The organism is Microbulbifer maximicatervae (SeqCode), assembly GCF_052467065.1.
On record NZ_CP174299.1, the window covers coordinates 2388739 to 2445000 of the forward strand.

The following is a 56262-nucleotide window of genomic DNA, read 5'->3' on the forward strand; positions in this document are numbered from 1 at the left end:
AGGGTGATGTATTGCAAGAAGACTCCCAGCGCTGCCTGGTGCGTGGTGAGAGCCGCTTGGTCAGCCTTCTCGGTGTATCCGACCTGGTGGTTGTCGATACTGATGACGCGCTTCTGATCGCTGACCGGCAACGGGTCCAGGAAGTCAAAAAACTGGTCAATAACCTCAAGAGCACTGGCCGCAGTGAGGCCCAAAGGCACCGCAAGGTATATAGGCCCTGGGGCTACTACGACTCGATTGATGCGGGTCCACGCTTTCAGGTGAAGCGTATTGTGGTGAAGCCGGGCCAGCAGCTATCCCTGCAGATGCATCACCATCGCGCTGAACACTGGGTTGTGGTGCAGGGAACTGCGAAGGTTACCCGGGGTGAAGAAGAGGTCCTGATCACCGAGAACCAATCGACTTATATCCCCCTGGGGGTGGTCCACCGTTTGGAGAACCCCGGTACGATTCCCTTGGAGCTGATCGAGGTGCAATCCGGCAGTTATCTCGGGGAGGATGACATTGTCCGCCTCGATGATGAGTACGGTCGTAACTAGTTGTGGATAAAAGTTGTGCTGTTTCCCCTACAGCCGGGAGGCGGCTCACTGTACAATGCGCGCCCTATTTGATGCTGTTCCGGGATTTGCATGAATTCCATTGAGCGCCGCGCCCTGGGTGGGCTGGCTTCCCTGTATGTCTTTCGTATGCTGGGCCTGTTTATGGTCTTGCCGGTTCTCACTGTGTACGGCGAGGGCTATCGCGATAGCACGCCCATGCTGCTGGGGCTGGCAATGGGTGCCTATGGCTTGAGTCAGGCGGTACTCCAAATTCCTCTGGGGCTCCTGTCCGATCGCTGGGGGCGCAAGCCGGTTATTTATACCGGCCTTGCACTGTTTGCCCTGGGCAGTGTCATCGCTGCACTGACGGATTCGGTTTACGGCCTTATTGTGGGGCGGGTACTGCAGGGTTGTGGTGCCATTGCCGCGGCTGTGATGGCGCTGGTCGCCGACTTAACCCGCGATGAAAAGCGCGGTATTGCGATGGCGATTATCGGAGCGTCTATTGGTGTCGCATTTATGCTGGCGGTGATCCTGGGGCCGGCGCTGGCCGGTGTGGGCGGCTTGCCGGCAATTTTCTGGGTCACTGCTGGATTAGCACTGCTGGGTGGATTATTGGTTTGGCGCTTGGTGCCAACTCCGGGGGCGGCTAAGCGGCCGGCAGTTTATGGTAGTGGTTTTCGTACGGTAGTTAAAAGCGGTCTTGTTTGGCGCTTGGTTTCTGGGGCCTTTTTCTCCCACTTGTTGCTCACTGCATTGTTCGTCGCCCTGCCATTGGTGCTAGTCGATAGATTGGATTGGCCGGCGAGCGAGCACTGGAAATTGTATGGACCACTCATGCTCGGCACCTTCCTGCTGATGTTGCCAATGATGAGGGCGGCAGAGAAAAGTGATCGGGTGCCTTTTGCGCTTAATTTTGCTTGTTTAGCTTTGATCGGTGGCAGTGCGGCCTTGTTGTCTGTAAGCACCTGGATGCTGGTAGTCTTGCTGGCAGTGTTCTTCACCGGTTTCAACCTGCTTGAAGCCCTGCTGCCGGCGCAGCTAACCAGGAAGGCTCCGGCGGAAGCGAGGGGCGCAGCTACGGGGCTCTACGCGACTTTACAGTTCTTTGGCACCTTTGTCGGCGGTAGCCTGGGTGGCCTGCTGTTCGGTCTGGGGGGCGCTTCCGCAGTTGCTGCTCTGGGTTTGGTGGTGCTGCTGCTATGGATGTTGCTGTGGTGGGGTTTGCGCGAGAGAGCGTGAAGGTAGCGCTTACTAACATTGAGCCGCTATTGTATCCTACTGGATAAAAATACAATATTTACCGATGTTGCAATGCAACACTGACGGTATTTCATAACACTTGATAGATTAATTGATTGTTTAAATAGTTTATTGCCCCGGGTGGAGCCCGGGTTGACGAGAGGAGAGGGCCATGGCCAGGGGTATTAATAAAGTAATTCTGATCGGTAATCTGGGGAATGACCCGGAAACCAAATATATGCCGAGTGGCGGTGCTGTTACCAACATCAGCCTGGCTACCAGTGAGAGCTGGAAAGACAAGCAGACTGGCCAGCAGCAGGAGCGCACTGAGTGGCATCGCGTAGTATTTTTTAACCGCCTGGCTGAGATCGCCGGTGAGTACCTGCGCAAGGGGGCCAAAGTTTATGTAGAGGGCTCTCTACGCACCCGTAAGTGGCAGGATAAGAATTCCGGCCAGGACCGCTACACCACTGAAATCGTTGCCAGCGAAATGCAGATGCTGGACGGTCGCGGTGAGCAGGGCGGCTTTGGTCAGGGTATGGGTGGCGCTGGAATGGGTGCAGCCGCAGGTGGTCAAATGGGTGGCGGCCAGCCGATGGGTGGTTCCAGCGGTTTTGACCAACAGGGCGGCGGTTTCCAGGGTGGCTACCAGCAGCAGGGCGGCCAGGAGGCATACGGGCAGGGGCGTACCGCTCCCTCACCGATGGCACCAGCTAACCAGCAGCCCCAGCAACAGCCGAACCAGGGTCCTGCCGGTGGTTTCGATAATAGCTTTGATGACGATATCCCGTTCTAAGAACTGGATTTACCAGTGTCTGAATTGAATACAGGTTATATGCCGGATACCGTCGCCATTATCACAGCAGGTAATGAGATTGATGGTGCGCTGCAAAAAAGACTGCAGCGCGCAGGCTTTCGCATACAGCAGTTGACCCCCGGGGAAATCGATCAATTGAGACCGGGCTCAATTGTGATTAATGCCTCCGCCTGTGCCGACAATCGAGGCATGCCGGAGTCACTGCTGGTGAGTAAGCGGCTTTGTGCTGCACCCTGTGAACATATTATTCATCTCTCATCCTACCAAGTTTTTTCTGGCGGTGAGCGCCGCCGCTATGACGAAGATGAGCCCGCAGAACCACAGTCCTTGAGTGGGCGCGAATGGCTGGCCTGCGAAGATGCCTTTAATGGGCTGCAAAACCTGACGATTTTGCGTTTTGGCTGGATGGTGGATAGTGGTCAGGATGCCTTGTTAGGGCGTATTTTACGCAACTTTGTGTCTGGGGAGCCTTTAGCCCTGGATGGAAGGAACAACGGTAACCCGGTGACAGTGGTGGATATGGCTCGTGTCGCAGTGGCGGTTGCCCAGCAGCTCGCTAGCGGGGCCAAGGCAGGAGGCGTTTACCACTACGGTAGTTCTGATAGCTGCACAGCGATGGAGTTTGCCCTGGAGGTGGTCGAGCGCGCCCAGGCTTTTTACGATGAAGAGCGCTTTGCGCAATTTACTTCATTAGGGGATGAGGCTGAGAAGCGGGATCGCAGCATAGTACTTTCATGTGGCAAGCTGCGGGATGTCTTTGGTGTTCAGCAGCGGAGCTGGAGACAGGGACTGACACGCCAGGTTGAGCTGTGGTTGGAGCGCTTACACGCGACTCCGGAATAGTTTGGTTTCTGTTGTGCAGTCAATAAAAAGGGCGCCTCGCGGCGCCCTTTTTATTTCGATTAGATTTTATCGAATATCAGGCAAGCATTAGTTCCGCCAAAGCCAAAGCTATTGGACATAGCCCGTTTGACTTCAGTCTCACGCAGCTGGCGGACAAGGTCCATGCCTTCCGCAGCGGGGTCGAGGTTCTCTACATTAGCTGATGCAGCAATAAAGTTATTCTGCATCATCAGCAGGCTATAAATGGCCTCCTGAACCCCTGCAGCTCCCAGAGAGTGGCCTGTCAGAGATTTGGTAGAGGCGAATGCCGGAACTGTATCCCCGAAGACTTCGCGCATGGCCTTCAATTCGGCGACATCGCCTACAGGCGTAGAGGTGCCGTGGGTATTGATATAATCCACGCTACCCTGCAGGCCTTTGCCGTCCATTCCGGCCAGAGCCTGCTGCATGCAGCGGGTGGCGCCTTCACCGCTTGGGGCAACCATATCGTAACCATCGGAAGTTGCGCCGTAACCGGTCAGCTCCGCATAGATGGTCGCACCGCGAGCCACGGCGTGTTCCATTTCTTCGAGCACCAGACAGCCACCACCACCGGCGATCACAAAGCCATCGCGATCGGCATCGTAGGGGCGTGATGCTTTTGTCGGAGTATCGTTATATTTGCTTGAGAGGGCACCCATAGCGTCAAACAAGTGAGTCAAACTCCAGGCAAGTTCCTCACCACCGCCAGCAAACACTACATCCTGCTTACCCATCTGGATAAGCTCAGCTCCGTTTCCTATACAGTGGGCACTGGTAGCGCAAGCGGAAGAAATACTGTAGTTCACCCCTTTGATTTTGAATGGAGTGGCTAAGCATGCGGAAACGGTGCTGTTCATTACCTGGGGCACGCGGTAGGCGCCTACACGGCGAACACCTTTTTCCTTCAGAGTATGTGCAGCGTCAATAATCTGCTGAGTGGATGTGCCGCCAGAGCCCATCACGATACCCGTGCGCGGATTAGATATCTGCTCCTCCTGCAGGCCCGACATCTCGATTGCCTCACGCATGGCAATGTACGCATAGGCTGCAGCGTCGCCCATAAAGCGAAGTTGCTTGCGATCGATATGCTCTTTGAAATCGATGTCCACAGGCCCAGCCACATGGCTGCGCAGGCCGAGCTCCTTATACTCTTCTTGGAAGCGGATGCCGCTTCGACCAGTTTTCAGTGACTCGGTGACTTCTTTAGTGTTGGTACCGATACAGGAAGTGATACCCATTCCGGTAATGACGACCCGACGCATAGTGATCTCCAGCATAGCTTGTCGGCAGAGGACTGATGGTTTCTACCGGTATTAGTCTTAAACGAGTTTAAAAATTGTCCGTACGGGTAAATAAGCCTACGCGAAGATCCTTTGCTGTGTAAATTTCTCTTCCATCCACAGAGACACTGCCGTCGCCAATACCCATAACAAGCCTGCGCTCAACAATCCGGCTCATCTGAATATGGTAAGTCACCTTCTTGCTGGTGGGGAGAATTTGGCCTGTAAATTTAACTTCACCACAGCCCAGTGCTCGACCGCGGCCGGGGTTGCCTTTCCAGGCCAGGAAATAACCCAATAATTGCCACATGGCATCCAGGCCGAGGCAGCCGGGCATTACGGGATCGCCGGGAAAATGGCAGTCGAAGAACCATAGGTCGGGGTGAATGTCGAGCTCAGCGATCAGCTCTCCCTTGCCGAAAGCACCACCTTCCTTGGATATATGGGTGATACGATCGAGCATCAACATATTGGGAGCCGGCAACTGGGCGTTGCCTGGGCCGAACATCTCGCCACGGGAGCAGGTCAGGAGCTCCTCTCTGGTATACTCACTTTTTTGTACAAAATTACTCATCATTTCCCCGTTAGTGGGTGGTTATGCAATTGAGATTGGACACTTTTGCAAGAGCGGGCATTCTAAGGGGTCTGTGTCGCTTGTCCAGTCGGTCAAGGTGGTTTTTGTGACTGGCGTGAGAATTGTCTTCACAAATACCCCCTATTTAGCGTATTAATTCCTCATCTTATTCGTATAGTTTTGGTGTTTATCCTCGGGGGAATTCACATTTTGGGCCAAGCTTAACGTTATCGAGTGTAAGTGCTTGCACAGCGACGCTATGATAAGTTGCCAGCCCTGCGCGGGGGTGCGCTGTTTTAAATTGATTGGGGGAGCAGAATGCTCAAGAAATGCCTATTTCCTGTTGCCGGTTATGGCACTCGTTTTCTTCCTGCCACTAAGGCGATGCCGAAAGAAATGTTGCCGCTGGTGAATAAGCCATTGGTTCAGTATGGCGTTGAAGAGGCTATAGAAGCGGGGCTGACCGAGATCGGTTTTGTCACAGGGCGAGGCAAGCGCGCAATTGAGGATCACTTTGATACCAACTTTGAGCTGGAACACCAGATCGCGGGTACCGGCAAAGAACGTTACCTGGACTCAGTGCGTAAAGTGATCGATAGGGCGAGCTTTTCTTATACGCGTCAGGGCGAAATGAGAGGCCTGGGTGACGCTATTTTGCAAGGACATCGCCTGGTTGGCGATGAGCCGTTTGCCGTCGTGTTGGCTGATGACCTATGTCTAAATGAAGATATGGGCGTTTTGGGGCAAATGGTTCAGCTTTATAAGCAATTCCGCTGCAGTATTGTTGCGGTAGAGGAAGTGCCGAAGGAGCAGATCCATAAATTTGGTGTGATCGGTGGTAATGAAATTAAGCCTGGTCTGTATCAAGTCACTGACATGGTCGAGAAGCCTGCAGCGGAAGATGCCCCCAGTAATATGGCGATTATTGGTCGTTATATCCTGACACCGGATATCTTTGATCTGATCCGAGATACTCCTCCAGGCAAAAATGGTGAGGTTCAAATTACCGATGCGCTGATGGCGCAAGCTCAGCAGGGCTGTGTATTAGCCTATGCCTTCAAAGGTCGCCGCTTTGACTGTGGTTCTGTAGAAGGCTTTATTGATGCTACTAACCATGTATACGAAAATGTGTATTTGCCAGAGCAAGCTGCTGAGGAGAAAAGCAAGTGAGTGAGCTGACTTGCTTTAAGGCTTATGACCTTCGCGGCCGTGTTCCCGATGAGCTTAATATCGATGTTGCATATCGAGTGGGGCGTGCCTTTGCCCAGTTCCTGAATGCTCGTCGAGTAGTTGTTGGGCATGATATTCGGCTTACCAGTGGTGAGTTAACTGATGCGCTGGTTAATGGATTGCGAGATGCGGGTGCCGATGTTTTCCATATCGGCGAGTGTGGTACAGAAGAGGTCTACTTTGCCAATTTCCACGGGGACTTTGACGGCGGTATTTGTGTTACTGCTAGTCACAATCCTATGGACTACAACGGCATGAAGTTTGTACGTGCAGGCAGTAGTCCAATCAGTGGTGATACCGGTCTACTGGATATCAAGCGCTTGGCAGAAGAAAACGACTTTGCTCCGGTTGAGCAAAGAGGCACTTTGCAGCGCTTTGAACACCGCGCTGATTTTGTGCAGCACTTATTGGGGTATATCGATAATACTGCATTGAAACCATTAAAATTGGTGGTTAATGCGGGTAATGGTGGTGCGGGGGCGGTTGTTGATGCGCTGGCTCCACACCTGCCGTTTGAGTTTGTGCGAGTTCACCACGAGCCCGACGGCAACTTTCCCAACGGTATTCCCAACCCAATTTTGCCAGAAAACCGCAATTCTACTGCCGAGGCAGTGCGGGCAAGCGGTGCTGATTTTGGTATAGCCTGGGATGGTGATTTTGATCGCTGCTTTTTCTTCGATGAAAGTGGTGATTTTATTGAAGGTTACTATGTTGTTGGCTTGCTGGCAGAAGCTTTCCTGGCAAAAAACAACGGTGCCAAAGTTGTTCATGATCCACGCCTGCTCTGGAATACCGAGGATATTGTCCGCGCTGCGGGTGGAGAGCCGGTGCAGAGTAAAACCGGTCATGCCTTTATTAAAGAGCGTATGCGCAAGGAAGATGCCATTTATGGCGGTGAAATGAGTGCGCATCATTATTTCCGGGATTTTGCCTACTGCGATAGCGGTATGATTCCATGGTTATTAGTCGCTGAGTTGGTAAGTCGCAGTGGTAAATCGCTGTCACAGCTTGTTGGTGAGCGCATGGCTGCTTTCCCCTGTTCGGGAGAGATTAACTCTAAGGTTCAGGATGCTGCAGCACTGTTAAAGGCGGCAGAGGAAAAGTATGGACCTGAAGCTGACAGCGTTGAGCACGTGGATGGGTTGAGTATCGCTTACCCCGAGTGGCGTTTTAATTTGCGTATGTCAAATACTGAACCGGTTGTTCGCTTGAATGTTGAATCCCGGGGAAGTGAGGAATTAATGCGGGAGAAAACAGAGGAGCTGCTTCAGCTTATCGGTTAATACTCGTTTTTTATTATTAAAAAGCCCCGCAACTGCGGGGCTTTTTGGTTTGGGGGTACTCAAAGTTATTTATCTGGTTTTATGGAAGAAATTATAAGAGTCGGGTGACAGCTTGGATGGGGCCTTTGGGAGTCTTTACGTGTTGAGCGAAGATTTGCCACTGGTTCTTAACCCGTACTCCAATAACATAGGCGTAGTCGGAGTAGAGATGATGGTGGGGCCTTAGGGTTGAGCGCCCAAGGGATTTTGTGACGTTACCTAAAAACCTGAACTTTCCCCGATTGATAATTTCATTGTGTGTGGCCTTGCCATTGAGTCCCTGTTTTTTCCTCGGGCGAACATGGGCAACGGCCGGCATATTCGCATTGCGCCCGCCAATACAGAAACAGCAGTCACTGAGTTGCCCGGTAATCATAATGTCGGCACCGCTGCGCATTTGGTAGGGCTCAAGGCGATCTAGGGCAAGGTCTTCATCCCAATCGATCATGCGAATATGGTGAACCTTGATTGTTTGTGGATCTTCGATAAAGACCCCTTGGCGGTGGAAAGCAAAAATTTCATTGGGGCTATCGATACCAGGTGCGCCCATGCCCATGGTGTAGGTCCCGAATTGATAATCCATGACTCCAGTATCTTTTGTACCGGTAATTCTCACCAGGTTATTTTTTAAGAACATTTCCGGGTAATTTCTAAGCTGATAAAGCGCAGTAGAGCTTCTCATGTGCTGATCTCTCTATACCAATTATATTTTTCTCGTTATTTTTGCTCCTGAGGAATTGGTGTTGGTGCTTGAAATAACAAGAGGAACAATCGTACCCAATGTTGAAGGGGCAGAGGAAAATAGATACGAATAAATCTTGGAGTCCGGTCAGGGTTGGTAGCTGTTCGAGGGGGGGGACCGCGCTGCTTCGCATTGTACTTAAGGTAGCGGCGCTGCCCGTGCTATCGATATAGCCCGAGCAGCATTTACTTCTAGACGTTTCTCTCTATAGCAAAACTCGCCAATTGCTGCAGGGCGATTTTTTGTTCGCTCTCGGGCATAAAGGCCAATTGCTTTTTGGCGTCTTCTACAGCGGCCCGGGCACGATCCATGGTGTAGTCCAGAGCACCGCAGGCTTCAATGGCCTCTACTATTTCACTGAGCTTTTCCGCACTGCGCTGTTCAATTGCAGTTTTTACCAGCAGTGCCTGGTCCTTGCTGCCGTTGGCCATGGTGTAGATCAAGGGCAGGGTCGGCTTGCCCTCCGCCAGGTCATCTCCAACATTTTTACCCAGTTCTTCCGAATTACCGCGATAATCGAGAGCGTCATCAACCAGCTGGAAGGCGAGTCCCAGGTGTCGGCCGTAGAGTTTTAGTGCAGTTTGTTCTTCACTTGAGCAGTTGGCTAATACGGCCGCAGTTTCACAGGCGGCTTCAAACAGTGCGCCGGTCTTTTTGTGGATAACGGTGAAGTAATTCTCTTCGCTTACTGCGGGATCACCGGCGTTGACCAGCTGCTGTACTTCACCCTCTGCGATGGTGTTGGTGGTTTCTGAGAGTATTGCCATGATGCTCATGTCTTCCAGAGTAACCATCATTTGGAAGGCGCGGGAATAGAGGAAATCTCCCACGAGTACGCTGGGCGCATTGCCCCACTTGGCATTGGCGGTAAGGCGGCCGCGGCGCATGTCAGAGGTGTCTACAACATCGTCGTGCAGTAAGGTAGCAGTGTGAATAAACTCGATAATTGTGGCGAGATCGATATGGTTCTCACCCTGATAGCCGCAAGCTTTGGCACAAAGCAGTACCAGTAGTGGGCGCAGGCGCTTGCCCCCGGCTTCGACCAGGTAGTGACCTATATTTTCCACCAGGGGAACGTCCGAGTGCAGTTGATCGAGAATGCGCTGGTTAACCGCAGCAAAGTCTTCGGCGGCGACCCGGTGAAAAGGCAGCATGTGAGAGTTCCTTATACGACTAGACAGAGACCTCCCGGGGACCGGAAGGCGAAGGGGCGCTATTGTATCAACCCGGCGAATTGATTAGAATCTGCGCCCCGCCAATTGCGGGCTCTTTGCGGCTATTGGGTCGTCTGCGGGCCTTTTGGCGAATAGATGTTAAACACACGGCGCAAGCTCCCGAAATGCGGAGCAGTGACTTACTGGTCCTCCCGCTGCTTCGTGTCGTCCATACCGGAGCATAGAAATATGTACGCTGTTTTTGAGAGCGGTGGCAAGCAACACCGTGTAGAGGAAGGCGAAGTTCTTCGCCTGGAGAAGCTGGAAGTAGCAACTGGCGAATCCATTGATTTTGATAAAGTGTTCATGGTTGTCGATGGCGACAAGATCAGCATTGGCGCTCCTATTGTAGATGGCGCTAAAGTAACTGCTGAAGTGGTAAGCCACGGCCGCGGCGAGAAGGTGAAAATCATCAAGTTCCGTCGTCGTAAGCACTCCATGAAGCGCCAGGGCCACCGTCAGTGGTACACCGAAGTTAAAATCACTGGCATCAAGGCATAAGAGAGGAGTAACGACTCATGGCACATAAGAAAGCTGGCGGTAGTACGCGAAATGGTCGCGATTCCGAGAGTAAACGCCTGGGCGTGAAGCGCTTTGGCGGCCAGTCTGTAGCAGCAGGCAACATCATCGTTCGTCAGCGTGGCACCAAGTTCCACGCCGGTGTTAACGTTGGTATGGGCAAAGACCACACCCTGTTCGCCACTGCGGACGGCGTTGTGAAGTTTGAAGTTAAGGGCCCCAACAACCGCAAGTTCGTTTCTATCGAAACTGCTTAAGCGGTCATTAGCCCAAGCTTCATAAAAAGCCCCGCTATTGCGGGGCTTTTTTGTTGGAAAAGTCGCAAAAAGACCGCGACGGGAAGTTAGGGTGGCAGTTGCCCACAGGAGGCGGCTTGTCGGCTGGTATGATGATAGTGCGCGCATCTGCGCACCGGATGAGACAACCGCTGTGGCGGTGGAGTGATTATGAAGTTTGTCGATGAGGCGCCCATCTCTGTGCAGGCAGGTAAGGGCGGCAATGGCTGCCTGAGCTTTCGCCGGGAAAAATTTGTTGAGAAGGGTGGCCCGGATGGCGGTGACGGCGGTGATGGCGGCTCCGTGTACCTGGAAGCTGATGATTCCCTGAACACCCTGGTGGATTATCGCTACCAGCCCCGCTACGCCGCTGAGAGTGGTCAGCCGGGTCGAGGGCGCAACTGTACTGGCGCCAAGGGTGAGGACCTGGTCCTTAAGGTGCCGGTGGGCACCACGATCATTGATGCGGATACCGGCGAGACTATCGGCGATATGACCGAAGCCGGTGAGCGTCAGCTGGTGGCCCAGGGGGGCTTCCATGGCCTGGGTAATACCCGCTTCAAGTCCAGTACTAACCGTGCGCCGCGTCAGACCACACACGGCACTGAGGGAGAGATGCGTAGTCTCAAGCTCGAGCTAAAAGTTCTGGCAGATGTAGGCATGTTGGGACTGCCCAATGCGGGTAAGTCCACGTTTATTCGCGCCGTCTCTGCGGCCAAGCCGAAAGTGGCCAACTACCCCTTTACCACCTTGGTGCCAAATTTGGGGGTGGTGCAGGTTCAGAAGCATCGCAGCTTTGTGATTGCAGATATTCCCGGCCTGATTGAAGGTGCAGCCGAAGGGGCGGGCCTGGGGATTCGCTTCCTCAAGCACTTAACTCGCTGTCGTGTTTTGTTGCACCTGGTTGACCTGGCTCCCTTTGATGGCTCTGATCCGGTGGAGAATGCCCGAGCCATTGAGCACGAGCTGTCCACCTTTAGCCCTACCCTGGCCGGGCGTGAGCGCTGGTTGGTATTGAGCAAGACGGACTTGGTTCCCGCTGCGGAGCTGGAAGAGCGCTGCCAGGCGGTAGTGGATGCTCTGGGCTGGGAAGGGCCTGTGTTCCGTGTGGCAGCTATTCGCAAAGAGGGTACCGATGCCCTCGGTGGACGCTTGATGGACTACCTGGAAGAGCGCCAGGAAATTGAGGAGCGAGATCCCGACTTGGCTGTGGCGGAGCTGGAAGCGCAGCGCCAAATGCAGCGCGAAGCTCGCGAGCGAATCGAAGAGTTGAGACAGAGTCATCGCGCCAAGCGCAAAGCTGCCAAGGGGCAGGTGGATGACGACGAGGATTGGGATGATGACGACGACCACGATGTGGATGTTGAGTATCGCTCTTAAATTGTGTGGAGCGAGCAGTTGCTGAGTTCGTCTGGCTCGCTCAATAGTTATCTTGTCCTGAGGGGGAAGCATGGACTCCGCAACAGTGTCCCGGCAGGCGTTGACCAAGGCCCAGCGGTGGGTGGTAAAAATTGGTAGCGCCCTTCTGACAGATAATGGTCGAGGTGTGAATACCGCTGCCATTTCTGCTTGGGTTGCGCAGATGGCTGATTTGCGCCGTCGAGGGATCGAAGTTGTTCTGGTTTCATCCGGTGCTGTTGCGGCCGGAATGGACCGGTTGGGCTGGTGTCGCCGGCCCGAGTCTATCCACCAGTTACAGGCGGCCGCTGCTGTGGGGCAGAGCCACCTTGTGCAGGTCTATGAGCAGGCTTTTAGCCGTTTTGATATTCGCAGCGCTCAGATCCTGTTGGATCACGATGACCTTTCCAATCGCACTCGCTACCTGAATGCTCGCAGCACCTTGCGCACGCTCCTGTCACTGGGGGCTGTGCCTATCGTGAATGAAAATGACACGGTAGTGACTGACGAAATACGTTTCGGCGATAACGATACCCTGGCAGCCCTGGTTGCAAATCTGGTTGAGGCAGATGCGCTGCTGATTTTGACCGATGCGGATGGGCTGTTTACTGAAGATCCCCGCGATAACCCCGAAGCAGAATTAATTAGTGAGGCATCTGCGCTTGATCCCAGGCTGCTGGAGATGGCGGGGGATTCCCGCAGCGGTCTGGGTCGTGGTGGTATGACCACCAAGGTGCGCGCAGCGCAGTTGGCAGCGCGCTCAGGAGCTCGCACAGTGATCGCTGGCGGGGCCTTGGAGGCGGTGATAGATAAAGTCTGTGCCGGCGAGCAGCTGGGTACCCTGTTGCTGCCAGAGGCAGATCCCCTGGCGGCGCGTAAGCGCTGGCTCGCTGGACAGTTACAGGTGCGCGGAACCCTGTTAGTGGATGCCGGTGCCGAGGCAGCTATGACTGGGAGTGGTAGCAGTTTGTTGCCGGTGGGGGTTACCGCTGTTGAAGGGCATTTCAGGCGCGGAGATCTGGTGTCTTGCAGGAATGCTGAAGGTCGCGAGATAGCGCGGGGCCTGGTCAATTATGACAGTAGTGAGAGCGGTCGGATTCTGGGGCAGTCATCGGAGAAGTTTGCCGACCTTTTAGGGTATCGGGATGACGATGAATTGATTCACCGCGATAACCTGATCCTGCTCTGACTTGGCAAGTTTCGAATACAAAAAAGCCCCGCAATGCGGGGCTTTTTTGTGTCTGCTGTCTAAGGGATTAGGCGGCCAGAGCTTTGATCTGAGCGTTCAGACGGCTCTTATGACGAGCGGCTTTATTCTTGTGAATAATGCCTTTGTCTGCCATACGGTCAATAACGGGAACTGCTTCTGCGTACGCAGTTTTTGCTTTTTCCGCATCGCCGGCATCGATGGCCGCAACTACCTTCTTGATGTAGGTGCGCACCATGGAGCGCAGACTGGCGTTGTGCATGCGGCGCTTGTCGTTCTGGCGCGCGCGTTTCTTCGCTTGAGGTGAGTTGGCCACCGGTTGCTCCTGTCTGGAATCTATAAATCTGTAACTAACAGGCCCTGGGGCCCGATCGGGACGCGACATTATCCCCACAGTTGGTTGTTTGTCAACCATAGCGGGCGTCTCGGTGCAGATATGTTGTCAATCCGCAACGGCGGTTACCCGGTCGGCAACTCCAGGCTGAACTCTACACCGCTGCCGTCGCTGCGGTTTCGGGCTTTTAAGGAGCCACCGTGGAAGTCTGCGATCAGTTTGGCGATATGCAGTCCCAGCCCCAGGTGGCCGGCATTATCGCCCTGGTTGCGCACAGAAACGAGAGAGTCGAACAGTTTGTGAGCGTAACCTTCAGGGAGCAGTGGGCCGTCATTGCCCACTGTGATCAAGTAGGTATCTCTGTTTGTTGCCACTGACAGGCAAATTTCACTGCCTTCGGGAGCGAAGCTACATGCGTTATCCACCAGCTTGTCCAGCAGTTGAGCCAATAACTCCGGTGCGCCGTGGCAGGCTAGCTCCCCAGTGGGTTTGTTTAGAGTAAATCGGTGTTCGCTGTGAGCATCGCCATAGCACTGTGTCATGACTTCAAGCAGGTCTGCCAGGTCGAAAGGCTCCCGCTCCGCTTGGTGGATGCTGGTTTCAAGATTGCTGGCTGCGGAGAGACTGTTGAGAATCCCCGACAGCCTTGCACTGCCATCCATAGCCCGCCCTGCATAGCGGCGGCTGTGGTCGTCGAGTTCTCCGGCGGCGAGGTTATCCAGGGATGAGCGAACCACTGCCAGCGGTGTGCGTAGCTCGTGTGACAACTTGCTGGCGAGAGTGCGCAGGTACTGGTGATATTGGTCCAGTTCTGCGAGCAGGCTGGCGAAGGCCCGGTTTAGGTCTCCCAGTTCATCGCCAGCCTTTGAATGGGGAAAGTTGCCGCGCAGTTTGCCGCTGGAATCTACTGCGTTGCGGGCGGCCTGGTGTAGCTTGCGCACGCGCCAGGAAAGCCAGCTGGCGTAGCCCAAAAGGAAGAGCAGGGCAGTTGCGGCCGCGGCGCAGCTGATCAACCACAACCGGTGGGCTGCTCCCTCGGTGACTGATTGCATCGCTTCGCCAGATTGCAGGACGAGGACTTGCCCCAGAAGTGGCCGCTCAACCACTTCGTCGACCCGGGTGATAACGGGCACACTCACCGCACCAATTCGGGATTGCAGCGGTCCTGAATACCATTGCTCCCGGGTGCCACGGCTGTCAGGCGTTGGAAGAGGCAAGCTATTTTCCGGCAGCTGTGGCAAATCCTCTCTGGAAAGCAATTGGCGATAAGCCCAGTCTCTCAGCCACGAATTGCTCTCGGAATCTGCCAGCTGTAGTTGTCCGTTGCTGGCAAGAAGAAACCCCTCGCTGTCCACTACTGCGAGGCGCAGTCCAGGGCGCGCAAAGTGGTCGAGCTCTTTCTGAAGGTCTGGCAGAGGGCTCACCAGGCGTCCTGGGTGGCCATCTGTTGGAAGTGTGCTGGCGCTGCGAGTCGGTGAGGAGCCATTGCTGTTTGCCCTGTCGTGAATGCGGATAGCGAGGGCTCCACCGGTTAGGGTTTGTGGCAGAGCCAGCTCCAATTGGTAACCGGCACCAGAAGTAGTCCATCGGCCCCTGAAACGCAGCTCGCGCTCGTAGCGGCCCTCTCTAGGGTTGTGCCACAAGGCGCTGGCGGCCCCCTGGCTGGCGACGGGCAGGATGTAGTGCTGTTCAGCGGTAAATAGTTCTACGGTGTCGCCTCCAGCGATCAGGCCTGTGCGGGGGTCCCGGTAGGCGGGGGTTGAGTCCGAAACAGTGAGAAGCAGGTAGATTTGCTTATCCAGTTGCCCCAGCGTCACCTGGGCCATAGGGGATAGCTGCCCGTCCTCAAGGGCTCTGGGCTCCAGTTGCTGCGCTCGCCACTCATCGCCATAGCCGTCGACTCTCGGAGCTTGAGATAGGGGATTCAGGTAGAGCTGAGCCCCTGGTGGGCGTGAAAGGCGCTGAGGATCTGGAGCGATAAGTTGGGGGGCACTGGCCAAGCGCGCGGCAATTGCCGCCGCAGTTGCCTCGATTGCCTGGATCTGGCCTTGTGCTAAGGCGGCGTCCACCTGGCGGAGGTACTGGCAGCCGGCCCAGGGCAGGGTGAGTGCGACAAGGCTGACGAGCAAGAGTTGGCGGCGTAGGTTCATACTTAAATTTTTGAAATTGTTCGCCCGATGGCGGTTTACAGCTGCCAGCGATACCCCATGCCGTAGGCGGTTCCTATGGCATTAAACTCGGTGTCCAGCGCTTGGAACTTGCGCCTGATTCTTTTGACGTGAGAGGTGATGGTGTTGTCATCCAGCACTACGCGGGCCGCTTCCATAAGTTGGCTGCGGGATTTAACGTGACCGGGCCTTTTGGCCAGGGCGTGGACAATCCAGAATTCGGTCACGGTCAGGTCCACGGGTTGCTCATCCCAGTGGCAATGGAGCCTGGAAATATCCAGCCATAGCTTTCCCTGGGTTAAGCTCTCGCCTTCATCGTTTTGATCTCGCAGCACGCTAACGCGGCGCAGTAGGGCGTTAATTCGCGCCTGCATATGGGGTAGGGAGATATCCTTGGTGAGGTAATCATCAGCCCCCAGGCGCAGTCCGGAAATAATATCCAGCTCTGAGTCCCTGGCGGTGAGAAATAATATTGGCAGGCTCGGCGCCATAGCGCGCAATTCCCGGCAGAGCTCAAAACCGCCCTCCACCTCGCTGCCCAGGCCAACATCGATCACGGCCAGGTCCGGCAGCCGCTGGCGAAAAGCATCCATGGCCTCAATCCTGGCGCTGTATAAATCGACCCGGTAACCGTGGCGGCGCAGAGCATCGCGGTAGTTTTCTGCGATAGCGCGTTCATCTTCGACAATGGCGATGGTTGCACTCATGACAAATCCCGACTTAATTCCTTTCTGGCGGAGAATCATGCACGAAGTTGCAGGGGTTAGGCAAAAAGGCGGGCGCAAGGCGCCCGCAAATACAACAGGGTTTCTATCAGCTTGGAGTTGCGATCCACTCACGCTTGTGTAATGCGGTTTGAAGGCGAAGGGATATGCGGATTTGTTGTCCGCCGTGCCCCTTTGACTCAGAAGTTTCCCGCCATGGACTCCGGCAGGGAGAAGCGGATGTCGACGCGGCGCTCCATGGCGTAGGCGTCTACATCACCTCGGGTTGCCTGGGAGTAGGTGGAGCCGAGTGCGCTGCGGCTGATTCTTGAGGCATCAACTCCCAGCGATACCAAAGCCTCTTCCACACTCAGGGCGCGTTGATCGGACAGTACATTGTTGTAGCCGTCGCTGCCGCGAGGATCTGCGTGTCCCTCCAGGTGAATTTGCAGGTGGGGGTGTCGCTTGAGAAAGTCAGCCATGGCACTCAGCTGGTGCATTTGGCCCTCCTGAAGCTCGTCCTCCCCAGTGGTAAACAGCATTTGGAATTGCAGTGAATCCAGGGCCAGTTGGCTGGCGTCGTTCGCGGACAGTTGAGCCGCATCCAATTGCTGTGCCAGGTTGCTGAGCTCTGCACGGCTCTCTGTCAGTTGTGTTGCCAGCATATCTGCCTCGTCTGCTTGCTTGATCTGCTCTCCGAGCCAGGCTCCGCCGAGTGCTCCGGCGATAAAGCCAACGGGCCCACCCAATGCTGCACCGGCAATTGCAGAGCCGGTAAAGACTGAGGCCTGCTTGGCCGGAGTCAAATTGGATTCGTTTTGTTCCTTAGCGTGGGCTCCGGTGGCAATCAGAGAACCCAGGGCGACGGCCATCACTACTTTTTTCATTGTTCTGCTCCTTAGCGGCTTTTCTTACTCGTGTGGGCCTGTTCTGTTGTGGCCCGTTTGAGTGTTATTAAAAAGCTCCAAGGAGGCACTGGCGTGGCGCAGCTATGACCAACTGCGGCTCAATTGTGGCGAAATATGGCGATCGCTCCGAAACCCAGCTCAGAAGCTGGAAGGGGCTGGGCGACCGCAGTTATAGCAGGGGGTAGATGGACAGACGGGGCTGGGGCCATCAACAGCTGCTATGTACCGCACAATTGCCAGAACCAGGGCAATAATCAAAGCACTAATGGTTATCCCTTCTCTCCCCGCACCACCAGCTCCATGGGTGGCGCGACTAGCTCGCTCTTAGTATAGGCTCGCGGTCCCGCAGTCGCAGGGCCTCAGCTCCATAGAGGAGCCCATATATCCCCAGGTTTTGGGGTAGACTTGCCGGCCAACAAGTTTCAACTTTCGCCAGGAGTCCGAGTTTTGTCGCAGTCATCCCCAGCTCAGGAACAGGCAGTCGAAAAATCTGGTGCTTCCAGATTGCTGCGGGGCAGCTCCGTTGTCGGCGCTGCCACTATGCTGTCGCGAGTGGCCGGGCTGGTTCGCGACGTGGCGCTGGCCCGCTTTGCCGGTGCGGGTGATGCTGCCGATGCTTTTTTTGTCGCATTCAAGATTCCCAACTTTTTTCGCCGTCTATTTGCCGAAGGTGCATTTGCCCAGGCCTTTGTGCCGGTACTGGCCGAATACCGCCAAAAGGGCGGTAAGGCGGCTGCGCGAGAGTTAAATGACCGGGTTGCTGGCGCTCTTGGCGGCGTACTTTTGTTGGTTACTCTGTTTGGTGTTCTCTGCGCTCCACTAGTTACGGGTATTTTTGCTTTTGGTTGGTGGTGGGACGGCAGTGAGCGGGAGAAGTTCGATCTCGCTACCGATATGTTGCAGATCACCTTTCCCTATTTAATGCTGATTTCCCTGGCGGGATTTACCGGGGCAATACTCAATACTTTCGATCGTTTTGCGATTCCGGCGCTAACCCCGGTGATGCTCAATCTGGTTTTGATTGCTGCGGCGACTGTTGCTACCAGCTGGTTTGATCCGCAAATTATGGCGCTGGCCTGGGGCGTTTTTGTTGCGGGGGTGGTGCAGCTGCTGTTTCAACTGCCTTTTCTCGCCCGTGAAGGTTTGCTGCCTAGCCCTAAGTGGGATTGGCAGCACAAAGGAGTGCGTAAAATTTTACGTCTGATGGCGCCGGCGATTTTTGGTGTGTCAGTGACCCAGATCAGCCTGGTGATGGACACTCTGCTGGCTTCATTCCTGCCCAGCGGCAGTGTTTCCTGGCTCTATTTTTCCGACCGCCTCACCGAGCTGCCCCTGGGGGTGTTTGGGGTTGCAGTGGCCACGGTGATTCTGCCGAGCTTGTCGCGTCAGCACACTGACGGAGACCCCCGCCGGTTTCGTCATACCCTCGACTGGGCTTTGCGCAGTGTCACGCTAATTTCCCTGCCCGCTTCTGTAGCCTTGGTGGTACTGGCTGAGCCGCTCCTGACAACCCTTTTTCAGTATGGGCAGATGCAGCCGCGCGATATGCAAATGGCCGCCTGGTCCCTGCGCGCTTATGCCATGGGGTTGTTGGCGTTTATGCTGATTAAAGTGCTGGCGCCGGGCTATTTTGCCCGCCAGGATACCTACACCCCAGTGCGCTTTGGCTTAATCGCTATCTCGGCCAAAATGGTGTTGAGCCTGCTGTTTGTGATACCGCTTAACTACTACTTCAAGCTCGGCCATATGGGCCTGGCACTGGCTACGGCTTGTCAGGCCGCTATTAACGCCTGGCTCCTCTATAAAGGCCTGCGTCGAGATGATGTCTATAAACCTGAGGCTGGGTGGGGCACTTACCTGGTAAGGTTGCTTCTGGCGAATTTGGCGATGGTTGCGATTTTGCTCGGGGCCCTGCACCTGTGGTCACAGTGGAGTGAATGGGCCTGGTATGACCGCGCTTGGCGTATGGGGCTGATCGTAGCTGCGGGGGGAGCGACCTATCTGTCCGTTTTACTGGTTTCAGGATTGCGCCCCCGCCACTTCCGCGCCACAAGTTAGTTTTTTAAGTGGGCATATCTGGATAAATATGGCCTCTGGCCGCCCAGTGGGAATCCGCTATACTGTGCGGCTCGATTTTATGAGGATGGGAAAATCGCTTTGGCCCAGGAGCGCGAACTAATTCGCGGGTTGCACAACCTGCGCCCCCGCCACCGGGGAAGCGTGGCGACAATCGGCTCGTTCGACGGTGTACACCTCGGTCACCAGGCGATTATTGCGCAGCTCAAGCAACGCGCGCAGGAACATGATCTGCCCTCGGTGGCGATTATCTTTGAGCCCCAGCCACATGAGTTCTTCTCTGGGGAAAGGGCGCCCGCGCGTCTGATGCGCTTTAAAGAGAAGGTATTGGCGCTATTTGATGCTGGTGCTGACCGGGTGCTGTGCCTGCAGTTTAACGAGAAACTGCGCAACCTGAGTGCCGATGCTTTTGTGCGCCGTATTCTTGTGGACGGCCTTGGAATCCGCCATTTGGTGGTGGGAGACGATTTCCGCTTCGGCTGTGATCGCAGTGGCGATTATCGACTTCTCCAGGGCGCCGGAGCCGAAAATGGATTCACGGTGGAAGACACGGCTACGCTTGAGGTTCGCGGAGCCCGGGTGAGCAGCACCCGCATCCGCGAAGCCTTGCAGCGGGGCGAATTTGAGTTGGCCGAGGCCTTACTCGGGCGCCCTTACAGTATTACCGGACGGGTTGCCCCCGGCCGCGCCTTGGGCCGGCAACTGGGTGCTCCCACAGCCAATGTGCGTTTGCACCGCTACCGCTCCCCGCTGGTTGGCGTTTACACCGTTCGCACCAAAGCCGCGAATGGAAGCGAACTCGCAGCTGGGCGGCCGGAAATTGACGGTGTGGCCAATGTGGGGTTTCGCCCGACAGTTGAGGGAGAGGGCGCCCGGCCACTGCTGGAAGTCAACTTGTTTGATTTTGATGGCAACCTCTACGGGAAAGAACTAGCGGTAGAGTTTTGCCACAAACTTCGCAATGAAGAGAAGTTTGCCTCCCTGGAAATCCTCAAAGCCCGCATCGCTCAGGATATTGACGATGCTAAAGACTGGTTTGTGCAAAACCCCAAGGGACACTAACCGGCGTATAGACGATGAATTATTCTCTACTAGAGCTGAAGTAGACATCCAATGACTGATTATAAAGTGACCTTAAACCTGCCTGAGACCGACTTTCCTATGCGCGGCAATCTGCCCCAGCGCGAGCCGGCTATTTTAAAGAAGTGGCAGGAAACCAAGCTCTACGAAAAAATCCGCGAAGCGCGGGCGGGGCGCGAGCAGTTTATCCTGCACGACGGCCCTCCCTACGCCAACGGGGATATTCACATAGGTCATTCGGTCAACAAGATTCTCAAAGATATAATTATCAAGTCGAAAACCCTGAGCGGTTTTGACGCTCCCTATGTGCCTGGCTGGGACTGCCACGGCCTGCCGATTGAGCACCGCGTCGAGAAAAAGATTGGCAAGGCTGGCGCAAAGGTGGATCACAAAACTTTCCGCCAGAAGTGCCGCGAGTACGCAGCCAAGCAGGTGGAGGGACAGAAGAAAGACTTTATTCGCCTGGGGGTGTTCGGTGAATGGGACAATCCCTACCGCACCATGGATTTCCAATTTGAAGGCGATATCATCCGAGCGCTTGGGCGAGTGGTCAAAAATGGCCATTTGGCACGGGGTTTCAAGCCCGTGTACTGGAGCGTTGTGGGCGGATCAGCTCTGGCGGAAGCGGAAGTGGAGTATCAGGATAAAACCTCCTACTCCATTTACGTTTGCTATCCGGCGACGGAAGAGACATCCCTGGCTATCGCCGATGCGGCAGGTGGACACGCGGGTGAAGGCCCCCTATCCGTTGTTATCTGGACCACAACCCCCTGGACGCTTCCTTCCAGCCAAGCGGTTTCTGTCAATGCTGAGCTGGAATATGTTGTGGTGCAAACGGCTGAGCGCCGATTGCTCGTTGCCGAAGCACTCAAGGATGCCGTATTGGAGAAGGCGGGGCTCGAAGGTGAAGTGGTAGGCCGTATTCGCGGTGCCGCCTTGGAGCACCTGAAGCTAAACCATCCTTTCTACGAGAAGCAATTGCCGATGATCCTCGGCGACCATGTCACCACTGATGCAGGTACAGGCTGTGTACACACTGCGCCGGACCATGGTCCCGATGACTTCCAAGTGGGCAAGCGCTACGGCATCGATACCCTGAACTATATCGATGACAATGGCGTATACCGCGATATGGTACCGCTGTTTGCCGGTGAGCACGTCTACAAGGTGGACGACAAAATTGTGGCCCTGTTACAGGAGCGCGGAGTACTTCTGCACCAGGGTAAGATGGAGCACAGCTACCCCCACTGCTGGCGCACCAAGACGCCGCTTATTTACCGTGCGACTCCGCAGTGGTTTGTGAGCATGCAGCAGAATGACCTTCTGGAGAATGCACAGAAGGCAGCGGATGAAGTTCAGTGGATCCCCGGTTGGGGCAAGGCTCGTATCGATGCCATGCTCGATGGCAGTCCGGATTGGTGTATTTCCCGCCAGCGCACCTGGGGCGTGCCCATCGCTTTGTTTGTTCACAAAGAGACCCATGAAATCCACCCGGACACTCCCGCTTTGATGGACAAAGTGGCTGAAAAGGTCGACGCCGAGGGTATGGATGTTTGGTTTGACCTGGACCCGCAGGAACTCCTGGGAGATGAGGCAGACCAATATCAAAAGGTGACCGACACCCTGGATGTCTGGTTCGATTCAGGTGTGACTCACTACGCCGTACTGGAGCGCCGCAACGGCCTGCGTTTCCCGGCAGATCTGTACCTTGAGGGCTCTGATCAGCACCGAGGCTGGTTCCAGTCTTCACTGAAGACCTCCATCGCTATCAACGATTGTGCTCCTTATAAGCAAGTGTTGACCCATGGTTTCACGGTAGATGCACAGGGACGGAAAATGTCCAAGTCCATCGGCAATACCGTTGCACCACTGGATGTAATCAACAAGTTGGGTGCAGATGTATTGCGCCTTTGGGTTTCCGCCACAGACTTCAGTGGTGAAATGGCGGTTTCCGATGAGATCCTGAAACGCACAGCGGACTCTTACCGTCGCTTGCGCAATACGGCTCGTTTCTTCCTGTCCAACCTGGCTGGGTTTGACCCGGAAAAAGATTTGTTGCCGGAGAGTGAGCTTCTGGCGCTGGATCGCTGGGCGCTGGATAAGGCTGCGCGTCTACAGGATGAAATTATCGCGGCTTACGATAACTACCAGTTTCACCAGATCTATCAGAAGTTACATAACTTCTGTGTCGTGGAAATGGGTGGCTTCTACCTGGATATCATCAAAGATCGCCAGTACACCACCAAAGAGGACAGTACTGCACGCCGCTCTGCGCAAACTGCCCTCTACCATATTGTTCAGGCATTTGTTCGCTGGATTGCGCCTATCCTGAGCTTTACCGCAGAAGAACTGTGGCAGTTTATTCCCGGTGCCAAAGCGGACAGCATCTTTATTGAAGAATGGTATTCGCTGCCGAAGCTGCCAGCAGACTCGGTTAAAGGTGCGGACTATTGGGCTGCCATCGCGGAAGTAAAAACTGCGGTAAACAAGGTGCTTGAAGAGCAGCGTGGAGCTGGTGCTATTGGCGGCTCCCTGCAAGCAGCGGTGACTCTGTTCGCCGAAGATGACTTGCGTGAAAAGCTTCTGGAGCTCGAAGACGAGTTGCGCTTTGTTTTGATTTGCTCCTCCACTTCTGTGCAGCCGCTCAGCGATGCTGCCGGTGCAGAGTCCACAGAGCTGGAAGGATTGAAAGTCAGCGTAAGCAAAGTGGATCACCCCAAGTGCGCGCGCTGTTGGCATTACCGTGCCGATGTGGGTGTATCAGTAGAGTATCCGGACATTTGTGAGCGCTGCGTGGAAAACGTTTCTGGTGAAGGAGAAGTGAGGCACTATGCCTAGTTCCAACCCTGTTTGGGGGCATCCATGGCGCTGGTACTGGCTGGCGCTGGTGGTGGTTGTCCTCGATATCGCCAGCAAAGTCTGGGCCGTGGATATGTTTATGCACGGCCCTTCAATGCAAATTATTCCCGGCTTGCTGCAATTTACTTATGCGGAAAACTACGGTGCTGCCTTTAGCTTCCTGTCTGATGCTGGGGGATGGCAGCGGTGGTTTTTCGGAATTATTGCCTTTGTATTTAGCGTTGTTGTCAGTGTTTGGCTATGGCGCCTGCCGGCAACAAAGCGCTGGGAACCCTGTGCCCTGGCGCTAATTCTGGGGGGGGCCTTGGGCAACCTTTGGGATCGAGTGCTGCTGGGTTACGTAAGGGATTTTATTTCGGTCTATTATGGCAACTGGCACTTCCCGGTATTCAATGTTGCGGATATGGGAATTAGTATCGGCGCTGCAATGCTGGTTATTGAGCTACTTTTTTTTGCAGAAAAAGAAAGTGGCAAAGCAAAAAATAACGTGGAAGTTTAACGAACTATGAGTAATGCCGTTATCGGTGAGCACTGCCGGGTGACACTGCACTTTAGCCTGAAATTGGACGATGGCACTGAGGTAGATTCAACTTTCAAAGGTGACCCAGCCTCTTTCAGTGTTGGCGATGGCAGTTTGCTGCCGGGCTTTGAAAAAGCGCTTTTTGGTTTAAAAGCGGGGGATGAAGCTGAGATCGAGATACCGCCGGAGATAGGATTTGGTCAGCGCAACCCGGAAAACCTGCAAAAGGTGCGCCGGGATACCTTTTCTCCCGATATGGAGCTGGAGCGCGGATTGGTAGTCTCTTTTGACAATGGCAGCGGCGAACTCCCCGGAGTAATCAGTGAGATTGGTGAGGACGATGTTACCGTCGACTTTAATCATCCATTGGCCGGTCAAACCTTAAATTTCCATGTGAAAATTATTGCGGTGGATTCGATCCAATAGGGTCGGGTTCCCTCTTTGTAGCAAGTAGGGTACTGAAGTAGACATGCAAATCCGAATGGCTAACCCCCGGGGCTTTTGTGCCGGTGTTGACCGGGCAATTGATATTGTGAATCGCGCCCTGGATGTATTTGGTGCGCCGATCTATGTCCGCCATGAAGTGGTGCATAATAAGTTTGTGGTGGAGAGCCTGAAAGAGCGCGGTGCGGTCTTTGTCGATGAACTCGATGAAGTGCCCGATGATGTTATCGTTATCTTCAGTGCTCACGGTGTTTCAAAAGCTGTGCAGCGCGAAGCTGAAGAGCGCGGCCTGCGTGTGTTCGATGCTACTTGCCCGCTGGTTACCAAGGTGCATATTGAAGTGAGTAAGTTCAGCACCGACGGTGCTGAGTGCATACTAATCGGCCACGCCGGGCACCCGGAAGTGGAGGGCACAATGGGGCAGTATGACAACTCTGCTGGTGGTGCCATCTACCTGGTTGAAGACGAAGAGGATGTTAGTAAGTTAACCGTTAAAGACGAGAGTAATCTCGCCTATGTCACTCAGACAACATTATCCATGGATGATACTGCTCGAGTCATTGATGCTCTGAGAGTGCGCTTCCCTGAAATCCGTGGGCCTCGAAAAGATGATATCTGTTACGCGACCCAGAATCGCCAGGATGCTGTAAAGCAGCTGGCTCTGGAAAGTGACCTGGTCCTTGTTGTTGGTAGTCCGAATAGTTCTAATTCCAATCGCCTGCGTGAACTCGCTGAACGCTGTGGTGCTGCTGCCAAATTGATCGATGGTGCGGATGATATCGATGCGGATTGGCTCCAGGATAAGACGGCCATAGGGATCACAGCGGGAGCGTCAGCACCGGAAATTCTGGTGCAAGGAGTAATTGACCGATTGCAACAACTTGGAGCAAGCCTTCCTGAAGAGATGGATGGAAGGGCCGAGAATATACGTTTCTCCCTGCCTAAAGAGCTGCGTTAATCAGCAGCTCTATCTTCTTTCGGCTAGCTGACAGGCCCACTTATCGCTCCCTCCAGGCCGTTTGTCGGCAAGCGGCAAAACCCTCGACCCCATCGCTTACCTACTTTCCATAAACTGGTATATATACGCTAACAATACGAACCAAAGTGTTGTGCCTCCACTTTACTTGCATAATTTTTGTAAAGTATTACGGTGAGGATTTTTTGTGTGCAAAATTTATACTAAAAAATTGTATGCTTTAGAAAAAGTGAGATTTTTACGTCCATGCCAGGCAGCATAGCTCAGTACTTTTAGGTTCTTTAAGGTAGCAATTATGATCAGCTTAAAAAATTATATAGGGGCAACCCTTATTGAGTTAATGGCAACTATCACCATTCTGGGGATAGTAATAGCAATTGGACTACCTTCATTTAATTCATTGTTTGATAGCAATCGTTTGTCAACAATGACGAATGACTTGAACGGTGTCCTTCAATATGCACGTTCTGAAGCGGTGCGTAGAGGAGGTAGCGTAGAGGTAGGTGCAATTGACGATGATGTTGGTAATGGAGTTATTGTCTGGGTTGATAGTGACGGGAGTGATTCTTATGACGACGGAGAGGAGTTAAGAATGCTGCTTGTTGAACATCAGGATATTGTAGTTACAGCTGATGTTGCTGGTGCCGGAGTTGCGGACTTAGATTTTAGCTATGGCGCGCAAGGGGAGATAAGTCTTGGGTCCACTTTAACTTTGGATTTATGTGATAGTCGAACGGGAGATTATGGTCGCCAGTTACAGGTTCTCGCTTCTGGGGCTTTAAGATTGAATACCAATATGCCTTGTCCTTAGGAAAAGTGATTGAAAAGGGGATAATTTGAATGCTCAAGCAAAAAGGGGCAACTTTAATTGAAGTGCTTGTATCGGTTTTAATCCTGGCGGTTGGTCTTTTGGGGCTGGCGGCAACACAAGTGATGAGTTTAAAAAATGGCAACGGGGCTCATCATCGGTATATGGCTGCACTTGCAGCACAGGAAATTATTGAACGAATGCGCGCTAATCCTACGGGGACTATAGATGGTGAGTATGATGGCACTGTAGGCGGTTCGTCTAGTGATGGCGGGTCAGATGGGTCAGATGGGTCAGATGGGTCAGATGGGTCAGATGGGTCAGATGGGTCAGATGGGTCAGATGGGTCAGATGGGTCAGATGGGTCAGATGGTGGAGCTGGTAGCGGTTCTACGCCAGATTGTAGTAGTGCATGTTCAATTGCTGAGCTTGCAGATCTAGACCTCTATGAGTGGGAATTGATCCTATCTTCCAATTTGCCTGCCGCAACAGGAACTATTGCTCACAACGCTGGAGTTGTAACGGTAACAATATCTTGGAGCGAACAGCATACGGGGGCAAATTACGGGGATTTAGATGGTGGCTTAGATAATGCCTCCTTTTCGATGATAGTGGAGCTTTAAGAATGCGGGCTTTTAGTAATCAAAGAGGCCTTTCATTAGTTGAATTAATGATAGGTATTTTATTGGGCTCCCTACTTTTGCTTGGTGTGTTACAAATATTTCAGAGTAATAGCGATACTTTTCGCATGCAGGATGGATTCTCGCGTGTACAGGAAAACGGTAGATTTGCAGTTGACTTACTGAGTAAGGAAATACGGCTTGCAGATTATTGGGGATGTGCACCAGATCAAGACAGCATTGAAAATAGGCTGGATACGACAGATGCTTTCTTAACTTCTATTGGTTCTGATGGAGTTCAGGGTGTTGATAATGCCAGCGGTATAACAGTTGGAACAACGAACGTGCTGGATGGAAGTGATGTATTAATTCTTGGTGGTGTTATTGATGCATGCGGGGGATCTGGGCGTATGTTAGATCCGAGTGGTGGTGATTTAGTTGTAAGTTCAAATTGCCCTGTAGAAGCTGGAGATGTTGTTTTGGTCTCCACTTGTATTAACGGCGATATTTTCACCATTACAAATATTGATGCGGCCGTCGGTGCGGGTAATAGGACTTTAAAGCATGATGTGAGTGCTACTAGTGGTTGGGTTAATAATCAGAGTGATGCACTTCAGGAAGTATATGGAGCAGATGCCTCTATTTTTCAGCCATATCAAAAAACCTATTTTGTTGCCGTGAATACAGCTGGCACCAATTCTCTATTTGTTAGTGATGAAAATGGCTCCGTCCAAGAACTGGTTCCTGGAATAGAAGACATGCAAGTTTCTTATGGTAGGGATACCACAGGAAGTGGAATAGTTGATACGTGGCAAGGTGCTAGTGCAACTCTTACTGAGATGTCAGAAGTCGTTGCCATTAAATTAGAGTTATTGGTGGCTAGCGATAGCAATGCAAGTGTAGATAGTCAAACTATTAGCCGGCTCGATGGTAGTGAAACTGAATATATAGATGGAAGAATTAGAAAGTTGTATGTTGCTACGGTAAAAGTACGTAATCGAGGTGATATGTAATGAGGACTATCAAATCACAAAGCGGCGCCGTTCTAATGGTTAGCCTGATTATCTTACTGATATTAACTTTGATTGGGATCTCTGGGGCGAGGAGTATCCTGATGAGTGAACGCATGACCTTTGCCTCCCGTGATGCGAAGGTAGCACTCGAGGTAGCAGAGTCTGTTGCGCGTCGAGGTGAAGATTATATTGAGACACTGACAAACTTAGATGATTTTGGAACTACAGGTTGGCGGCGTACTGCAGGTGATGGTCCAGATGACTTGTTTGATGGGAACACTTGGACTGATACCAACTCAGTAGAGCAAGAGGTATCTATGGAGGGGGTTGATGGTGAGGTCCTAACTGGCCGTATGTTTATCGAACTTGCAGGGCTTACTGAAGATGACACAAATGTTACGGATGTAGACTTAAGTGCAGGCTCTAATGCAAGTGACGGTGTAACTATTCAGGTGTTTAAAATTGTTTCTCGTGGCGTTGGGATAGGTGGTACAGAGAGAATCATTATCACTCTCTATGGTAAAGAAATATAAAAGAGTAAAAAAAATGAATGTTTCACTGTCAAGGAAAGTCCGATTCCCATTAAATTCCATCGCTGCCGTTGTATTGTTTTTTTGCGCTAGCAATGAGGCCTTTTCTGCACCGGGTGAGTTGTCTGACGTTCCACTTTATTCCCGCGGTTCGGCAGAGCCCAACTTGATGTTTGTGTTGGACTCTTCTGGATCCATGAATGAAATGGTTTTGCCGGCAGATGGCTATGATACTTCAGATCCTGCGGGGTCTAGCTGTAGCTCTCCAATATCAATGACATATACGTCGAACTCCTGTGGTCATGGTGGCTGGGGTTCCTGTACACGTTATTATGATGATGTTGAATATCGGGTTAATACATCCGATGGAAGTGTTCAGATCAAATTGGTGGATAGAAACCGTGCAGAGAGTGATTGGTTTACTTGGGATAGTAGCAGCAACTGCTTTGATGAAGATGAGGATTATACTGCCTGGCTTTATGCTGCGAGCAGTAGTGGGGGGGGTAGCTATTACACCACAGGTTCTTCCTCAGGATATTATAGAGAAACCGTTACTGGGCATTTTCTGAATTGGTTTTTCTCCAAAGAAAATGGAAGTGGAGGCTATGAGGCGGACGAATTTAAGGATGATGATAATGCCGCTCGTTCCAAAGTAGATATACGTCGAACCGATATTATGATTAGCGCTGCCCAAGAGTTAGTAAATGGGTTGGATGATGTACGTATTGGGTTGATGCAATTTAACAGTACTTCAGGAGCTAGATTACTTTTCGGGTTGGAAAGTCTAACGGATAGTAATCGAACAGATATTCTCGATATTATTGAAGATATAGATGCAAATGGTTATACCCCTCTTGCAGAGAGTTTTGCCGGTGTTGGGCGTTATTTTATTAGTGGCTATGAGGGAAATAATCTCACCTATATAGATTCTACTGGAGCAGAAACACAGAATCCCGGAGAGGATATATTTGCTGGTGCAACTTCTGGGAATAGTACAACCACGATACTTGATTGGAATAACATTAGTGCACCTGACAATACGATTGATGGCGGGGCTATCCAGTATTATTGCCAAAAGAGCTTTATGGTGGCTCTAACTGACGGTGAGCCCACAGAAGATAACAGCATCAGCAATGACTTATCCGACTATGATTATGGTTGCTCCTCAAATAGTGGCGGCTGCACAAGTGATGAGATGGATGATGTCGTTAAAGCCCTTTACGATATTGATTTACGCCCGGATTTGAAAAAGACTGATGGTGAAGAGGTCGTTAACAATATTACCAGTTACATCATTGGTTTTGCTGAAGATGGCTTGTCAGATACGAACCTGATGAAAAATGCTGGGGAATTAGGTGGTGGTGGTGTATATAATGCTGGCAACGCTTCAGAACTCCAGCTTACCTTTAATACCATTATTAATAATGTTCAGTCCATAGTTGGTAGTTCAAGTTCTGTTTCTTTTAATACCACTTCACTTGAAGCTAATTCTGCCCTGTTTTCTGCGAGTTTTGACAGTAGCGCATGGTCGGGAGAGTTGGAAGTATGGACTCTTGATGAAGATGGAAATATCGCCACTTCATCTTCTTGGCAGGCGAGCTCTGAATTGGATTCGAGAGACCCAGATGGTAGGGTTATGCTCTCCTACAGCAATGGTGCCGGGGTGGTTTTTTCTGAGTCTGGGCTCGGTATTACCGGGACAGATCATGCCGATGATTTGAATCTTGATATTCAATCTAGTGCGGGTGTAAATGATAGCCGTGCCTCAGATCGTATTGACTATCTGAGAGGTGACCGAGATAACGAGGGAGCTGAGAGTGGTAATTTCCGAGTACGTGAAGGCCGTCTAGGTGATATTGTAAGCTCAACTCCAGTTTATGTAGGTGAACCCAGCGGTTCTTGGTCTGAAGCCGGCTTTAGCGAAGCTTCTACCTATGATACTTTCGTCAGCGATAAAAGTAACCGTACTCCAGTCGTTTATGTCGGGGCGAATGATGGCTTCTTGCATGGCTTTAATGCCAATGTTAGCGGAGTAAATGCCGGTAAAGAGCTGATAGCTTATTCACCTGCGGCCTTGCTCAGCACAACCGCTGATGAGGGCCTACATGCTTTGAGTTCGCAGTACTATACCCATAAATTTTATGTGGATGGTACTCCCACAAGTTCCGACGTCTATATAGATAGTGGCTGGAAGACTGTTCTTGTGGGTGGCTTAGGTGCTGGTGGTAAAGGGTATTATGCCCTCGATATTACTGACCCCTCTGATTTTACTGAGGCGAATGCCGCAGATATTGTTTTGTGGGAGTTTACCGATTCAAATAATAGCAATTTAGGCTATACCTTTAGCCGTCCTCAGATTGGCCGTATGTCAAATGGTGAGTGGGCTGCAATTTTCGGTAATGGATATAATAGCTCAACCGGCGATGCGGGTTTATTTATCGTATATTTGGATGGGGAAGATAGTAGTGGTAATAGCCATGTCTATATTTCGACGGGTACTGCTGATACTTCCGATAAGAACGGGATGTCAACACCGGCTATCGTGGACTCTGACCTGGATGGAACTATAGACCGTATTTATGCCGGTGATTTAAAGGGAAATATGTGGGCTTTCGATGTCTCAGCGACAGGAAGCTGGGGTGTTGCTTCTTCAACTACGTCCCCGTCACCACTTTTTTCAGTTCCAGGAGAGACAATTACTGGTGCTCCTCTCGTTGCAAGAAATACGGATAATTCCTCTGGAGCATCTCCCAATTTAATAGTTGCTTTCGGAACGGGACAATACTTGGTTGACTCAGATACGAGTGATACTAACCCGGGTGGATTTTATGTTGTATCTGATAATGACGTATACAACTTAACTAAAAGCAATCTGGAAGAGCGTACATTGGCAACTGAGACTGTCACCCATGATGATGGGAGTGTTTCGGCTCTGAGGACCGTATCTGGTGATGAATTTACCTGGAATGATAAATCAGGTTGGTATATGCCTTTGCAACAGGGCACTGCATTGGATGGCGGCGAACGCGTAATTACTCGGCCAGAATTAAAGAACTATGTCTTATTTTTCAACACATTGGTTCCTACCGGGCAAGTCTGTGCTGCTGGTGGTTATGGCTGGCTGATGTCAGTAGACGTTTGGACTGGTTTGGCCACGAAAGATCCTGTTTTTGATGCAAATAATGACGGTGTGATTGATGAAGATGATTATGGCTATGTGGGAGAGATGCTTTCAGAAAGCAGCCCAAATGAGTCCGGCTTCCTGGGAAATAAACAGTATACAGGCACCAGTGATGGTGAGGTTCACGAGCGGGATGTAGATTTTGGCGATGGAGATAGAGCTGGTCGTCTATCCTGGGAAGAAATTACTCCAAACTAACTGTTGTTAGATGATAATACTTGCCCGGCTCAGTCGGGCTTGTCTGGATAATGAAAGTGTATGAAGATGAAAAATCACAGTGGTTTCAGCTTGATTGAGGTAATGATAGTTGTAGGAATTATTGGCATTATTGCTGGGTTTGCATGGCCTGCCTATCAGAACCATATTCTTACCTCTAATCGAGCGGATGCTCAGGGTGCTTTAATGAGCCTGGCTCAGGCAATGGAGCAGCACTTTACTCAGAACGGCTCATATACCGGAGCGGCAGATGGTGGTGCCGATACTGGTTCTCCAGCGATCTTCCCTACAGAAGCTCCATTGGATAGTAGTAACAAGACTTATGACTTGACTATTGAGGCTGCCGATGATTCGTCCTATACCATTCGAGCTACACCTAAAAACTCTCAGGTGGATAATGGGGAACTTGAATTACGCTCAAGTGGATTACGGGCATGGGATCGAGGGAATGACGGAGCTTTTGACGACCCAGATGACTTGTGCTGGAGCTCCAAATGTAACTAAAAGTAGTTAGGGGCAAGTTAATTCCTGGCCGCTCCCATTTTCCACAATGCCATTTTGATCTTTGTCTCTGGCATAGTAAGGTCTTCCTATCGCATTGAGAATTATAATCCAGCCATACTCTGCCTCGCCATTTGCGGGGCAGAAGGAGAAGTTGCCACTTTGCGATGGAGTGGTGCCTGTCGGTTTATAAATTAGAAATCCTCTATTATTGAATGCATTCCAGCTTAGAGATGCTCCCTGTTCAGTTCGATCCATATATCTTACAACCTGATCTTCTGAGTCGACTTCGCCATTGCCATTTTCATCGGCGAACAATAAAGCGCCATCTGCCCAATCGCCAGCGCACTCATCAGAAATCCCTTTTGGGCAAAGAGTAAAGTTACGTTTTTCACTAAGGGCCCTGTTACGCATAAATATAAGTACGTCAAAGAGCTCTCTTTGTTTAGCTTTACTTTTATACCTTTTAAGGAAGTCGCTAAAAGAGGGTAAAGCTACAGCTGTTAATACAGCAATAACCGTAATATAAATTATTAACTCTATAAGGGTGAATCCTGCAGATCGTTTCACGGTGCAAACTCCTCCTGGTTGAGTTTGCACTAGAATACTAGCTAGTTACTATATTCCAACCACATGAAATTACGGTACCTTGGTCTTAATAATCTAACTCTCAAGCCCTAGTTTTTTTAATCTATATCTTAGAGAGCGGAAGCTAATACCCAGCTTCTGTGCTGCAGCAGTTCGATTCCATCGGGTTTTCGCTAAAGTTTCCTCAATAACCTCTTTTTCTATCCTTTGTAGGAATTCATCCAGGGAATCGTACTTGTGTGGATTGAAGTCTTCCGAGTTAGCCTTTTTTTCAGTTTGAGGTGAATTATTGCTGTGTTTTTTATCTGTATTGCTTTCTTGCCTATTATTGCATTCGAGTAGGAGGTCTTCTTCTCGAATTATATTTTGATCAGATAAGGTGAAAGCTCTTTCAAGTATATTTTCAAGTTGTCTGACATTTCCCGGGAAGGAGTAATTTTGTAAGGCAATCATTGCTTCATGTGATAAGGCAGGTGGGGTAAGTCCGGCAGTAGAGGCTATACGTTGCATGATTATATCGGTTAGGAGCGGTATATCCTCTACTCTATCCCGAAGAGGTGGGACAGCAATTTCGATAACATTTATACGGTAGTAAAGGTCATTTCGGAAACGTCCATTATTTACTTCTTCACTTAAATCTTTGTGGGTTGCACTTAAAATACGAGTATCTATTGATACTTCTTTATTGGAGCCAACTGGCCGTATAGACTTTTCCTGAATCGCTCTAAGGAGCTTTACCTGCATTTCCAGAGGGAGATCTGCTACTTCATCCAAGAAAAGGGTGCCGCCCTCGGCACTTTGTAGAAGGCCTTTTTTGTCTTTGTGTGCACCGGTAAAGCTACCCTTTTGGTGGCCAAAGAACTCACTTTCCATTAGTTCAGAAGGTATTGCACCACAGTTTATGGCGATAAAGGGTTGCTCAGCTCTAGCGCTCTGTAAGTGAATAGAGCGGGCAGCAAGTTCTTTGCCTGCTCCTGACTCACCACTGATGTAAACAGGAGCGTCACTGCGAGCAACCTTACTGATCTGTTGGCGTAGCTTGCGGATATTATCTGCTTCGCCAAGTAGGAGGTCTTTTTTGGAGATTTCCTGTTGTGGAGCCTGGTTGCTATCCAGCCGCAGGGCGAGTTGTGCTAAATTACGTAAGCGCTCAAGATCTACTGGTTTGCTCACAAAATCGAAAGCGCCTAGCTTTAGCGCTTTAATTGCAGTATCCATATTCCCGTGAGCAGTAATAACCGCAATAGGGAGTTCAATCTCTGTACTTCCTTGGATATATTCAACTAGCTGTAGCCCATCTCCATCAGGTAGGCGTAAATCAGTTAGGCAAAAGTTATAAGTGTTTTGGCTGAGTGCATTTTTAGCCTCGGAAAGCGTTGCAGCGGTGTGGCAATCAACATCCATCCTTTGAAGGGTGAGACTAAGTAAGTTACAAATATCCGGTTCATCATCGACAACCAGTGCCAGTGGGCGCATCGTTATTCTTTCTTTTCTTGTTTTGTTCACTTTATACCAAAAGGCATGAAATGCGATTATGTCAGAAATTTCTGGTGAATAATGATCTAGTTACACGGAAAATTTCCTGAGCTAGATCAGGTCACACCAATAGAGTGAGCGAATTCAAGGCGGAAGCAGCTTTTATTGTCCTCACTTTGGCAATGATACAAGCTGATCCTATTGGCTTCACACAGTTCTCGAGCAATATATAAACCTAGCCCGCTACCGGCCTTATCGGTGGTGAAAAACGGCTCAAATACCTGGTTTTTGAACTCGTAGGGAATGCCGCTACCATTATCTTTAATATCCAATATAGAGTGGCCTTTCTCAGTATTATAGTATGCATGAACAGCAGCATAGCGCTGTCCAGTTTCCATTTCTGAGTGCCGCAATGCGTTGTCCGTTAGGTTCGTAATGACCTGTGATAATTGAGCGGAATCAAAGTTGGCCGGAATAAGCCGGTCTGGAACATCAAGTTCAATCCTGTTGTTTTGGGGGTTGGCTGTATTGAAGTCGGTAAGAAACTGTTTGAGCCAATTTCGCAGGTCATGTTCTTCTGGTGAATTTGCACGCCTTCTGGATAGTTGCATTACATTTTCAATGATTTGATTTACACGACCACTCTGCCGACAAATAATTTCGATTAAATGTCGATCCTCATCTTTGAGCAGGGCAGATTCAGATAAAAGTTGCGCTGCATGGTTGATTGCAGAGAGTGGATTGCGCACTTCATGTGCAATAGAAGCGGTTAAGTGTCCTAAAGATGCAAGTTTGAGCTTCTGAGCTGCTTCAGTGAGCTTTCGATTATCCTCGACAAAAATCAGTGTGCTATTGCCACTTTTATGGCGTAATTGGGCAAAGTTGAGTTGTAGCTCGTCATTGTTACCGGCTTGAAAAAGTATACTTGTGTTTTCATCTTGCTGGCGCCAAGACTGAATCTGACGGTGAAGCTCAGAGTTGGGGGTTTCGCCAGAAGCTAGCTGTGTTCCAAGTAAGCGAGTGGCGGCTCGATTGATCAACTCAGGCTTATTGGATGGCCCCATAACAAGCACGCCTGTATTCATCCTTTCAATGATTTGTTGTGCCAGCCTCTGAAGGTGTGCGGCCTGACGGCTTTGCTGGTCTGCGCGCAGATTGGCTTTATGGATACGCTCAGATAAATATTGAATTGCGCTGACGGTTACGAACATTAGTAAGCCAAGCCCACCTGCAGAAACAATATCTCTGCTGGAGCCGGAGCCTGACAAAAGGTGAAATAGTTGGAGGGAAATTACGCCCAGGCTAGCGATGGCTGCAAAAAATGCGCTCAGGCGTCTATCCAGCAGAATGGCACCGATTGAACAACTGATCAAAAGTAAATAGCCCAGACCAGAGTTCAGCCCCCCACTGGCTTCAATCAGTAACAGAAATACCAGGATATCGCACCCCAGAACAACTCCAATTTGGCTGTTATTAGTTTGATATGCCTTTTGTCGGAGAAAGAATAGCCATGTGATATTAAGCAGGGCATAGGATGCGGTGGTATAGACAAATAGTGTTGGCAAGTGCTCACCAAGTGAGCCCTCCCCAATATCTGAGAAAAATACTCCCAGCAAAACCAAGGCTATTGCAACCCGATATATAGCGCTAATCCGTAGGAGTTCGTGATGTTGTAAGGGGGATGTCTGGGAACTGCTCACTGTAGATGCCCGGTATTCTTGTAGTGGTGAGCCGCTGCTGTTGTTACCCCGATGGGGTTACAATAGCGGCCTGTCTTGTCCGAGGTTCAACGATGTCTACTTTGCAGTTAGTGCTGGCACAAATCAATTCCCTGGTGGGAGATATTCCAGGGAATACCAAGCAGGTGATAGAAATTGCGCGCCGAGCGTACCAGGAACATGGTGCTGACTTGGTACTTTTCCCGGAGCTGACCCTGTGCGGCTACTCTCCTGAAGACTTGTTGTTGCGCCCCAGTATGCAGATTCGTATTGATGCGGCATTGGATCAGCTCAAAGTTGCAGAACTGCCCTGCGCCATTGTTGTGGGTTACCCCAAGTTGCTCGATGGCGTTATGTTCAATATGGCGGGGGTCATAGTTGAGGGAGAGTTAATCGCAGAATATGCCAAACAGAAGCTGCCTAACTATCAGGTCTTTGATGAAAAGCGTTACTTCAAGCCGGGTAAATCTCCCTGTGTAGTGCATATCAGGGGAGTTCCTGTGGGGCTGAGTGTTTGTGAGGATATTTGGTTTCCAGAGCCCATCAAGCAGTCAGTCGATGCTGGAGCCAAGTTGATTCTCAACATCAATGCATCACCTTTCCATCGGGGCAAGGCTCAGCAGAGGCTGGAATTGGTTTCCAGGCAGGCAAAAAATGCCGGAGTCCCCATTGCCTATGTAAACTGGTGCGGTGGTCAGGACGAGCTGGTTTTTGACGGTGGCTCAATCGTTGTTGACGCTGAGGGAGAGGTATGTGCCAGGGCTGAGGAGTTTACAGAGCAGTTGTTGCCAGCTTCCATATCTTTGCAGGGACAGGATTTGACGGTACACCCTGGGGAAATTGCTCCTCCTCGCGGCGATTTGGCTTCCGTGTACCAAGCCCTGGTACTTGGGGTGCGCGACTACGTTAATAAAAATGGTTTTAATGGTGTTGTACTGGGGTTGTCGGGTGGAATCGACTCTGCTCTGACATTGGCAGTTGCGGTCGATGCGCTGGGTAAAGAGCGTGTTGAGGCGGTAATGATGCCGTTTCGCTATACCTCGGATCTGAGTAAAGGCGATGCGGCCGATCAGGCGGAAAGAATGGAGGTTCACTATCGGGAAATTAGTATCGAGCCCATCTTTGATTCGTTTATGGGCGCTCTCGCTGAAGAATTTGCTGGCAGTGAGAGGGATACCACTGAAGAGAACCTGCAGGCCCGCTCTCGTGGTGTTCTTTTGATGGCTATCTCCAATAAGAAGGGCGCGATGGTCCTGACCACCGGTAACAAGAGTGAGATGGCCGTTGGTTACGCGACCTTATACGGGGATATGGTAGGCGGATTCAATGCCCTGAAGGATGTTCCCAAAGTATTGGTATTCGAGCTGGCCCGTTACCGCAACACAATTTCTGAAGTGATTCCTGAAACGGTCATTACTCGCCCTCCCAGTGCTGAGCTGGCCCCAGACCAAGTGGATTCTGACAGCCTTCCGCCTTATGAGATCCTGGATCAAATTCTCAACCTCTATGTTGATCAAGACCACAGCGCTGAGGAAATCATTCAGCGTGGCTTCCTGAGAGAGGATGTAGAGCGTGTGGTCAGGTTAGTGGGACGCAATGAGTACAAGAGGCGCCAGGCAGCCATCGGGGTGCGTATTTCTGAACGCGGATTTGGAAGGGATCGCCGTTATCCCATCACCAATGGCTGGAAGCTGGGTGACTAGCTATCCTGAAAATATAAACGGCGCCGAATGGCGCCGTTTATATTTTCAAGTGATAAGTTACAGAAGCTCTGGAGGCAGGGGAGTCTCGTCCCGGTTGTATTCGGGATTATAGAGTTCCCGGCTGTCAAAGCCCCGTGGGTCAGATTTTTCAAACAGGCCCAGGGTAACCCTGTGCACTAGACTGCGGCCGCTCGGACCTTTGTAAAAGTCGTAGTTGAAAGTGCCATCTTCGTTAAAAGCGGGGTGCTTTGGATAGTTATTGCGCAGTACATCCAGGGCGTTAGCCTCGAGATCTTGCATTTCCATCAAATGGTAACCTTGAACCATAACTGCCAGGGCATCGGGGATTGCGGGTGTCTGCTGGAAGTTTTCTACAATGTAGCGACCGCGATTGGCTGCTGCGAGGTAGGCACCGCGCTTAAAGTAGTAGTTAGCCACATGAACTTCATAGCGGGCCAGCAGGTTACGCAAGTGGATCATGCGCTTTTGCGCGTCTGGAGCGTAGCGGCTTTCAGGGTAGCGGGCCATTAACTGGGAGAAATAAGCGAATGACTCTCGAGCCGATCCTGGATCGCGACTGGTCAAGTCGGTAGGCATAAAGCGCTCGAACAGGCCTGTGCCCTCAGTAAAGGAGGACAGGCCCTTCATGTAGTAGGCGTAGTCGACATTGCGGTGCTGGGGGTGTAGGCGGATAAAGCGGTCTGCAGCGGCGATAGCAGCATCGTTTTCATAGTTGCGGTAGTAGGCATAGATCAGCTCAAGCTGAGCCTGTTCCGCGTAGTTGCCAAATGGGAAGTTGTCTTCCAGGGCTCGCAGGTTTCTGATGGCAAGATCCCACTGGCTGGTTCGCAGCTGTCGCTGGGCCATCTCGTAGTATGCCTGCTCTGTACGTGAACCTGTGGGTAGGCCCACTTCCGAATCATCTGTGTTGGCGCAGGCAACCAATATTGCGGACACCAAGGCCAGCCACAGCATTTTCCAGGTCTGCATAGCCCCTCGCTCTATCATTCTTACACTCTACCTTATTAAACTACCCACCAGTATTAACCTGGCGCGTCGGACATTTAACCACAGTCGCGGAGCTGCCCAAAGTATTTGCAATTGATTGATGATTGAACACCTAAAACTAGATATCCAAGTTCCTGCCAATATGGCTGGTCGACGCTTAGACCAGGCCGCAGCCGAATTAATTCCCGATTTTTCGCGCGCGCGCCTCCAATCGTGGATCAAAGGCGGCCAGCTCACCTTAAACGGAGCCCCAGCTAAGGCCAAGGAAAAGCTCTTTGGCGGCGAGCTTATCCAGCTTCGCGCAGAGCTGGAACCCCAAGGTAGCTGGGCTGCCCAGGACCTCGACCTCAATATTATGTACGAAGATGACTGCCTGATGGTGGTCAATAAGCCCGCGGGCCTCGTAGTCCACCCCGCTGCCGGTAACCCCGACGGCACTCTGCTCAATGGCCTTCTTCATCACAATCCAGCACAGGAGCTGATACCCCGAGCCGGTATTGTTCACCGGCTGGATAAGGACACCAGTGGCCTGATGGTTGTGGCTAAGACTTTGGCCGCTCAGACCCATCTCGTGGATCAATTAAAGCAGAGAACGGTGAGTCGACAGTATGATGCCTTGGTCCAAGGATATATCACCACTGCGGGTCGTGTTGATGCGCCCATCGGTCGGCATCGTCAAAATCGTCTCAAGATGGCTGTTTTGGACTTTGGCGGCAAAGAGGCGATCACTCATTATCGTGTACGGGAGCGTTACAGCGCTTACACGCTCTTACGCTGCAAGCTGGAAACCGGCCGTACTCATCAGATTCGGGTACACATGGCCCATATCAGGCACCCGCTCGTGGGAGATCCACTCTACGGAGGCCGCCCAAAGTTGCCTCCAGAGGCCTCGGCAGACCTTGTTGAAGCTCTCCAGAGCTTCCCTCGGCAGGCTCTGCATGCGGCTGAACTCGCGCTAGTGCATCCCACCAGTGGACAGGACATGCATTGGTGTGCGCCAATGCCTGCTGACATGCAAGCACTGCTCGATCAGTTGCGCGCTGATGAGCCCTGAGTACCGGTTATAAATTCGCCTGGGCACCTATCGCCGGTTCTCGAAAGGACAATTTCGCAAAGCAAGATATTTCAATGCCAAGTAACCACTACCTGATACCCGATTGGCCCGCACCCGCAGGGGTGAGGACGGCGACAACGCTACGCACTGGGGGCCAAAGTTGTGGCCATTTCTCCTCCTTTAACCTTGCTGCTCACGTGGGGGACAAGGAGTCAGCTGTTACTGCCAATCGCCAACAGTTGAGAGGGGAGCTTGAGTTGCCCTCAGAACCGCAGTGGTTGGAGCAGATCCATAGCGACAAGGTAGTTGAGGCAAGTGATGACGCCTTAGTTCGAACCGCAGATGCCTGCTTTAGCATGAAAAGAGGTGTTGTCTGTGCCGTGTTAACCGCAGACTGTTTGCCTGTTTTGCTATGCGATAAGAGTGGTACCCGCGTAGCAGCAGCCCATGCCGGGTGGCGCGGATTGGCCGGTGGTATATTGCGCAACACCGTACGGGCGATGAAGTGTGATCCTGAGGAGTTGATGGTTTGGTTGGGGCCAGCGATTGGCCCGGAGGCCTTTGAAACTGGAATTGATGTCCTCGAGGCATTCTTTGAAAATGCAATTAGCAGTCGACACACAGAAAAAATCGCTAGCTGTTTCCGCCCACACACTAAGAAACCACTGCACTTTTTAACAGATATCTATGCCCTGGCTCGTGCGGAGTTGGCAGAGCTGGGGATTGGCGAGGTTTACGGTGGGGGGCTCTGCACAATGTCAGAACCTGAGAAGTTTTTTTCCTACCGCAGAGAGTCTGAAACCGGTCGTATGGCAACTTTGATATGGCGGGATAAAGACTGAATTGAAGTTCTAGATGGCTTATTTTTTTCTGTGTAAGCAATTCGACAGTATTGGGGCAACCTGGGCAATTACAAGGCTGCGTGTTGACTGAGCTGTAAAAATTATAAGAGATAGATTTGCCGCAAAACCACTTTGCATAGAATAAATGCCGCTATTGATTTAAATCATTGAAAACCCTTCCTGCGCCCCTATTTTACTTGTCAGTACCATAGCGAATGTAAAAGGCAAATTAGTGCCGTTATTGCAGCGCTTCTGAAAAAATCGAGTAAAAGAGGTTTCGTTCATGCGAATTGACCGAATGACAAACCCGCTACAGGCGGCATTTGCTGATGCGCAATCCCTAGCGGTAGGGCGCGACCACAACCAGATTTATCCCGAGCACTTGATTCTGGCACTGCTTAACCAGAACAACGGAAGCGTACCCGCATTCCTGTCACAGGCGGGATTTAACCTAAACGGGTTGCGCAATGACCTTGCCAAGCGGTTGGATAGCCTGCCGCGGGTGACTTCCCCCACGGGTGATGTGGGGATGTCCCAGGAATTAATGCGCTTAATGAATCTCACGGACAAGCGAGCCCAACAAAATGGTGACAGTTTTATTTCCAGTGAAACTGTATTACTGGCGGCATTCGATTCTGTTGCGGGAGAGATTTCTAAAATCTTAAATGCCAACGGCGACATCAAACAATTAGAGGCGGCAATTCAAAAAGTGCGTGGCGACGAAAAAGTGGATGACCCCAATGCGGAAGAAGCGCGCCAAGCGCTGGATAAATACACTCTCGATCTGACAGAGAGGGCTCTGGCCGGCAAGCTTGATCCAGTGATAGGTCGAGATGATGAGATACGGCGGACGATTCAAGTTTTACAGCGGCGTACCAAGAATAACCCTGTACTAATTGGTGAGCCAGGTGTTGGTAAAACGGCCATTGTTGAAGGGCTTGCTCAGCGTATTGTCAATGGTGAAGTGCCAGAAGGGCTAAAAGATAAGCGTCTTCTTTCCCTGGACTTGGGGGCGCTGTTGGCAGGCGCAAAATTCCGTGGAGAATTTGAAGAGCGATTGAAAGCGGTGCTCAACGAATTGTCCAAACAGGAAGGCCGCATTATTCTCTTTATCGATGAGATCCACACGATGGTGGGGGCCGGTAAAGCTGAGGGGGCCATGGATGCGGGAAATATGCTGAAACCCGCTTTGGCCCGTGGGGAACTGCATTGTGTCGGTGCAACCACTCTGGATGAGTATCGGCAATATATTGAAAAAGATGCAGCGCTTGAGCGGCGTTTCCAAAAAGTGCTGGTTGATGAACCAACTGAAGAGGATACGGTTGCGATTCTGCGCGGATTAAAAGAACGCTACGAAGTACATCACGGTGTTGATATTACCGATTCTGCAATTATTGCGGCGACAAAATTATCGCAGCGTTACATCACTGATCGTCAATTACCAGATAAAGCGATTGATCTTATTGATGAGGCCGCCAGCCGGATACGCATGGAGATCGACTCCAAACCGGAATCCATGGATAAATTGGAGCGCCGTTTAATTCAATTAAAGATTGAACGTGAGGCGGTTAAAAAGGATACGGATGACGAGGCGACTAAAAAACGCCTGTCGAAACTGGAAGAAGAGATTCTACAACTGGAGCGGGAATACTCCGACCTTGAAGAGGTTTGGAAGGCGGAGAAGGCACAGCTTGCCGGCAGCCACGACCTCAAGGAAAAGCTCGAGCAGGCCAAGCTCGATATGGAGTCTGCACGGCGTGCAGGTGATCTCAATAGAATGTCTGAATTACAGTACGGTGTAATTCCACAACTTGAACAACAGCTTAAAAGTGCCGCTACCGCTGAAGCTTCTGAAGAACCCCGCCTGCTGCGCAATCGGGTGACCGATGAAGAGGTGGCTGAAGTGGTATCCCGCTGGACGGGTATTCCTGTATCTAAGATGCTCGAAGGTGAGCGTGAAAAGCTACTGCGAATGGAAGATGAGTTGCACAAGCGGGTCATCGGACAGGGGGAAGCGGTGGAAGCGGTTGCTAATGCTGTACGCCGCTCAAGGGCGGGGCTAGCTGATCCCAACCGACCCAATGGCTCATTCTTGTTCCTCGGCCCAACCGGTGTGGGTAAGACGGAATTATGCAAGGCATTGGCTCAGTTCTTGTTTGACACAGAAGACGCCATGGTGCGTATCGATATGTCGGAATTTATGGAGAAGCACTCTGTTGCCCGACTGATTGGCGCACCTCCCGGATATGTAGGCTATGAAGAAGGGGGATACCTGACTGAAGCGGTGCGGAGAAAGCCCTATTCTGTTGTGCTATTAGACGAAGTGGAGAAAGCGCATCCCGATGTATTCAATATTCTTTTACAGGTTCTTGATGATGGCCGCCTGACCGACGGCCAGGGGCGCACGGTGGACTTCCGTAATACCGTCGTCGTAATGACTTCAAACCTTGGCTCAGATTTAATTCAAAAATACGCCACTGCGGAAAATGGCGATGACCTGGATGCTGAAATTCGTTATCGACAGATGAAAAGTGCGGTGATGGAAGTGGTGGGGAACCATTTCAGGCCAGAGTTCATAAATCGTATTGACGAAGTGGTTGTTTTCCATCCACTGGATAAGGCAGAAGTACGCTCTATTGCCGAAATTCAGTTGCAACAACTTTGCCGTCGACTGACAGAGAGAGACCTGAAATTAGAGGTCTCTGAAAACCTGCTGGATAAATTAGCAGAAGTTGGGTTCGATCCCGTTTATGGTGCACGGCCATTAAAGCGTGCTATTCAGGTATGGCTGGAAAACCCGCTGGCGCAAGATGTTCTCGCCGGTAAATTTTCCCCTGGAGCAACAATCCGCGCGGATGTTGAAGGCGATAAAGCCGTATTCCGATAAAAAGCATTTGGGGGTGCCATATAGTGCACCCCTTAACTCCCACCGATTCCTCACTCTCTCCATATCTATACTCACAGGTGCGCTAATCCGTTTGCTCGGATATTTACGTAGAGGGGCATCCCTCCGTAGCGCATAGTTTCCCTTGCAAGTATCAGTTTATAGTTTTTATTGACGACACCTTACGGGGGCCTGATATCAGTAAGCGTATGTTGCTAATGCTGCTGGGATGCCTTTTGCTCTTCGGCGGAATTTTTGCTTATAAATTTATTGGCAGGCATATGGTGAATCAGTTTATAGACAACTTAGCCCTGCCTGCGGCCACAGTGACTTCAGCAACCGCCCAGTTTCAATATTGGAAGGAAGACCTGAAAGGAATAGGCACTGTTCGAGCTGTTAATGGCGTAGAGGTTACTACCGAAGCTCAGGGGGTTATCAGCGCTATTCACTTCAAGTCGGGCCAGCATGTTAGGAAGGGCGATTTACTGGCGGAAATTTTTGCAGAACCGGAAAAGGCGCAGTTGCAGGTGTTGGATGCAGAGCTTCGCTTGGCCCGTCGCAATTACGTGCGGATCAAGACTCTGCTGGGGCGAGGTGTAACAACCGAAGCAGATTTGGATAGCGCTCGCAGTACTTTGGACCAGGTGGTTGCCAATATAGAAGTGCAACGGGCCAGGGTGGATCAGCGAGTTATCGTGGCGCCGTTTAGTGGAGTACTGGGAATTCGACAAATCGATCTTGGGCAGAATGTAAGTCCGGGGGAGTCTGTTGTTTCTCTACAGCAACTTGATCCTATTTTTGTTGATTTTTCCCTCCCTGAACAAAAATATGCCTTGGTTAAGGCTGGGCTTGCTATTCAGTTGACAACAGATGCTTTCCCTAAAAATACCTACGAAGGAAGAATTACTGCTGTTGACCCCCAAGTGGATAGTGCGAGTAGAAATTTTCTGATTCAAGCTACTCTGGAAAATCCCCAACACGATTTACGTCCTGGAATGTTTGCCCAAGTATCCGTAAAGATAAGTGCACAGCGAAAAGTGCTCGTCATTCCCAGAACCGCATTGGCTTTTGCTCCCTATGGGGTGGCGGTTTTTGTGTTGGAGCCCGATAAAGATGGTGAGCATATGGTCGCAGTTAAACGATTTGTGAAAACTGGTGAGGAGCGTGGGGATCTAGTTGAAATTACACAAGGACTTTTGGTGGGTGACATAGTGGCTAGCAGCGGATTACTCAAACTTCGCAATGGAGAGAAAGCGGTTATCAACAATCAAAATCAACCCCCAGAAAGCGCGGACCCCACACCGGAAAATAGTTAAACCTGGAATTTATAGGTTGTGAACTTCACAGAGATTTTCATTCGAAAACCAGTGTTGGCCTGCGTAGTCAGCCTATTTATTTTTCTACTGGGTTTGAGATCGCTAACGGAATTAAATGTCAGGCAGTACCCGGAACTTGAAAATGCGGTTATTACAGTAACCACTGTTTATGTTGGTGCCGACTCAGATCTAGTACAGGGGTTTATTACTACTCCGCTTGAGCAGGAGATAGCTACTGCTGATGGTATTGATTACATGGTTTCCACCAGCGTGCAAGGTCTCTCGACAATAAACGTTTATGTACGTTTTGATTACGATCCAAATGAAGTGTTAACTCAGGTCGTTGCCAAGGTAAATAAGCTGCGCAGTGAATTGCCTGATGAATCAGAGGATTCCAGTGTGGAAATGCAGCAGGGGGAAACCACTGCTGCTATGTACCTTTCTTTTTCCTCAAATATTCTCGCTAATAATCAAATCACGGATTATCTGACTCGCGTTGTTCAACCTAAATTGGCGACTATAGCTGGTGTGCAGCGAGCTCGCCTTTTGGGTGACAGTACTTTTGCAATGAGAGTCTGGTTAAAGCCGACAGAGATGGCGGCATTGGAAGTCACACCTGCAGATATTTCTGATGCACTTAGGGATAATAATATTCTGTCGGCAGTTGGTTCGACAAAGGGAACCCGTGTGGCACTGGAAATACGTGCGGATACAGATATTTCACGTCAATTGGATTTCCGCAAGCTAGTGGTTAGAGCCGATGGGGATAAGCTGGTTCGTCTAGGTGAAGTGGCGGAGATAGAGTTAGGAGCTGAATCCTATGACAGCTCTGTGACTTTTAACGGGCAATCAGCCACTTTTATTGCTATTGAGGTGGCACCCGATGCGAACTCCCTTGAGGTTATTAAAAAAGTACGCGAAGAGTTGGAGCAGAAAATTTTTCCACAGTTGCCAGAGGGTATGCTAGGAGAGATTCCTTACGACAGTACTGAATATATTCAGGACTCCATTGAAGAGGTCGTCAAAACAATTGTTGAAGCAGTACTTATAGTAATTTTGGTGATTTACTTGTTTCTGGGATCAGTTCGCAGCGTATTGATTCCAGCAATTGCACTACCACTTTCTCTTGTCGGTGCATTCTTTTTAATGTTTTTAATGGGATTTTCCATCAATTTACTCACATTGCTAAGCATGGTTCTGGCAATCGGAATTGTTGTTGATGATGCCATTATCGTTCTGGAAAATGTCCATCGACATATAGAAGAGGGCTTGCCTCCAAAAGAGGCTGCGATCGTAGGGGCCCGAGAGTTGGCATGGCCTGTAGTGGCTATGACTACAACGCTAATTGCAGTGTATATTCCTATTGGTTTTCTCGGTGGTTTAACCGGGACCCTATTTATTGAGTTTGCATTCTCCCTAGCTGGCGCCGTATTACTGTCTGGAGTGGTCGCTCTTACTTTATCTCCCATGATGGCCTCGAAAATATTAAAGCCTCGCGATGGTGGAGGTACCCGGTTTGAAATTTGGCTGGAATGCCAATTTAATCGACTTCAGACGAGATTTGAAAAATCGCTCCATTCTTCTCTTGATGAGGGTCGAGTTATTTTGGTTTTCGGCTTAATTGTACTGATAAGTTGTTACTTCTTATTTGTGACGTCCCCTCAAGAGCTTGAACCTACAGAGGATAGGGGGCTTGTTCTTACAATTTCTACTGCCGATGCTTACGCAACTTTAGATTATGTTGAACAGTACAGTGGTGAACTTAATGTCATTGCTGAGGGATTTACTGAGGTTGAAAATCTTTTTCTGCTTAATGGGGCGGGCACCTTCAGTAGTGGTGTTAATAATGCGGTAGCCGGGTTTGTTTTGGCTCCCTGGGAGGGGAGAGACCGCGATACGGAAAAGATGCAGGAGTTGATTAGTAGTGATGTACAGCAAATAGCCGGGCTGAAAATAGCCGTCGTGGTGCCACCAAGTCTGCCAACTGCGGGAGGGCAGCTTCCGGTTGAATTTGTTATCGGTTCTACAGAGCCCATGGAGAATCTGGCATCGGTGGCAAGCGATATTATGACCCGAGCTTTGGAGAGTCGAAAGTTTATTTTTCTAGATTCTGATCTGAAAATTGATAAGCCAAAAATTATAATAGAAATTGATCGTGATAAAGCGGCCAGTATGGGTGTGGAAATGGTGGACCTGAGTCGTGACTTAGGAGCGATGTTATCCGGGGCTTATGTCAACCGTTTTTCCCTGGATAATCGCAGTTATAAAGTTATCCCTCAAGTTGAGAGAGTTGACCGCCTTACCCCTGATCAGCTGGAGCAATATTATATTCGGGCGGTAAACGACAAGTTGGTTCCTGTGAGTACTTTGATAAGGCTCACGGAAACCGTTGAACCACAGCAACTAAAGAGATTTCAACAATTAAATGCCGTCACTATTTCGGGTGTGCCACGCCCTGGGATTACGTTGGGTGAAGCATTGATGGTGTTGGATAATGCGGCTAAAGAAATCTTACCAGTCGAGTATTCTGTAGATTACTCGGGGCAGTCCAGGCAATTCAAAACTGAAGGATCGGATTTGGTGGTTACCTTTTTCTTTGCCTTGATAGTGATTTATTTGGTGCTGGCTGCTCAATTTGAATCCTGGCGCGATCCCTTGATTATGTTGGTCACAGTACCCATGAGTGTTTGCGGAGCGATGATTTTTGTCAGTCTAGGATTGACGACCCTCAATATTTACACACAAGTGGGTCTGGTTACCCTGATTGGGGTTATTTCCAAACACGGCATTCTGATAGTGGAGTTTGCCAATAAGTTACAGCTCTCAGGGCTTGATAAGCGATCAGCGATTGAGCAGGCCACTTCAATCCGTTTGCGACCGATTTTAATGACTACCGCATCTCTGGTTTTGGCGATGGTTCCATTGTTAATAGCGTCGGGGCCAGGAGGAGGAGCAAGGTTTGCAATGGGCTTGGTAGTGGCGACCGGTATGACAATTGGAACGCTATTTACTTTATTTGTCGTGCCGGCGATGTATATGTATCTTGGGAGGAATTTTGAGGCGGAGGCTGTAGCGGCCTCCTGAGTTTCTTTACACTTATTTACGCTTCGAAAATATCTCTGTCGACATTGCTGCGACGGAACTCAGAAGGGGTGACTCCCTCATGTTTTTTAAAGAAGCGAGTAAATACTGCGCGTTCGGCAAAATGAAGTTGTACCGCAATGCTTTCTACGGAATCACTGGTTGAGAGAAGGAGTTTCTTGGTCAGAGATAGCGTAACACTGTCTTTAAGCTGCTGGAATGTTACTCCCTGTTCTCTCAATCTACGCTGTAAAGTGCGGCCGCTGGTGCGGAAGTGGGCTGCGGCTTGTTTGATAGTGATTTCTTCACTGAGCAAATGCTTCTCGAGCCAGGCTCGCAAACTGGCTGCTAGGTTATAGCTGGTCAAAGTATTGTGCAAAACTGCCTTTAAAATATTTCGGCTCTGGCTGCGAATGATTTTATGGTAACTGGGTATAGGGAAGTCCAGTATCTGGGAGCCCAGGATAATCGCATTTTCATCAGCGGAAAATTCAATTGGGCACTGGAAAATCCTCTTGTGGATAGAGTCATCCTCTGGCTTTTCACTGCGTAACTTTAATCCCCGGACCTCGGGAAACCTGGGGTTAAGAGTGCGCAAGAGATCTACTCCACGACTCATCAGCATTTCAGCAATAAAATGATTGACCGGAGCGCTAAAGAGTTCCTGCTGCCAGTTGAGTGTGAGCACTTCCGCATCGGCTTCCTGGTAAGTCTGGAACCGCAGGAGGGGGGCCAGAGTTTGTGAGAGCACAATTTCTGCAGGGCGAAAGATCTCCCTCGGCCGTCTCAAGGAGGGCTGAGCTTCGATAATAGTTTCTTCAAGCCAAAGCATAATTGGGAAGCGACTAAAGCTGAGGCCTGGTGAGGTAACAGGGGATAGCGCCAGTATGCTTTCAATTAGAGCATTGAATTCACTGTAATTGAGCCATTCACTCTCTCCTGGATTCCAGCTAAATGAGAATGGCAATCGTTCAATTAGCGTCTCGGTGGGGATGCCGAGCCTGGCGGCGGCAACCACAAAGTAAGGCGCAAATATCTTGGGCACGCCGGCATGGCCGGACATATTTTTATTTTGGTCTCTCATGACTTACTGCCGTCCGGGTGGCGTTGCCGGCATCATAGCAAAGGCGCCTCAAAGCACGAGTATAAATTGAGGAATATGACGAATTGGTCGCTTCGCGTGGCGGATTCGACCCCCCTCTGGCGCCTTTAATCCTATTCCCTAATAGAGCGTAAAGGATAAGTTTTAGTCGTCTGCTGTACATTGCGTTATTCAGATTTTTTAAAACTCTTCAGTCACAAGAGTTACCACTTACTAAAACAATAAAGGAAAATAACAATGGCACTGTCTAAAAGGCTGGGTACAAGCCTGTCTATTTTTTTCTCGGCGATAATTGGAGCTTCATCAGCGGTAGCGGAAAACTGCTATATCCTGGTTCATGGACACGGAGTCGAAGGACACACTACAAGTGAAAGTAATGATGGGAGTTTAGTGCAGCCAGCACTGGACTATTGGAGTGAGGCGGTTTTCGACGAATATTCTAGCAGTGATTTTATTGAGCAATTGTTAGTTGATGGCGGCAATTACGGCGTTGTCGGTTATAACTCAACTGATGAAGGTGAATTTCCCTATTGGCATGATGAGACTGCGGGTGAAATTGCTCGTCAAATTATAGAGATCCGCTCTGGCCAGGGAGATCGGTTTGAACACGAAAACCAGTGCTCAGCAGAGGACACTTTCTGGATTATTTCCCACAGCCAGGGTGCCGCCCAAATGATGTATATCGCGGGTAACGCTGTTGAAGGATCCCCATACTACAATCGCGCCTACAACCAGTTCGATAGCAATACAGAAATTCAAGAAGTAAAAAAATGTTCCACGACTTGGTATGGCAGTAAATCCTGTAAAACAGTTGAAGAAGAAGTTCGAGTTGCCGGGCTTAACGAGAGCTACGCAGTGAGCGTTGATTTTGATGCGGCTATCAGCGGTGTTGCTGCAATATTCACCACAGGAGGTGCAATTACCGGTACTGAAGGCGTTGATCGGATATGTAATGGAAGCTGGTATGACGATTTGGTCAATGCACTATTTCTTGGGCGTGAGTGTTCGGCGGTTCGCTATATGCAGACTAATGATGTTTACACTGTGAGAAATTATGTAGGGACTAATCTCGGTGCGCCGGTGTACACCATTGGGGGTTATGCGGGCTTCCCAGGTGTGGAAAGTGCTACCTCCATGCTGCTGAATGGTGAGGATGACGGTTACATTAATTTGGCTTCGCAAATGAACTGTTCCGGATCTGCCAAGCGCAACCTGTGGTCGAATCTCAAAGAATATGAAACCCTGTTTGGCGTAGCTTACGGCAGCGCGATTTTCTCTTGTGATAACGACAGTAAAGGCACTGCTCGATCTTACAATTTGGCCAGTATCTATACAGATCATGATGCGCAGCGTAACGGTGGCATTCTATCCCCCGATTATGATTCTATTCCCGATGGACTGGACTGTGGTTCAGGAAAGAACAGCGCGGGTAGAATCTCAGCCTGCACGAATTAACTAAAAAAATAAAAGGCTTCGGAGGTATTGATGTCTACATCAAGCAAAGATCGCTCAAAGGCCCGGCTGGCAGGCTGGGGTGTACTGGCCGTAGTTACTGGACTGGTGGGTTACTGGGCCCTGACTGGTGGTGAAGAGGCGACGCCCGCTGTTATAGCCAAAGCAAAAGCTGAAGAGCAATCTATCCGAAGCCGCAAGCCTGATAACGTTAAGCCGGCGGAACTGGAGCAAGAGGAAGAGGATCAGTCTGTAAAACTATGGAAGGGAATTCAGTCCCTGCGCAACAAGACTGAGTTACACGAATCCCTTCTCTCGGATCTGGCCCGCTTTCATCGCTATCCGCCAGAAAACCGAGCAATTAAAACTCCTGAACAGGACCCGATTACTCAGACATTTGCGGTGGATGAAAGAACCACTCACAGTGAGGAAGGGGATTCTCTGACTATATGGACAGATGAAAAGTTTTACTTGCGTGGGGATACTATTCGGGTTTTTGCCTATCAGGCCGATAGTGATGGAGATCGGGTCAGTGCTGACCTGACTGCGCTGTTGGTTTACGAAGACCAACAAGTCGTGGGTACCTTGGCTTTTAGTGATTCGGATGGAGACTTAGTCTACGAAGTATTGATGGAGGCGGGCTCCTTTAATAGCCAGGTGCTGGAAGCGGGCATTTTTAAGGTAATTGTGGATACGGATATTGATGGTCTCCGAGATGCGGCAGCATTCACCCTATCTGAGGATACGGGAAGCTATACGGGCTCGTTGCGGGATTCCGTTACCGCCGATGGCAATTTATTAATTGAGGCGGAAGTCGATATCAGCAGAGAGGGGCGCTACTATTTTCAGGGCTCCCTTTATAACGATGAGCAATCCCCGATAGGCACAACGCAAAATGCTCTTGAGTTAACGGCGGGGCGGCACTGGGTTCCCCTGGAGTTTTACGGGCTCTTAATTCGCGATGCCGGGCAGGACGGCCCCTATCTGGTGAAACAATTGAGTATTGCCAGGGTGACGGTACCTATGGCCAGGGATAGTGCTTTTGAACCAGGCTATTACACCGAACGCTATAGCCTGGATCAATTTACTGATAGTCCCTACCGTGAGCCTTAGGAATCGGTATCGCTAGAAGGGCGACTAGCAGTTTTTCTTGATTTGCTCGCGGGCTTTGGTAATGCGTTCTTGCCGCTCATCTTCTCCGAGCCTGCGATAGTTTCCATCTTTATCTTTTTCGCGCACTCTCGCGTGTGTGGTCAGGCTCTTAAGGTTCTTTTGGTACGCGACACAGAGCTCTGCTCGTTTTGCTGCCTCTTCTTTAGCCCTGGCCTCCTGTTGTCTCTGGTGCTCAGCGTCAGGCAGCTGTTCTTCCTTTGGCTGTTGAGGCAACTGAGGTGCACTTTTCTGTGCTTCACGTGCGGCTATCGCATGTTGTTCAGCTTCCCATTTCTTATAGCGCTCTGATTTGGGCTTTTTGATCACGTCCACTTGAGTGCCTCCTGGAGGTTGCTCACCGAAGTGGACAACACCATTCTCATCTACCCATTTATAGATGCCGTCGGCTTGAGTGGTCGTAGCTGTTACTGCAATCAATAGCGCCAGTAAGATGCGCATGGTGCTTACCCCTTGTGTTGATGTTCCTTCCGTCCCCTTATTGTACCGGTACTGGTGGGTTTTCCTGTAACTGTCTTAACACTTTCGCAGACACCTATTGACAGCTAGGACTCAATTGGCAAAATCGGGGGTTTACTCAGTGACTAGATCTCACCGCACACCCGTGGTTTTGAGTCTAACCCTGGTGGAACACCCTCCATCGAAATTCCACTGAGTGGCCCTCCCCACCCCTGGAGGCCTGCTAACCCCGTAGTGAACCTTTGTAGATTTACTTGGGGTTGGGTGTTTATGCGCGATCAGTTCATCCTAAAAATCGGCAGCTAAACACGCAACAGGCTGATATTTGTCACCATTTTCCCCTATAATTGCTGCCTGGCATTCTTGCTTGTAGGCGTTTTATACGTTTTCGGTGATGGCTATCCTATAAAACAGGAAAATTGAGGAGACTCAAGTGGAATTACTTTCCGGCGGCGATATGTTGGTTCGCGCGCTGCAGGATGAAGGGGTGGATCTGATTTTTGGATACCCGGGCGGCTCAGCGTTACATATCTATGATGCTATTTTTCGGCAGAAGTCGATAAAGCATATTCTCGTGCGCCACGAGCAGGGTGCGACCCATGCTGCTGATGGCTATGCACGGTCTACTGGTAAGGCGGGTGTGGTACTGGTGACGTCTGGTCCCGGTGCTACGAACGCGATTACTGGCATCGCAACGGCCTATATGGATTCTATCCCTATGGTGGTGATATCCGGCCAGGTACCCAGGGATAAGATCGGTGAGGATGCGTTTCAGGAAACAGATATGGTCGGTTGCTCGCGGCCGATCGTGAAGCACAGCTTTTTGGTAAAAAATGCTGAAGATATTCCTACGATCGTCAAAAAGGCATTTTTTATCGCCAATACTGGCCGTCCCGGTCCCGTAGTGATCGATGTTCCAAAGGATGTAACCAACCCGGCGGAGAGATTCCCCTACCACTACCCTGAAAAATTGCGGATGCGCTCCTATACCCCAGCCGGTAAGGGGCATAGCGGCCAGATTCGCAAAGCGATTGCTATGTTGCTATCAGCTCGCCGCCCGGTGATTTATGCCGGCGGGGGAGTGGTGCAGGGTGGCGGCGCCGAGCTTCTCACCGAGCTGGCTAGAAAGTTGAACTACCCGGTGACTAATACCTTGATGGGGCTCGGAGCATTTCCCGGAAGTGACAGGCGTTTCTTGGGAATGCTCGGTATGCACGGCACTTTCGAGGCAAATACAGCCATGCATCACGCCGACGTTATCTTGGCTGTAGGTGCGCGCTTTGATGACCGGGTGACAAATACTCCAGGCAAATTCTGCCCGGGTGCCAAAATTATTCATATCGACGTCGATCCGGCTTCGATCTCTAAAACGATTGTTGCCGATATCCCGATTGTCGGCACGGTCCAGGCTGTCCTTCGGGAGATGCTCGAAGCGTTGAAAGCCAATGATGAGCAGCCGGATCACTCCGCGATAGTTGACTGGTGGCGCCAAATCGATGATTGGCGTGAGCGTCACGGACTCTACACGGCTCCTCGTTATCAGACGAATGGTGCTCTGATAATGCCGCAGGATGTGATCAAGGCGGTGTATGACATTACTGAGGGTGATGCTTTTGTGACATCCGATGTAGGGCAACACCAGATGTTTGCTGCGCAATATTACCTGTTTGATAAGCCGCGCCGCTGGATTAACTCCGGTGGGTTGGGGACTATGGGTTTCGGCTTACCGGCAGCCTTGGGGGTGAAAATAGCTCACCCGGATAAAGAGGTTGTGTGCGTAACTGGCGAGGGAAGTATCCAGATGTGTATTCAGGAGCTTTCTACGGCTACCCAATATCATCTGCCAGTAAAAATCCTCTGCCTTAACAACCAGGCTCTGGGGATGGTGAAGCAGTGGCAGGAGATGCAATATGAAGGAAGGCTTTCCAATAGTGTTTACGAGGAATCGCTGCCTGATTTTGTGAAACTCGCCGAGGCATACGGTCACGTCGGAGTGAAAGTGGAGCGTCGTGAAGACCTACACAACAAGTTACAAGAAGCTTTTGCAATTAAGGATCGCACTGTATTTATCGACGTATACGTCGACCCATCTGAGCATGTCTATCCCATGCAAGTGCTACCAAATGGCTCCATGCGTGACATGTGGCTGAGCAAAACTGAGAGAACTTAAAGGGTAGGGCGATGCGTAGAATAATTTCGGTTCTGATGGAGAACGAACCAGGGGCTTTGTCCCGTGTTGTTGGCTTGTTTTCCCAGCGTGGCTACAACATTGAAAGCCTCACCGTGGCGCCTACTGAGGATGCGACTTTATCGCGTCTCACTTTGGTGACGATTGGTGACGATCACAAGATTGAGCAAATTACCAAGAACCTAAACAAGCTTATCGATGTTGTGAAATTGGTGGACCTCACTGAAGGCTCTCACATCGAGCGGGAGCTGCTATTGGTGAAAGTGCGGGCCAATGGTGCCCAGCGCGATGAGGTGAAGCGCAGTGTCGATATTTTTCGCGGGCAGATCGTCGATGTCACCAGCAGTATGTACACGGTACAGGTGGCAGGAACTGGCGAAAAACTCGATGCGTTCCTCCAGGCGCTGGGGGAGCACACAATTATGGAAGTGGTGCGATCCGGAGTTTCTGGGATTGCCCGCGGTGAAAAAGTATTAAGTGTATAGAGCAAAAAGCAGGAATTGAGCGATGCAAGTTTATTACGACAAAGATTGTGACCTTTCTTTAATTCAGGGAAAAACAGTAGCCATTATTGGTTATGGATCTCAAGGTCATGCCCATGCCAATAACCTGAAAGACTCTGGTGTAGCGAATGTTGTTGTTGGGTTGCGCGAGGGGTCTGCTTCCTGGAAAAAGGCTGAAGGCGCGGGCTTGAAGGTAGCTGAAGTTGTCGATGCGGTGAAAGATGCCGACGTGGTTATGATTCTCGCTCCGGATGAATACCAGGCGAATATTTACAAAGAGCAAGTTGCTCCAAATTTAAAGTCTGGTGCAGCACTGGCTTTCGCGCATGGTTTTAATGTGCACTTTGAATTGATTGAGCCTCCAGCGGATGTCGATGTCATTATGGTTGCTCCCAAGGGGCCCGGCCATACCGTTCGATCGACCTACCTTGAGGGAGGCGGTGTCCCTACCTTGATTGCGGTTTATCAGGATGCGACAGGTAAAGCAAAAGACTTGGCGCTGTCTTATGCCTCAGCTAATGGTGGTGGCCGCTCAGGTATTATTGAAACCAATTTCCGCGAAGAGACTGAAACAGATCTCTTCGGTGAGCAGGCTGTTCTGTGTGGGGGTGTTTCCGCGCTTGTAACGGCTGGTTTTGAGACTCTGGTAGAAGCTGGCTATGCTCCGGAAATGGCGTATTTTGAATGTCTGCATGAATTGAAGCTGATTGTCGACCTGATGTACCAGGGGGGCATTGCCGATATGCGCTACTCTATCTCCAATACCGCAGAGTATGGTGACTACGTAACAGGCCCGCGTATTGTTACGGAAGAAACCAAGGCAGAAATGAAACGGGTTCTTAAAGATATTCAAACCGGTAAGTTTGCCAAAGACTTTATGCTCGAGTCCCTGGCGGGGCAGCCGCGCCTGAAAGCTGAGCGTCGCATTGGCAGCGAACACGAGATTGAGCAAGTGGGGGCAAAACTCCGCGCCATGATGCCGTGGATCAAAGCGAATAAAATTATTGATCGCACCGAAGGTAATAGCTGACTTAAGGTTGGCAAAAACGGCAGGGGCGACCCTGCCGTTTTTTTTTGCTCTGGGCTCGGGCGGTAAATTGGCGTTAAACTCGCTGACTGCACAATGCATCAATGGAGAGTATATGAGCGGTCAAGGGGGCGAAAAACAGCCCATAGACTCAAGTAGTGAGGCTACTGAGGAAATTCGTTTGCCTGTCGATGAGCATGTTGAGGAAGAGGTTTCTTCCAGTGGTAAAAGAGTGCGCGCACGAGGTATCTATCTGCTGCCCAATCTTGTGACAACAGGCGCACTGTTTAGCGGCTTTTATGCCATTGTCGCAGGTATGAGTGGGCATTTTGAATCGGCTGCGATAGCGATTTTTGTCGCGATGGTACTGGATGGATTGGATGGGCGCGTCGCTCGCCTGACAGATACCCAAAGTGCCTTTGGTGTTCAATATGACTCGCTTTCAGACATGGTTTCATTCGGCCTGGCTCCTGCCTTGGTCGTTTTCAGTTGGGCGCTGGGAAACCTGGGTAAATTTGGTTGGGCTATAG

48 protein-coding genes (2 of these 48 cut by a window edge) are annotated in these 56262 nt (G+C 50.7%); 34 read left to right on the forward strand and 14 right to left on the reverse strand.

Annotation, left to right across the window (positions count from 1 at the left end; all coding sequences use genetic code 11):
* The 4 genes from ACJJI1_RS10600 to ACJJI1_RS10615 form a co-directional block, all read left to right on the forward strand.
* On the forward strand, positions 1-539 hold the final stretch of the coding sequence (locus tag ACJJI1_RS10600) for a mannose-1-phosphate guanylyltransferase/mannose-6-phosphate isomerase (RefSeq protein ID WP_444959282.1). The gene continues 868 nt to the left of window position 1, outside the view; only the last 539 of its 1407 coding nucleotides appear in the window; its start codon lies beyond the left edge, outside the window; it ends in the stop codon at positions 537-539.
* 90 nt (positions 540-629) lie between these two features.
* On the forward strand, positions 630-1781 hold the full coding sequence (locus ACJJI1_RS10605; protein ID WP_444959283.1) for an MFS transporter: 1152 nt from the start codon (positions 630-632) through the stop codon (positions 1779-1781).
* 172 nt (positions 1782-1953) lie between these two features.
* Positions 1954-2577: a single-stranded DNA-binding protein gene (ssb, locus tag ACJJI1_RS10610; RefSeq protein ID WP_282934376.1), complete on the forward strand. Its 624-nt coding sequence runs from the start codon at positions 1954-1956 to the stop codon at positions 2575-2577.
* A 15-nt stretch (positions 2578-2592) separates the two neighbouring features.
* Positions 2593-3441: a sugar nucleotide-binding protein gene (locus ACJJI1_RS10615; RefSeq protein ID WP_444959284.1), complete on the forward strand. Its 849-nt coding sequence runs from the start codon at positions 2593-2595 to the stop codon at positions 3439-3441.
* A gap of 59 nt (positions 3442-3500) precedes the next feature.
* On the opposite strand, the gene fabB is transcribed toward ACJJI1_RS10615, so the two are convergent.
* Positions 3501-4724 (reverse strand): beta-ketoacyl-ACP synthase I, encoded by a 1224-nt coding sequence (fabB, locus tag ACJJI1_RS10620; protein WP_413664294.1) that lies wholly within the window; start codon positions 4722-4724, stop codon positions 3501-3503.
* 67 nt (positions 4725-4791) lie between these two features.
* Entirely contained in the window at positions 4792-5316 is a 525-nt protein-coding gene (fabA, locus tag ACJJI1_RS10625; protein ID WP_108731685.1) for a 3-hydroxyacyl-[acyl-carrier-protein] dehydratase FabA, read from the reverse strand.
* A 318-nt stretch (positions 5317-5634) separates the two neighbouring features.
* On the opposite strand from fabA, the gene galU reads away from it, so the two are divergent.
* Together galU and ACJJI1_RS10635 are read left to right on the forward strand one after the other, a co-directional pair.
* Positions 5635-6486, forward strand: a complete 852-nt coding sequence (galU, locus tag ACJJI1_RS10630; protein WP_413664295.1) for a UTP--glucose-1-phosphate uridylyltransferase GalU — start codon at positions 5635-5637, stop codon at positions 6484-6486.
* A complete protein-coding gene (locus tag ACJJI1_RS10635; protein ID WP_444959285.1) occupies positions 6483-7829 on the forward strand; it encodes a phosphohexomutase domain-containing protein in 1347 nt (448 codons plus the stop codon). Before galU ends, ACJJI1_RS10635 begins: the two co-directional genes overlap by 4 nt.
* A 91-nt stretch (positions 7830-7920) precedes the next feature.
* Here the strand turns inward: ACJJI1_RS10635 and ACJJI1_RS10640 are convergent, their stop codons facing one another.
* Complete coding sequence (locus ACJJI1_RS10640) at positions 7921-8550, reverse strand: hypothetical protein (protein WP_444959286.1); 630 nt, start codon at positions 8548-8550, stop codon at positions 7921-7923.
* 251 nt (positions 8551-8801) lie between these two features.
* Positions 8802-9764, reverse strand: a complete 963-nt coding sequence (gene ispB, locus ACJJI1_RS10645; RefSeq protein WP_444959287.1) for an octaprenyl diphosphate synthase — start codon at positions 9762-9764, stop codon at positions 8802-8804.
* 249 nt (positions 9765-10013) lie between these two features.
* Between ispB and rplU the strand changes: the two genes are divergently transcribed.
* The 4 genes from rplU (at position 10014) to proB (ending at position 13205) form a co-directional block, all read left to right on the forward strand.
* Positions 10014-10325 (forward strand): 50S ribosomal protein L21, encoded by a 312-nt coding sequence (gene rplU / locus ACJJI1_RS10650; protein WP_444936710.1) that lies wholly within the window; start codon positions 10014-10016, stop codon positions 10323-10325.
* Between the two features lie 17 nt (positions 10326-10342).
* Positions 10343-10600, forward strand: a complete 258-nt coding sequence (rpmA, locus tag ACJJI1_RS10655) for a 50S ribosomal protein L27 (protein WP_073277572.1) — start codon at positions 10343-10345, stop codon at positions 10598-10600.
* Between the two features lie 189 nt (positions 10601-10789).
* Positions 10790-11998, forward strand: coding sequence for an Obg family GTPase CgtA (cgtA, locus tag ACJJI1_RS10660; protein ID WP_444959288.1), 1209 nt, complete (start codon positions 10790-10792; stop codon positions 11996-11998).
* A gap of 70 nt (positions 11999-12068) precedes the next feature.
* Complete coding sequence (proB, locus tag ACJJI1_RS10665) at positions 12069-13205, forward strand: glutamate 5-kinase (RefSeq protein WP_444926607.1); 1137 nt, start codon at positions 12069-12071, stop codon at positions 13203-13205.
* A gap of 67 nt (positions 13206-13272) precedes the next feature.
* Here proB and rpsT read toward each other — a convergent pair whose 3' ends face one another.
* The 4 genes from rpsT to ACJJI1_RS10685 form a co-directional block, all read right to left on the reverse strand.
* On the reverse strand, positions 13273-13539 hold the full coding sequence (gene rpsT / locus ACJJI1_RS10670) for a 30S ribosomal protein S20 (RefSeq protein WP_108731693.1): 267 nt from the start codon (positions 13537-13539) through the stop codon (positions 13273-13275).
* A 143-nt stretch (positions 13540-13682) separates the two neighbouring features.
* Positions 13683-15707, reverse strand: coding sequence for an ATP-binding protein (locus ACJJI1_RS10675; RefSeq protein ID WP_444959289.1), 2025 nt, complete (start codon positions 15705-15707; stop codon positions 13683-13685).
* Positions 15708-15742: 35 nt separating this feature from the next.
* Positions 15743-16432, reverse strand: coding sequence for a proteobacterial dedicated sortase system response regulator (gene pdsR, locus ACJJI1_RS10680; protein ID WP_108735148.1), 690 nt, complete (start codon positions 16430-16432; stop codon positions 15743-15745).
* 197 nt (positions 16433-16629) lie between these two features.
* Entirely contained in the window at positions 16630-17316 is a 687-nt protein-coding gene (locus tag ACJJI1_RS10685) for an OmpA family protein (RefSeq protein ID WP_282934368.1), read from the reverse strand.
* A 468-nt stretch (positions 17317-17784) separates the two neighbouring features.
* On the opposite strand from ACJJI1_RS10685, the gene murJ reads away from it, so the two are divergent.
* From murJ to ACJJI1_RS10745, 12 genes are all read left to right on the forward strand, one after another.
* Positions 17785-19395, forward strand: a complete 1611-nt coding sequence (murJ, locus tag ACJJI1_RS10690; protein ID WP_108731696.1) for a murein biosynthesis integral membrane protein MurJ — start codon at positions 17785-17787, stop codon at positions 19393-19395.
* Between the two features lie 99 nt (positions 19396-19494).
* Positions 19495-20475, forward strand: a complete 981-nt coding sequence (gene ribF, locus ACJJI1_RS10695; RefSeq protein WP_413664303.1) for a bifunctional riboflavin kinase/FAD synthetase — start codon at positions 19495-19497, stop codon at positions 20473-20475.
* A 51-nt stretch (positions 20476-20526) separates the two neighbouring features.
* On the forward strand, positions 20527-23331 hold the full coding sequence (gene ileS / locus ACJJI1_RS10700; protein WP_444959290.1) for an isoleucine--tRNA ligase: 2805 nt from the start codon (positions 20527-20529) through the stop codon (positions 23329-23331).
* Positions 23324-23851 carry a signal peptidase II gene (gene lspA, locus ACJJI1_RS10705; RefSeq protein WP_444895261.1) on the forward strand — a complete coding sequence of 176 codons (528 nt, stop codon included), beginning with the start codon at positions 23324-23326 and terminating at the stop codon, positions 23849-23851. The genes ileS and lspA overlap by 8 nt, the downstream gene beginning before the upstream one ends.
* 6 nt (positions 23852-23857) lie before the next feature.
* Positions 23858-24298: an FKBP-type peptidyl-prolyl cis-trans isomerase gene (locus tag ACJJI1_RS10710; protein WP_282934364.1), complete on the forward strand. Its 441-nt coding sequence runs from the start codon at positions 23858-23860 to the stop codon at positions 24296-24298.
* 43 nt (positions 24299-24341) lie between these two features.
* Complete coding sequence (ispH, locus tag ACJJI1_RS10715; RefSeq protein WP_444959291.1) at positions 24342-25274, forward strand: 4-hydroxy-3-methylbut-2-enyl diphosphate reductase; 933 nt, start codon at positions 24342-24344, stop codon at positions 25272-25274.
* Positions 25275-25587: 313 nt separating this feature from the next.
* On the forward strand, positions 25588-26103 hold the full coding sequence (locus tag ACJJI1_RS10720) for a GspH/FimT family pseudopilin (protein ID WP_444959292.1): 516 nt from the start codon (positions 25588-25590) through the stop codon (positions 26101-26103).
* A 29-nt stretch (positions 26104-26132) separates the two neighbouring features.
* A complete protein-coding gene (gene pilV / locus ACJJI1_RS10725) occupies positions 26133-26723 on the forward strand; it encodes a type IV pilus modification protein PilV (RefSeq protein ID WP_444959293.1) in 591 nt (196 codons plus the stop codon).
* 2 nt (positions 26724-26725) lie between these two features.
* Positions 26726-27733: a PilW family protein gene (locus ACJJI1_RS10730; protein WP_444959294.1), complete on the forward strand. Its 1008-nt coding sequence runs from the start codon at positions 26726-26728 to the stop codon at positions 27731-27733.
* Positions 27733-28266 carry a pilus assembly PilX family protein gene (locus ACJJI1_RS10735; RefSeq protein WP_444959295.1) on the forward strand — a complete coding sequence of 178 codons (534 nt, stop codon included), beginning with the start codon at positions 27733-27735 and terminating at the stop codon, positions 28264-28266. The genes ACJJI1_RS10730 and ACJJI1_RS10735 overlap by 1 nt, the downstream gene beginning before the upstream one ends.
* Before the next feature lie 13 nt (positions 28267-28279).
* Positions 28280-31642: a pilus assembly protein gene (locus ACJJI1_RS10740; protein WP_444959296.1), complete on the forward strand. Its 3363-nt coding sequence runs from the start codon at positions 28280-28282 to the stop codon at positions 31640-31642.
* 66 nt (positions 31643-31708) lie between these two features.
* Positions 31709-32164, forward strand: a complete 456-nt coding sequence (locus ACJJI1_RS10745) for a type IV pilin protein (protein ID WP_444959297.1) — start codon at positions 31709-31711, stop codon at positions 32162-32164.
* A 6-nt stretch (positions 32165-32170) separates the two neighbouring features.
* On the opposite strand, the gene ACJJI1_RS10750 is transcribed toward ACJJI1_RS10745, so the two are convergent.
* The 3 genes from ACJJI1_RS10750 to ACJJI1_RS10760 form a co-directional block, all read right to left on the reverse strand.
* Complete coding sequence (locus tag ACJJI1_RS10750) at positions 32171-32731, reverse strand: GspH/FimT family pseudopilin (RefSeq protein WP_444959298.1); 561 nt, start codon at positions 32729-32731, stop codon at positions 32171-32173.
* Between the two features lie 93 nt (positions 32732-32824).
* Complete coding sequence (locus tag ACJJI1_RS10755; protein ID WP_444959299.1) at positions 32825-34225, reverse strand: sigma-54-dependent transcriptional regulator; 1401 nt, start codon at positions 34223-34225, stop codon at positions 32825-32827.
* A 116-nt stretch (positions 34226-34341) separates the two neighbouring features.
* Positions 34342-35925, reverse strand: coding sequence for a sensor histidine kinase (locus tag ACJJI1_RS10760; protein WP_444959300.1), 1584 nt, complete (start codon positions 35923-35925; stop codon positions 34342-34344).
* Positions 35926-36017: 92 nt separating this feature from the next.
* On the opposite strand from ACJJI1_RS10760, the gene ACJJI1_RS10765 reads away from it, so the two are divergent.
* Complete coding sequence (locus ACJJI1_RS10765) at positions 36018-37646, forward strand: NAD+ synthase (RefSeq protein ID WP_444959301.1); 1629 nt, start codon at positions 36018-36020, stop codon at positions 37644-37646.
* Between the two features lie 57 nt (positions 37647-37703).
* Here the strand turns inward: ACJJI1_RS10765 and ACJJI1_RS10770 are convergent, their stop codons facing one another.
* A complete protein-coding gene (locus ACJJI1_RS10770; protein ID WP_444906458.1) occupies positions 37704-38654 on the reverse strand; it encodes an outer membrane protein assembly factor BamD in 951 nt (316 codons plus the stop codon).
* A 100-nt stretch (positions 38655-38754) separates the two neighbouring features.
* Here ACJJI1_RS10770 and rluD point away from each other — a divergent pair, with 100 nt between their 5' ends.
* The 5 genes from rluD to ACJJI1_RS10795 all read left to right on the forward strand — a co-directional run bounded on the left by rluD (position 38755) and on the right by ACJJI1_RS10795 (position 47834).
* Positions 38755-39708 (forward strand): 23S rRNA pseudouridine(1911/1915/1917) synthase RluD, encoded by a 954-nt coding sequence (gene rluD, locus ACJJI1_RS10775; RefSeq protein WP_444959302.1) that lies wholly within the window; start codon positions 38755-38757, stop codon positions 39706-39708.
* Between the two features lie 74 nt (positions 39709-39782).
* Complete coding sequence (gene pgeF, locus ACJJI1_RS10780; protein WP_444959303.1) at positions 39783-40550, forward strand: peptidoglycan editing factor PgeF; 768 nt, start codon at positions 39783-39785, stop codon at positions 40548-40550.
* 283 nt (positions 40551-40833) lie between these two features.
* Entirely contained in the window at positions 40834-43437 is a 2604-nt protein-coding gene (clpB, locus tag ACJJI1_RS10785) for an ATP-dependent chaperone ClpB (protein WP_444959304.1), read from the forward strand.
* 206 nt (positions 43438-43643) lie between these two features.
* Entirely contained in the window at positions 43644-44750 is a 1107-nt protein-coding gene (locus ACJJI1_RS10790) for an efflux RND transporter periplasmic adaptor subunit (RefSeq protein WP_444892745.1), read from the forward strand.
* Between the two features lie 18 nt (positions 44751-44768).
* Complete coding sequence (locus ACJJI1_RS10795) at positions 44769-47834, forward strand: efflux RND transporter permease subunit (protein ID WP_444959305.1); 3066 nt, start codon at positions 44769-44771, stop codon at positions 47832-47834.
* Positions 47835-47850: 16 nt separating this feature from the next.
* Here the strand turns inward: ACJJI1_RS10795 and ACJJI1_RS10800 are convergent, their stop codons facing one another.
* Positions 47851-48915: a helix-turn-helix domain-containing protein gene (locus ACJJI1_RS10800; protein WP_444892747.1), complete on the reverse strand. Its 1065-nt coding sequence runs from the start codon at positions 48913-48915 to the stop codon at positions 47851-47853.
* Between the two features lie 255 nt (positions 48916-49170).
* Between ACJJI1_RS10800 and ACJJI1_RS10805 the strand changes: the two genes are divergently transcribed.
* Positions 49171-50388, forward strand: a complete 1218-nt coding sequence (locus ACJJI1_RS10805) for a hypothetical protein (protein WP_413664323.1) — start codon at positions 49171-49173, stop codon at positions 50386-50388.
* 30 nt (positions 50389-50418) lie between these two features.
* Positions 50419-51498 (forward strand): DUF4785 family immunoglobulin-like domain-containing protein, encoded by a 1080-nt coding sequence (locus ACJJI1_RS10810; RefSeq protein ID WP_444959306.1) that lies wholly within the window; start codon positions 50419-50421, stop codon positions 51496-51498.
* 24 nt (positions 51499-51522) lie between these two features.
* Here the strand turns inward: ACJJI1_RS10810 and ACJJI1_RS10815 are convergent, their stop codons facing one another.
* The gene (locus ACJJI1_RS10815) at positions 51523-51996 is read right to left on the reverse strand and encodes a DUF4124 domain-containing protein (RefSeq protein ID WP_444914796.1); all 474 of its coding nucleotides are present in this window, start codon (positions 51994-51996) and stop codon (positions 51523-51525) included.
* A 451-nt stretch (positions 51997-52447) separates the two neighbouring features.
* On the opposite strand from ACJJI1_RS10815, the gene ACJJI1_RS10820 reads away from it, so the two are divergent.
* The 4 genes from ACJJI1_RS10820 to pssA form a co-directional block, all read left to right on the forward strand.
* The gene (locus tag ACJJI1_RS10820) at positions 52448-54184 is read left to right on the forward strand and encodes an acetolactate synthase 3 large subunit (protein ID WP_413664326.1); all 1737 of its coding nucleotides are present in this window, start codon (positions 52448-52450) and stop codon (positions 54182-54184) included.
* 11 nt (positions 54185-54195) lie between these two features.
* Entirely contained in the window at positions 54196-54687 is a 492-nt protein-coding gene (ilvN, locus tag ACJJI1_RS10825) for an acetolactate synthase small subunit (RefSeq protein ID WP_282934340.1), read from the forward strand.
* Between the two features lie 22 nt (positions 54688-54709).
* Positions 54710-55735 (forward strand): ketol-acid reductoisomerase, encoded by a 1026-nt coding sequence (ilvC, locus tag ACJJI1_RS10830; RefSeq protein ID WP_282934339.1) that lies wholly within the window; start codon positions 54710-54712, stop codon positions 55733-55735.
* 112 nt (positions 55736-55847) lie between these two features.
* Positions 55848-56262, forward strand: partial view of a CDP-diacylglycerol--serine O-phosphatidyltransferase gene (pssA, locus tag ACJJI1_RS10835; protein WP_282934338.1) — the 5' end (the start) only. 461 nt of this gene lie beyond the right edge of the window; 415 of the gene's 876 nt are visible here — the first part of the coding sequence; the start codon lies at positions 55848-55850; its stop codon lies off the right edge, out of view.

What these genes read in the sequence shown, in the direction of transcription:
- ACJJI1_RS10640 (WP_444959286.1), bottom strand. Translation starts at nt 8,550, where the DNA reads ATGAGAAGCTCTACTGCGCTTTATCAGCTTAGAAATTACCCGGAAATG.
- ACJJI1_RS10800 (WP_444892747.1), bottom strand. Translation starts at nt 48,915, where the DNA reads ATGAGAGACCAAAATAAAAATATGTCCGGCCATGCCGGCGTGCCCAAG.
- ACJJI1_RS10605 (WP_444959283.1), top strand. Translation starts at nt 630, where the DNA reads ATGAATTCCATTGAGCGCCGCGCCCTGGGTGGGCTGGCTTCCCTGTAT.
- rluD (WP_444959302.1), top strand. Translation starts at nt 38,755, where the DNA reads ATGATTGAACACCTAAAACTAGATATCCAAGTTCCTGCCAATATGGCT.
- ACJJI1_RS10720 (WP_444959292.1), top strand. Translation starts at nt 25,588, where the DNA reads ATGATCAGCTTAAAAAATTATATAGGGGCAACCCTTATTGAGTTAATG.
- ssb (WP_282934376.1), top strand. Translation starts at nt 1,954, where the DNA reads ATGGCCAGGGGTATTAATAAAGTAATTCTGATCGGTAATCTGGGGAAT.
- galU (WP_413664295.1), top strand. Translation starts at nt 5,635, where the DNA reads ATGCTCAAGAAATGCCTATTTCCTGTTGCCGGTTATGGCACTCGTTTT.
- ACJJI1_RS10815 (WP_444914796.1), bottom strand. Translation starts at nt 51,996, where the DNA reads ATGCGCATCTTACTGGCGCTATTGATTGCAGTAACAGCTACGACCACT.
- ilvN (WP_282934340.1), top strand. Translation starts at nt 54,196, where the DNA reads ATGCGTAGAATAATTTCGGTTCTGATGGAGAACGAACCAGGGGCTTTG.
- proB (WP_444926607.1), top strand. Translation starts at nt 12,069, where the DNA reads ATGGACTCCGCAACAGTGTCCCGGCAGGCGTTGACCAAGGCCCAGCGG.
- ACJJI1_RS10685 (WP_282934368.1), bottom strand. Translation starts at nt 17,316, where the DNA reads ATGAAAAAAGTAGTGATGGCCGTCGCCCTGGGTTCTCTGATTGCCACC.
- ispB (WP_444959287.1), bottom strand. Translation starts at nt 9,764, where the DNA reads ATGCTGCCTTTTCACCGGGTCGCCGCCGAAGACTTTGCTGCGGTTAAC.
- ACJJI1_RS10735 (WP_444959295.1), top strand. Translation starts at nt 27,733, where the DNA reads ATGAGGACTATCAAATCACAAAGCGGCGCCGTTCTAATGGTTAGCCTG.
- ileS (WP_444959290.1), top strand. Translation starts at nt 20,527, where the DNA reads ATGACTGATTATAAAGTGACCTTAAACCTGCCTGAGACCGACTTTCCT.
- rplU (WP_444936710.1), top strand. Translation starts at nt 10,014, where the DNA reads ATGTACGCTGTTTTTGAGAGCGGTGGCAAGCAACACCGTGTAGAGGAA.
- lspA (WP_444895261.1), top strand. Translation starts at nt 23,324, where the DNA reads ATGCCTAGTTCCAACCCTGTTTGGGGGCATCCATGGCGCTGGTACTGG.
- ACJJI1_RS10770 (WP_444906458.1), bottom strand. Translation starts at nt 38,654, where the DNA reads ATGATAGAGCGAGGGGCTATGCAGACCTGGAAAATGCTGTGGCTGGCC.
- ACJJI1_RS10805 (WP_413664323.1), top strand. Translation starts at nt 49,171, where the DNA reads ATGGCACTGTCTAAAAGGCTGGGTACAAGCCTGTCTATTTTTTTCTCG.
- ACJJI1_RS10790 (WP_444892745.1), top strand. Translation starts at nt 43,644, where the DNA reads ATGTTGCTAATGCTGCTGGGATGCCTTTTGCTCTTCGGCGGAATTTTT.
- ACJJI1_RS10730 (WP_444959294.1), top strand. Translation starts at nt 26,726, where the DNA reads ATGCGGGCTTTTAGTAATCAAAGAGGCCTTTCATTAGTTGAATTAATG.
- clpB (WP_444959304.1), top strand. Translation starts at nt 40,834, where the DNA reads ATGCGAATTGACCGAATGACAAACCCGCTACAGGCGGCATTTGCTGAT.
- fabA (WP_108731685.1), bottom strand. Translation starts at nt 5,316, where the DNA reads ATGAGTAATTTTGTACAAAAAAGTGAGTATACCAGAGAGGAGCTCCTG.
- ACJJI1_RS10810 (WP_444959306.1), top strand. Translation starts at nt 50,419, where the DNA reads ATGTCTACATCAAGCAAAGATCGCTCAAAGGCCCGGCTGGCAGGCTGG.
- ACJJI1_RS10765 (WP_444959301.1), top strand. Translation starts at nt 36,018, where the DNA reads ATGTCTACTTTGCAGTTAGTGCTGGCACAAATCAATTCCCTGGTGGGA.
- pdsR (WP_108735148.1), bottom strand. Translation starts at nt 16,432, where the DNA reads ATGAGTGCAACCATCGCCATTGTCGAAGATGAACGCGCTATCGCAGAA.
- cgtA (WP_444959288.1), top strand. Translation starts at nt 10,790, where the DNA reads ATGAAGTTTGTCGATGAGGCGCCCATCTCTGTGCAGGCAGGTAAGGGC.
- ACJJI1_RS10740 (WP_444959296.1), top strand. Translation starts at nt 28,280, where the DNA reads ATGAATGTTTCACTGTCAAGGAAAGTCCGATTCCCATTAAATTCCATC.
- rpmA (WP_073277572.1), top strand. Translation starts at nt 10,343, where the DNA reads ATGGCACATAAGAAAGCTGGCGGTAGTACGCGAAATGGTCGCGATTCC.
- ACJJI1_RS10675 (WP_444959289.1), bottom strand. Translation starts at nt 15,707, where the DNA reads ATGAACCTACGCCGCCAACTCTTGCTCGTCAGCCTTGTCGCACTCACC.
- ACJJI1_RS10755 (WP_444959299.1), bottom strand. Translation starts at nt 34,225, where the DNA reads ATGCGCCCACTGGCACTGGTTGTCGATGATGAACCGGATATTTGTAAC.
- ACJJI1_RS10710 (WP_282934364.1), top strand. Translation starts at nt 23,858, where the DNA reads ATGAGTAATGCCGTTATCGGTGAGCACTGCCGGGTGACACTGCACTTT.
- ispH (WP_444959291.1), top strand. Translation starts at nt 24,342, where the DNA reads ATGCAAATCCGAATGGCTAACCCCCGGGGCTTTTGTGCCGGTGTTGAC.
- pgeF (WP_444959303.1), top strand. Translation starts at nt 39,783, where the DNA reads ATGCCAAGTAACCACTACCTGATACCCGATTGGCCCGCACCCGCAGGG.
- ilvC (WP_282934339.1), top strand. Translation starts at nt 54,710, where the DNA reads ATGCAAGTTTATTACGACAAAGATTGTGACCTTTCTTTAATTCAGGGA.
- fabB (WP_413664294.1), bottom strand. Translation starts at nt 4,724, where the DNA reads ATGCGTCGGGTCGTCATTACCGGAATGGGTATCACTTCCTGTATCGGT.
- ACJJI1_RS10745 (WP_444959297.1), top strand. Translation starts at nt 31,709, where the DNA reads ATGAAAAATCACAGTGGTTTCAGCTTGATTGAGGTAATGATAGTTGTA.
- pilV (WP_444959293.1), top strand. Translation starts at nt 26,133, where the DNA reads ATGCTCAAGCAAAAAGGGGCAACTTTAATTGAAGTGCTTGTATCGGTT.